The sequence below is a fragment of the Neobacillus bataviensis genome (genome assembly GCF_019969725.1).
The window spans coordinates 461,374-506,079 of record NZ_JAHXYW010000004.1; the positions used below are offsets into that span (position 1 = coordinate 461,374).

52 protein-coding genes and 1 riboswitch (1 of these 53 only partly in view) are annotated in these 44,706 nt (G+C 37.5%); of the genes, 45 read left to right on the forward strand and 7 right to left on the reverse strand.

The features are described from left to right. From sigF to lysA, 6 genes are all read left to right on the forward strand, one after another. Positions 1–661 carry the 3' portion of an RNA polymerase sporulation sigma factor SigF gene (gene sigF / locus LC455_RS13630; RefSeq protein WP_223591573.1) on the forward strand. It extends 98 nt beyond the left edge of the window, so only the last 661 of its 759 coding nucleotides appear in the window; its start codon lies off the left edge, out of view; the stop codon is at positions 659–661. A 91-nt stretch (positions 662–752) separates the two neighbouring features. Further along, positions 753–1,373, forward strand: coding sequence for a stage V sporulation protein AA (locus LC455_RS13635; RefSeq protein WP_223591574.1), 621 nt, complete (start codon positions 753–755; stop codon positions 1,371–1,373). Continuing rightward, the gene (locus LC455_RS13640; RefSeq protein WP_223591575.1) at positions 1,363–1,788 is read left to right on the forward strand and encodes a stage V sporulation protein AB; all 426 of its coding nucleotides are present in this window, start codon (positions 1,363–1,365) and stop codon (positions 1,786–1,788) included. The genes LC455_RS13635 and LC455_RS13640 overlap by 11 nt, the downstream gene beginning before the upstream one ends. 26 nt (positions 1,789–1,814) lie before the next feature. Next, positions 1,815–2,390 (forward strand): stage V sporulation protein AE, encoded by a 576-nt coding sequence (locus LC455_RS13645; protein WP_223591576.1) that lies wholly within the window; start codon positions 1,815–1,817, stop codon positions 2,388–2,390. Further along, entirely contained in the window at positions 2,377–3,867 is a 1,491-nt protein-coding gene (locus LC455_RS13650) for a spore germination protein (protein ID WP_223591577.1), read from the forward strand. Before LC455_RS13645 ends, LC455_RS13650 begins: the two co-directional genes overlap by 14 nt. 159 nt (positions 3,868–4,026) lie before the next feature. Then, on the forward strand, positions 4,027–5,331 hold the full coding sequence (gene lysA / locus LC455_RS13655; RefSeq protein WP_223591578.1) for a diaminopimelate decarboxylase: 1,305 nt from the start codon (positions 4,027–4,029) through the stop codon (positions 5,329–5,331). A gap of 39 nt (positions 5,332–5,370) precedes the next feature. Here the strand turns inward: lysA and LC455_RS13660 are convergent, their stop codons facing one another. Then, positions 5,371–6,234: a DUF1002 domain-containing protein gene (locus tag LC455_RS13660; RefSeq protein ID WP_223591580.1), complete on the reverse strand. Its 864-nt coding sequence runs from the start codon at positions 6,232–6,234 to the stop codon at positions 5,371–5,373. 448 nt (positions 6,235–6,682) lie between these two features. On the opposite strand from LC455_RS13660, the gene LC455_RS13665 reads away from it, so the two are divergent. Beyond that, positions 6,683–7,033: a GNAT family N-acetyltransferase gene (locus LC455_RS13665; protein WP_223591582.1), complete on the forward strand. Its 351-nt coding sequence runs from the start codon at positions 6,683–6,685 to the stop codon at positions 7,031–7,033. A 26-nt stretch (positions 7,034–7,059) separates the two neighbouring features. Here LC455_RS13665 and LC455_RS13670 read toward each other — a convergent pair whose 3' ends face one another. Both LC455_RS13670 and LC455_RS13675 read right to left on the reverse strand, forming a co-directional pair. Then, the gene (locus LC455_RS13670; RefSeq protein ID WP_223591583.1) at positions 7,060–7,581 is read right to left on the reverse strand and encodes a DUF309 domain-containing protein; all 522 of its coding nucleotides are present in this window, start codon (positions 7,579–7,581) and stop codon (positions 7,060–7,062) included. Between the two features lie 109 nt (positions 7,582–7,690). After that, positions 7,691–7,780: a YjcZ family sporulation protein gene (locus LC455_RS13675; protein ID WP_223591584.1), complete on the reverse strand. Its 90-nt coding sequence runs from the start codon at positions 7,778–7,780 to the stop codon at positions 7,691–7,693. A 187-nt stretch (positions 7,781–7,967) separates the two neighbouring features. Between LC455_RS13675 and LC455_RS13680 the strand changes: the two genes are divergently transcribed. The 18 genes from LC455_RS13680 to LC455_RS13765 all read left to right on the forward strand — a co-directional run bounded on the left by LC455_RS13680 (position 7,968) and on the right by LC455_RS13765 (position 24,703). Then, positions 7,968–8,738: a segregation/condensation protein A gene (locus LC455_RS13680; RefSeq protein WP_223591585.1), complete on the forward strand. Its 771-nt coding sequence runs from the start codon at positions 7,968–7,970 to the stop codon at positions 8,736–8,738. After that, a complete protein-coding gene (scpB, locus tag LC455_RS13685) occupies positions 8,725–9,312 on the forward strand; it encodes an SMC-Scp complex subunit ScpB (protein WP_317851437.1) in 588 nt (195 codons plus the stop codon). The genes LC455_RS13680 and scpB overlap by 14 nt, the downstream gene beginning before the upstream one ends. Before the next feature lie 95 nt (positions 9,313–9,407). Then, on the forward strand, positions 9,408–9,827 hold the full coding sequence (locus tag LC455_RS13690) for a hypothetical protein (protein WP_223591587.1): 420 nt from the start codon (positions 9,408–9,410) through the stop codon (positions 9,825–9,827). Positions 9,828–9,859: 32 nt separating this feature from the next. Next, complete coding sequence (locus LC455_RS13695; RefSeq protein WP_223591588.1) at positions 9,860–10,348, forward strand: YpuI family protein; 489 nt, start codon at positions 9,860–9,862, stop codon at positions 10,346–10,348. A 119-nt stretch (positions 10,349–10,467) separates the two neighbouring features. After that, complete coding sequence (locus tag LC455_RS13700) at positions 10,468–11,358, forward strand: superoxide dismutase (RefSeq protein ID WP_223591589.1); 891 nt, start codon at positions 10,468–10,470, stop codon at positions 11,356–11,358. 117 nt (positions 11,359–11,475) lie between these two features. Further along, positions 11,476–12,621: a D-alanyl-D-alanine carboxypeptidase family protein gene (locus LC455_RS13705; RefSeq protein WP_223591591.1), complete on the forward strand. Its 1,146-nt coding sequence runs from the start codon at positions 11,476–11,478 to the stop codon at positions 12,619–12,621. Then, the gene (locus LC455_RS13710; RefSeq protein ID WP_223591593.1) at positions 12,614–13,201 is read left to right on the forward strand and encodes a nucleoside recognition domain-containing protein; all 588 of its coding nucleotides are present in this window, start codon (positions 12,614–12,616) and stop codon (positions 13,199–13,201) included. Before LC455_RS13705 ends, LC455_RS13710 begins: the two co-directional genes overlap by 8 nt. Before the next feature lie 5 nt (positions 13,202–13,206). Beyond that, the gene (locus LC455_RS13715) at positions 13,207–13,743 is read left to right on the forward strand and encodes a spore maturation protein (protein WP_223591595.1); all 537 of its coding nucleotides are present in this window, start codon (positions 13,207–13,209) and stop codon (positions 13,741–13,743) included. 118 nt (positions 13,744–13,861) lie between these two features. Continuing rightward, complete coding sequence (rluB, locus tag LC455_RS13720; RefSeq protein WP_223591597.1) at positions 13,862–14,599, forward strand: 23S rRNA pseudouridine(2605) synthase RluB; 738 nt, start codon at positions 13,862–13,864, stop codon at positions 14,597–14,599. Positions 14,600–14,697: 98 nt separating this feature from the next. Further along, positions 14,698–15,222 (forward strand): thiol-disulfide oxidoreductase ResA, encoded by a 525-nt coding sequence (gene resA, locus LC455_RS13725; protein ID WP_223591599.1) that lies wholly within the window; start codon positions 14,698–14,700, stop codon positions 15,220–15,222. A 20-nt stretch (positions 15,223–15,242) separates the two neighbouring features. After that, positions 15,243–16,865, forward strand: a complete 1,623-nt coding sequence (gene resB / locus LC455_RS13730; RefSeq protein ID WP_223591601.1) for a cytochrome c biogenesis protein ResB — start codon at positions 15,243–15,245, stop codon at positions 16,863–16,865. Further along, a complete protein-coding gene (gene ccsB / locus LC455_RS13735) occupies positions 16,866–18,053 on the forward strand; it encodes a c-type cytochrome biogenesis protein CcsB (RefSeq protein ID WP_223591602.1) in 1,188 nt (395 codons plus the stop codon). It abuts the gene before it with no gap. Between the two features lie 350 nt (positions 18,054–18,403). Continuing rightward, a complete protein-coding gene (locus LC455_RS13740; protein WP_223591603.1) occupies positions 18,404–19,120 on the forward strand; it encodes a response regulator in 717 nt (238 codons plus the stop codon). Next, on the forward strand, positions 19,117–20,901 hold the full coding sequence (locus tag LC455_RS13745) for an ATP-binding protein (RefSeq protein ID WP_223591604.1): 1,785 nt from the start codon (positions 19,117–19,119) through the stop codon (positions 20,899–20,901). The genes LC455_RS13740 and LC455_RS13745 overlap by 4 nt, the downstream gene beginning before the upstream one ends. 201 nt (positions 20,902–21,102) lie before the next feature. Continuing rightward, entirely contained in the window at positions 21,103–21,654 is a 552-nt protein-coding gene (gene sigX, locus LC455_RS13750) for an RNA polymerase sigma factor SigX (RefSeq protein ID WP_223591605.1), read from the forward strand. Next, on the forward strand, positions 21,629–22,810 hold the full coding sequence (locus LC455_RS13755) for a negative regulator of sigma-X activity (protein ID WP_223591606.1): 1,182 nt from the start codon (positions 21,629–21,631) through the stop codon (positions 22,808–22,810). Before sigX ends, LC455_RS13755 begins: the two co-directional genes overlap by 26 nt. Before the next feature lie 175 nt (positions 22,811–22,985). Further along, positions 22,986–23,738, forward strand: a complete 753-nt coding sequence (locus LC455_RS13760) for a peptidoglycan DD-metalloendopeptidase family protein (RefSeq protein WP_223591607.1) — start codon at positions 22,986–22,988, stop codon at positions 23,736–23,738. Between the two features lie 99 nt (positions 23,739–23,837). Next, positions 23,838–23,968: riboswitch (FMN riboswitch) on the forward strand. A gap of 168 nt (positions 23,969–24,136) precedes the next feature. Then, a complete protein-coding gene (locus tag LC455_RS13765; RefSeq protein ID WP_223591663.1) occupies positions 24,137–24,703 on the forward strand; it encodes an ECF transporter S component in 567 nt (188 codons plus the stop codon). 111 nt (positions 24,704–24,814) lie between these two features. On the opposite strand, the gene LC455_RS13770 is transcribed toward LC455_RS13765, so the two are convergent. Further along, on the reverse strand, positions 24,815–25,063 hold the full coding sequence (locus LC455_RS13770; RefSeq protein ID WP_223591608.1) for a ferredoxin: 249 nt from the start codon (positions 25,061–25,063) through the stop codon (positions 24,815–24,817). Positions 25,064–25,308: 245 nt separating this feature from the next. Between LC455_RS13770 and LC455_RS13775 the strand changes: the two genes are divergently transcribed. The 5 genes from LC455_RS13775 (at position 25,309) to LC455_RS13795 (ending at position 29,855) form a co-directional block, all read left to right on the forward strand. Beyond that, a complete protein-coding gene (locus LC455_RS13775) occupies positions 25,309–26,343 on the forward strand; it encodes a helix-turn-helix domain-containing protein (protein ID WP_223591609.1) in 1,035 nt (344 codons plus the stop codon). Next, positions 26,343–27,845 (forward strand): RecQ family ATP-dependent DNA helicase, encoded by a 1,503-nt coding sequence (locus LC455_RS13780; protein ID WP_440446399.1) that lies wholly within the window; start codon positions 26,343–26,345, stop codon positions 27,843–27,845. Before LC455_RS13775 ends, LC455_RS13780 begins: the two co-directional genes overlap by 1 nt. After that, entirely contained in the window at positions 27,842–28,447 is a 606-nt protein-coding gene (locus LC455_RS13785) for a CPBP family intramembrane glutamic endopeptidase (protein WP_223591612.1), read from the forward strand. The genes LC455_RS13780 and LC455_RS13785 overlap by 4 nt, the downstream gene beginning before the upstream one ends. Beyond that, a complete protein-coding gene (locus LC455_RS31705) occupies positions 28,444–29,121 on the forward strand; it encodes a LysM peptidoglycan-binding domain-containing protein (RefSeq protein ID WP_223591613.1) in 678 nt (225 codons plus the stop codon). Before LC455_RS13785 ends, LC455_RS31705 begins: the two co-directional genes overlap by 4 nt. A gap of 278 nt (positions 29,122–29,399) precedes the next feature. After that, positions 29,400–29,855, forward strand: coding sequence for a YpbF family protein (locus LC455_RS13795; protein ID WP_223591614.1), 456 nt, complete (start codon positions 29,400–29,402; stop codon positions 29,853–29,855). A gap of 32 nt (positions 29,856–29,887) precedes the next feature. Here LC455_RS13795 and LC455_RS13800 read toward each other — a convergent pair whose 3' ends face one another. Genes LC455_RS13800 through LC455_RS13810 form a run of 3 tightly spaced genes read right to left on the reverse strand, consistent with a single transcriptional unit; the run spans position 29,888 to position 30,967 of the window. Continuing rightward, positions 29,888–30,457: a manganese catalase family protein gene (locus LC455_RS13800; protein WP_223591615.1), complete on the reverse strand. Its 570-nt coding sequence runs from the start codon at positions 30,455–30,457 to the stop codon at positions 29,888–29,890. A 22-nt stretch (positions 30,458–30,479) separates the two neighbouring features. Next, complete coding sequence (locus LC455_RS13805; protein WP_317851438.1) at positions 30,480–30,740, reverse strand: spore coat protein CotJB; 261 nt, start codon at positions 30,738–30,740, stop codon at positions 30,480–30,482. Then, a complete protein-coding gene (locus LC455_RS13810) occupies positions 30,737–30,967 on the reverse strand; it encodes a spore coat associated protein CotJA (protein WP_223591616.1) in 231 nt (76 codons plus the stop codon). The genes LC455_RS13805 and LC455_RS13810 overlap by 4 nt, the downstream gene beginning before the upstream one ends. Before the next feature lie 151 nt (positions 30,968–31,118). Between LC455_RS13810 and LC455_RS13815 the strand changes: the two genes are divergently transcribed. The 15 genes from LC455_RS13815 (at position 31,119) to fni (ending at position 44,564) form a co-directional block, all read left to right on the forward strand. Beyond that, positions 31,119–31,754 carry a CBS domain-containing protein gene (locus LC455_RS13815; protein ID WP_223591617.1) on the forward strand — a complete coding sequence of 212 codons (636 nt, stop codon included), beginning with the start codon at positions 31,119–31,121 and terminating at the stop codon, positions 31,752–31,754. 59 nt (positions 31,755–31,813) lie between these two features. Then, positions 31,814–32,182: a hypothetical protein gene (locus tag LC455_RS13820; protein ID WP_223591618.1), complete on the forward strand. Its 369-nt coding sequence runs from the start codon at positions 31,814–31,816 to the stop codon at positions 32,180–32,182. 24 nt (positions 32,183–32,206) lie between these two features. After that, the gene (locus LC455_RS13825) at positions 32,207–32,998 is read left to right on the forward strand and encodes a metallophosphoesterase (protein WP_223591619.1); all 792 of its coding nucleotides are present in this window, start codon (positions 32,207–32,209) and stop codon (positions 32,996–32,998) included. Positions 32,999–33,066: 68 nt separating this feature from the next. Then, the gene (locus tag LC455_RS13830) at positions 33,067–33,645 is read left to right on the forward strand and encodes a genetic competence negative regulator (RefSeq protein ID WP_223591621.1); all 579 of its coding nucleotides are present in this window, start codon (positions 33,067–33,069) and stop codon (positions 33,643–33,645) included. Positions 33,646–33,844: 199 nt separating this feature from the next. Next, positions 33,845–35,122 carry a Glu/Leu/Phe/Val family dehydrogenase gene (locus LC455_RS13835; protein ID WP_223591622.1) on the forward strand — a complete coding sequence of 426 codons (1,278 nt, stop codon included), beginning with the start codon at positions 33,845–33,847 and terminating at the stop codon, positions 35,120–35,122. Between the two features lie 338 nt (positions 35,123–35,460). Continuing rightward, positions 35,461–36,432, forward strand: coding sequence for a YpdA family putative bacillithiol disulfide reductase (locus LC455_RS13840; RefSeq protein ID WP_223591623.1), 972 nt, complete (start codon positions 35,461–35,463; stop codon positions 36,430–36,432). A gap of 8 nt (positions 36,433–36,440) precedes the next feature. Beyond that, positions 36,441–37,397 (forward strand): asparaginase, encoded by a 957-nt coding sequence (locus tag LC455_RS13845; RefSeq protein WP_223591665.1) that lies wholly within the window; start codon positions 36,441–36,443, stop codon positions 37,395–37,397. 102 nt (positions 37,398–37,499) lie between these two features. Beyond that, the gene (gene prsW / locus LC455_RS13850) at positions 37,500–38,189 is read left to right on the forward strand and encodes a glutamic-type intramembrane protease PrsW (RefSeq protein WP_223591624.1); all 690 of its coding nucleotides are present in this window, start codon (positions 37,500–37,502) and stop codon (positions 38,187–38,189) included. Positions 38,190–38,279: 90 nt separating this feature from the next. Next, positions 38,280–39,185 (forward strand): spore cortex-lytic enzyme, encoded by a 906-nt coding sequence (gene sleB, locus LC455_RS13855; RefSeq protein ID WP_223591625.1) that lies wholly within the window; start codon positions 38,280–38,282, stop codon positions 39,183–39,185. A 14-nt stretch (positions 39,186–39,199) separates the two neighbouring features. Further along, positions 39,200–40,549 (forward strand): germination protein YpeB, encoded by a 1,350-nt coding sequence (gene ypeB, locus LC455_RS13860; protein WP_223591626.1) that lies wholly within the window; start codon positions 39,200–39,202, stop codon positions 40,547–40,549. Between the two features lie 83 nt (positions 40,550–40,632). After that, entirely contained in the window at positions 40,633–40,821 is a 189-nt protein-coding gene (locus LC455_RS13865) for a YpfB family protein (RefSeq protein ID WP_223591667.1), read from the forward strand. 124 nt (positions 40,822–40,945) lie between these two features. Further along, complete coding sequence (gene cmk, locus LC455_RS13870; RefSeq protein ID WP_223591627.1) at positions 40,946–41,620, forward strand: (d)CMP kinase; 675 nt, start codon at positions 40,946–40,948, stop codon at positions 41,618–41,620. A 2-nt stretch (positions 41,621–41,622) separates the two neighbouring features. Next, positions 41,623–42,204, forward strand: a complete 582-nt coding sequence (locus tag LC455_RS13875) for a lysophospholipid acyltransferase family protein (protein WP_223591628.1) — start codon at positions 41,623–41,625, stop codon at positions 42,202–42,204. Positions 42,205–42,356: 152 nt separating this feature from the next. Further along, positions 42,357–43,496 (forward strand): 30S ribosomal protein S1, encoded by a 1,140-nt coding sequence (rpsA, locus tag LC455_RS13880; RefSeq protein WP_223591629.1) that lies wholly within the window; start codon positions 42,357–42,359, stop codon positions 43,494–43,496. A 12-nt stretch (positions 43,497–43,508) separates the two neighbouring features. Further along, positions 43,509–44,564 carry a type 2 isopentenyl-diphosphate Delta-isomerase gene (fni, locus tag LC455_RS13885; protein WP_223591630.1) on the forward strand — a complete coding sequence of 352 codons (1,056 nt, stop codon included), beginning with the start codon at positions 43,509–43,511 and terminating at the stop codon, positions 44,562–44,564. Positions 44,565–44,706: the final 142 nt, after the last annotated feature.

Below are 44,706 nucleotides of genomic sequence, written 5' to 3' on the forward strand. Positions count from 1 at the left end.
AAGGGATTTAATTGTGGAAAAGAATATGCGCCTTGTTTGGTCAGTAGTTCAAAGGTTTCTTAATAGAGGGTATGACCCTGATGATTTATTCCAAATTGGCTGTATTGGATTATTGAAGTCAGTTGATAAGTTTGACCTTTCCTACGACGTCAAGTTTTCCACCTACGCCGTACCGATGATTATCGGAGAAATTCAACGATTTATTCGTGATGATGGAACCGTAAAGGTCAGCCGTTCACTGAAAGAAATGGGAAACAAAATCCGCAAGGCCAAGGATGAGTTATCAAAAACATTAGGAAGAATACCTACTGTTAATGAGATTTCTGAGTATCTTGAGCTGACGCCGGAGGATGTCATTCTTGCACAAGAGGCAAGCAGAACACCTTCCTCCATTCATGAAACAGTTTATGAAAATGATGGAGATCCAATTACATTATTAGATCAAATTGATGATGGCAACGAAGGAAAGTGGTTTGATAAAATTGCCTTAAAAGAAGCAATCCGCGAATTAGATGAACGGGAAAGGCTGATTGTCTATTTGCGCTATTATAAGGACCAAACTCAATCCGAAGTTGCCGGGCGCCTTGGGATTTCTCAGGTACAAGTTTCAAGACTCGAAAAAAAGATATTGCAACAAATGAAAGACCGTATGGATCTCTGATTCATGCGGTTTTTTCATTTTCATACATGAAACTCTTCCTTAAAACTCATACTACATACACAAGGAAAACATTGTGTGGGAAGTGAATGTTTTGGAAAAAACAATCTACATTCGCATGCGGAACCGTGTTCAAGCAAAGCCTGAAGAAAGAGTTTTATTGAAGGATGTCGCCCAGATTATTGCCCCAGATGCTGTGCTTTCAAGTTTAAAAGAAATGCTTGTTCACCTGGTAACAGAAATGGATCGAAATATTATCGTTATTGATGTTATGCATATCATTCAGTTGATAACAACTAAGTTCGGGGACATGGAGGTTCAAACGATAGGCCCTGCGCAGACCATCATTGAAGTAACAAATAAGAAAAAAGGAATATCTATTCCTTTTTTTCTGCTAATTTGGTTTCTATTATTTTTTGGATCAGCCATGGCGATTATGAATTTTCATGATGATGTAAGTATGAAGAGTGTCCAGGAAAAAATTTACACCATTATTACCGGAAAAAATGAAGCAAAACCATTACTCTTTCAAATCCCTTATTCAATTGGTTTAGGCCTCGGCATGATTTTATTCTTTAATCATTTTTTTAAGAAGCGTTTAAATGATGAACCCAGTCCACTTGAAGTAGAAATGTTTAATTATCAAATGGATTTAGATAATTATGTGATTATCCATGAAAATAAAGAAAGTATGAAACGCGTTAATGACGATTAAAATTGTATCGATCATATTTTTAGGATTAGCAAGTGGATTAGCCGTTGGGTCGGGATTTGTAGCGTTTCTAACCGTTCTTGGAATTATCCCAAGACTTACTCAGCTGACCAAAACAATGAAAATGATTCAACACTATGAATGGGCAGTTGTGATTGGTGCGATTAGCGGTGTGCTCGCAAGCTTAAGGGACCCGCTCCTTCCTATTTCAGCCTATTTTTTGATTCCGCTTGGTATCAGCGGGGGAGTGTTTGTTGGCATGTTGGCAGCTGCTCTTACGGAGGTTTTAAATGTTCTGCCAATCCTCGCTAAACGGATTAGGTTAGATGGAGAAATTGTCATTTTAATTATGGCAATTGTATTAGGAAAAATCTTTGGATCCATTTTTCAATGGCTTTATTTTGTACATATTAAGTAAACTTCTCCATGAAAGGACATCACAGGATGAGTAATCGGAGGCGTGTTATTTTAATTACTGACGGTGATGAATACGCAAAGAAAGCTGTCGAGCATGTTGCCAAGGAAATAGGCGGCCGCTGTCTTTCCATGTCGCAAGGGAATCCGTCTAAATTAACAGGTGCTGAGCTTGTCCGATTAATAAAAAAAACTCCGCATGATCCAGTACTGGTGATGTTTGATGATAGTGGAATTGTAGGGGAAGGATATGGTGAAAATGCCCTAAAATATGTGGCATTACATAAAGATATTGAAGTATTGGGAATTATAGCAGTGGCAGCAAAATCGCATCATGAGGAATGGACGAGAGTAGATATAAGTATCGATCGCGATGGCGAATTAACGCCCTATGGAGTTGATAAATACGGTATACCAGAACTTGAAATCGGCAGAATAAATGGAGATACTGTTTACTGTCTTGATGAATTGAATGTACCGATAATTGTTGGAATAGGCGATATTGGTAAAATGGCCCGGCGTGACTCCTACAAAGTAGGGTCGCCCATTACGAAAAAAGCAGTAGAACTTATACTAGAAAGGAGTGGCTTCCATGACAAGAAGTAAGGAGCATATTTGGCCGATACCGGAATCCGTCTATGAAATTGAAAATTATATGAAGCAACGAGTTGGACTGGGGAAAAGCTTTGATTTAGGTATACGGAAATTAATCATCCTCAAAAAAGAAGTCAATATTTATTATGTAAATGGTCTATGTGATACCAGTTATATCATCCAGTTAATTAAAGAATTAGTAGAGATTAATGATCATGAAAAATTATCGACGAACCTTTTCAAAGTTATTGATAATCGGCTTATCAACCAATCTGTTGAGCGAATTAAAGATTTAGATCAGCTTGTCCTAAAGGTACTTTCCGGTCTTATTGTTGTGGTAATGGATGGCGAAGATACTGCCTTTGCAATTGACGTAAGAAGCTATCCTGGGCGTTCGCCTCAAGAGCCTGACACCGAAAAGGTTGTAAGAGGATCAAGAGATGGCCTAGTAGAAAACATCATTCTAAATACTGCATTAATCAGAAGACGAATTCGTGACGAGCGACTACGTTTTGAAATGTTAAAAGTTGGAGAGCGGTCACGAACAGATGTATCATTAGCCTATTTAGAGGATGTGGCAGACCCTGATTTAATTAATATATTAAGAAAAGAGCTAAATGCCATTAGTACTGATGGAATTCCGATGGCTGATAAAACGATCGAAGAATTCTTAGTAAAACAAGGGTTCAATCCATTTCCTCTAGTTAGGTACACAGAGAGGGCAGATGTGGCAGCAACTCATATTCTTGAAGGACATGTAATCATCATTGTCGACACCTCGCCGAGTGTAATCATTACACCAACGACCTTCTTTCATCATGTTCAGCATGCGGAAGAGTTTAGGGAATCACCGGCAATGGGAACATTTTTGCGCTGGACGCGTTTTTTAGGGGTTTTGACGTCTATTTTACTGCTCCCGCTTTGGCTGTTATTTGTCTTAGAACCATCCTTATTGCCTGAAAAACTAGCCTTTATTGGACCAAATGAACAAACGAATATACCTGTAATTATTCAAATATTTTTAGCGGATTTTGGAATCGAATTTTTAAGATTAGCCGCTATTCATACCCCTACACCGTTATCGACAGCAATGGGTTTAATTGCAGCTGTATTAATTGGACAAATTGCGATTAGTGTTGGTCTATTTGTTCCCGAAGTAATTCTTTATGTGGCTGTTTCTGGTATCGGTTCTTTTACAACACCAAGCTATGAGTTAAGCATTGCTAATAAGATGGCTAGATTAGGTTTGTTAATCTTAGTTGCGCTGTTCCATACACCTGGGTTTGTCATTGGTACCACCCTTTTGTTTATCTTTATTGTTAGGATGCGTGCTCTTAATACACCATACTTTTGGCCATTTCTTCCGTTCGAGCCTAAAGGATTTATGCAAATTATTTTTCGACGAGCAATTCCGGGGTCAATCCTTAGACCAAGCATTGTCCACCCTAGGAATCGTTACCGTCAGCCTCCAAAAGCCAATGAGAAATGATTGCGGAAATTTCTCTGTTATGCTAAAGTATTTTTAATTAAATATTCAATAGAATGCAAAAAAATAGGCAGTTTCTATGCGGATTCTGTCTATTTATTTATTATCTTTTGTGATTGTCTACATAAAATGTAGTGAGTCGTTACGGAGAGAGGGAAGGGAATGTTTTTTTACGGAACAACAGGTGTAAATAAAAACGGGAATTTAGAAATAGGCGGTGTGGATGCCCTCGAGCTGGCACAGCAATTTGGGACTCCGTTATATGTTTATGATGTAGCATTAATGAGAGAAAGAGCGCGTGGGTTTAAACAGACTTTTGATGATCAGCAAGTAAAGGCTCAAGTTGCATATGCCAGTAAAGCATTTTCAACAGTTGCCATGGTTCAGCTGGCAGAAGAAGAAGGATTATCACTGGATGTTGTCTCCGGCGGCGAATTATATACAGCGATTGCTGCTGGATTCCCAGTGGAGAGAATTCATTTTCATGGAAATAACAAAAGCAGAGAAGAATTAGAAATGGCATTGGAGCATAGAATTGGCTGCATTGTCATTGATAATTTTTATGAGATGGAACTTTTAAAAGCGATCTGTTTAGAGAAAAAGGCCAATGTAAATATTTTATTAAGGATTACGCCGGGAATTGAAGCCCATACCCATGATTATATTTTAACAGGTCAGGAGGATTCCAAATTTGGTTTCGACCTGCAAAATGGACAAGCGGAACAGGCCTTAACATCCGCTCTCCAATTTGAACATTTTAATGTCCTTGGACTTCATTGTCATATTGGCTCACAAATTTTTGAAACCACGGGTTTCTTGCTGGCAGCTAAAAAAATTGTTGAAAGAATGTCGGATTGGAAAAACAAGTTATCCTTTGAAGCAGAGGTTTTAAATTTAGGCGGAGGGTTTGGCATTCGATATACAAAAGAGGATGAACCAATTCCGCCAGCGCAATATGTTAGTGAGATAATAAAAGAAGTAAAAAATTTGACTGCACAATACTCGCTAAAAATGCCGGAAATATGGATTGAACCAGGACGTTCGCTAGTCGGTGATGCTGGTATTACTCTATATAGAGTCGGGTCTTCAAAAGAAGTTCCTGGGGTTAGAAAATATTTAGCAGTGGATGGCGGGATGAGCGATAATATCCGTCCAGCCCTTTACCATGCAAAATATGAGGCAGTTCTTGCTAATAAGCCCTTGGCACAGCCGAATGAAACAGTTTCGATTGCAGGGAAATGCTGTGAATCCGGAGATATGTTGATTTGGGATTTGCCTTTACCTGAAACGGACGATGAGGATATTCTGGCTGTATTTTGCACAGGTGCCTACGGCTATTCCATGTCAAACAACTATAACCGCATACCGCGTCCGGCTGTCGTTTTTGTTGAAAACGGCAAGGCTACTCTTGTCGTAAAAAGAGAGTCGTACGAGGATTTAATCAGACACGATCTACCACTAAGATAGAAAAAAGCTGCCGTATCTTCGGCAGCTTTTTCAACTTTATTATGAAAAGAGCGATTTAATGGCATCAATGAGCGAAATGAAAAATTGTTTTAATTTTTCTAAAAATCCTTGCCCTTCCTCCGATTGAAGGAATTTTGAAATGCGGTCTTTTGCTTTATTTAGCTGATCCCCTACCTGATTCCAGTCAATGTCCAAACCCTTTAGCTTATTAAAAAGGTCAATCAAGCGTTTCATTTGTTCTTCAGTTAGGGTAATGTTTAATTCCTTAGCTGCCTGTTCAATAATGCTTCGCAATTCTGCATCATTTTTTGGTTTATTCTTGGCGATTTCCTCTTTTACTTTTGCGATTAATGCTGCCGCATTTTTTTCACCGATGGAATCACCAAGCTTGGCAGTTTCGACCATTTCCTGGTTAGCAGCCTGCTTTACTTCCTCAGGAATCGCTTTATCTGCCGAGATTTCATATGCTTTAATAATTCCTGTTAAAGCTGCGGTTCCTGAAACAGAAATTGGAGCTGTAATGTAAATGTTGGCATCCTTGACCCCTGCAGTAATAAGGGCGTTGACAAACATTTCATCGGTTACCCAATTTATATTCTTTGTTTTAACCGTTATGCCGGCACCTTTGGGAGCAATGGTGATGGATGAGGAAGAAATCGCCTTTGTTCCGATGAGTGATTTGGCTACATATTTCCCTAAGTATTGATGCTCCTCCTGATTCGATACGGTCACGATTTGAACATCCTTTGGAGCATTCATTTCTGCGAGTAGTGAGTCCTTTTGTTCTGCTGTTAAATTTTCACCCAATGTTACAATCATGTCACCTTCAGCCAAATCCGCAAAGCTTTGGATAGGGAATGTGAACATAATAGCTGCCATTAGGAGAATAAGAATTTTTTTCATGTTACCCTCCTTGAAAAATACCTTACCTTAATAATATATCCGATTTCATTAAATATAACGAAAAAAACGATTTAGAAGTTTCATAGAATGAAAATTTAATTAATAGAGGAAATGGATTATTTTTGTCAAATGGTGTAGAATGAAGGTCGAGCAAGAACTCTTTTTGGAGGAACCTTTTTCATGAAAAAAAGCAACTGGATATTGTTTGGTATTCTTATTGGTCTTTCTGTTATCTGGGGAATCATTTATTGGATGTTTATTGGACCAAAGCAATAGTAATATTTCTCATTGATGATTGTCCTAGAATTATGTATGATGGTGGTTAGTGAAACATTATAATTTTAACTACATATAATGAATAAATGTTTATTATTGATTAATTAGGAAAAAATATACTATTGTTAAACCAATATTTTCATCGGTTTATTTAATATAATGAGGGATCAAAATGTTAATTCGATACAAGAAAGCATTCGAAAAAATTGCAATGGGTTTATTGTCTTTTATGCCGAATGAAAAGGACTTAAAGAAACTTCAGCAAACGATGAAGGAATATGAAACAGAAGAGAATTGGCAGCTGTTTTTATGGAAGGAAGAAGATATTATTGGGCTTCTTGGCGTTCTATATCATCGTGATACAAATGCTCTTGAAATACAGCATATTTCCGTAAATCCCTCACATCGCTTTCAAGGGGTTGGAAAGAGGATGGTTCAAGCACTCAGAGAAATGTATGGAGATAGAGAAATAATTGCAAATGAAGATACAGCTCCTTTTATTGAAAAATGTAACTTTTGCTAGTTTCAAAAAATAGAGCAGCGAATATCTTATTCGCTGCTCTTTCGCATCTTTAAAGACCGATATCTTTCCTCAATGACCTCTGTTCTGTCCCTTAATCTATGGCGGTCGACCAGTTCCACGTTGGTAATATCACTTTTTTTCCCCCATTGGAAGCCCTGCTCTTCACAAAATAATTTACAACTCTCAATTAGAAAGGGGTCACTAATCGGCAAATTGATGCTCATATATTCTTTTTTCCCTTTGATGACTGATAATTGCTTCATTAATAATTCATGAAGCAGCTGTTGATTAAGGCCAAGACTAGTAACGGAGACTGTTTTTGATTCTAATATTTTTATTGCTTTTTCTAATGTTCTTACAGCCCCATTATAATTTCCGCGGCGGTAATGATAGCATGATACTGCCAATTGTATAAGACCGACCCAAATGGATTCTTTGTTACCTGGGTCAGTTTTTTTCCAAAATTCTTCAAGGATCTCATGACACTCAAAATAATCCCTGTCACCATGAAAGTGGGCTAAAAATTGAACATATTCTATTGGGTACAAGGTATCCCCCCTAAAAAATGAATGTATGTATAGTTTAGCATAAACAATCTAAAAAGCCCGTCAATCATAACGGGCTTCTAGTTCTAATCCATTCTTCAAGGTTTGTGCCTTAGTAAATCCAGGAAGCACCAACAATAATTAATAAAATGAATAGAACTACGATTAAAGCAAATCCGGCACCATATCCGCCATCAGCCATAATAAATACCTCCTAAAAAGTTTTTGTTCTTTACCTTGTCATCATATGTAGGGTATTTGTCCATTGTTTGGGCAGACATCATGATTACATAATAAAGCTGTTATGTTTTGTTTTTTCTATTGGATAACCTAGATTGAATCCTCTATACTATTAATAGTCTAAGTAAAAAGAATTTTGGTGAGAAACGATGCCATATCAGGTGAAAATTGATGCATTTGAGGGACCGCTGGACTTGCTCCTTCATTTAATTAATCGGCTCGAAATTGATATTTATGATATTCCTGTTGCCCAAATTACGGAGCAATACTTGCTTTATATTAAAACCATGAACGAATTAAAACTCGATATAGCCAGTGAGTATTTAGTAATCGCGGCAACATTGCTGGAAATAAAGAGTAAAATGCTGCTGCCAAAGCATGAAGAAGAAACTAATGATGATGTCGATGAGTTTTCGTATGAAGAAGATCCAAGAGATGAGCTTGTAGAACGTTTGATTGAGTACCGTAAATATAAAGAGGCTGCCCATGATTTAAAATCAATGGAAGAAGAACGTGGTCTAATGTACACAAAGCCGCCTAGTGATTTGTCTGATTATGTAAAAGATATACGACCAGAAAAGACAGAGTTAAATGTATCCTTATATGACATGTTAGCGGCTTTTCAAAAATTATTAAGAAGGAAAAAGCTGCAGCGACCGATGGCAACAAAAATTGCACGGCAAGAGATATCAATTGAGAAAAGAATGACAGAAATACTAGATGAACTAAAACAGCTAAAAGGAAGGAAGAACTTTAACGAATTATTTCCTTACCCGGCAAAAGACCATGTTGTCGTCACTTTTTTAGCCATTTTGGAGCTGATTAAAAGAAAAGAAGTTGACGTCGAACAGCAAGAAAATTTCGGTGAAATTTTTGTAGAAGCTGTAAAGAAAGGAGCAAATGTGGTTGGAAATTATTAATTGGAGCAGTATTCTTGAAAGCCTTTTGTTTGCAGCCGGCGATGAAGGCCTTTCACTTAAACAATTAGCTGAGGTCTTAGACATAGATGAAATAAAGGCAAATGAAATTATTGAGGTATTAAAGCAGGAATATGATGAGGATGAAAATAGAGGAATAATTGTTGTTCAGCTTGCGGGAACCTATCAGTTGGCAACGAAGAAGGAAAATGCCCCGTATTTAAAAAAGCTGGTCGATTCCCCTAATAATTCGACTCTTTCTCAAGCCGCCTTGGAGACGCTGGCTATTATCGCCTACAAACAGCCAATCACTCGTGCTGAAATTGAAGAAATTCGCGGTGTAAAAACAGAAAGACCGTTGCATACACTTGTATCAAAAGCATTAATAAAAGAAGTAGGCCGCGCTGAAGGAACAGGAAGAGCTTATTTATATGGTACCACGAAAGAGTTTCTTGATTATTTTGGATTAAAAAGTGTTGATGAGCTTCCTAAGCTTCCGGAAAAAGTGGAGGATGATTTTATTCAAGAAGAAGCAGATTTATTTTTTGAGAAATTCCAAGAAACAATTAACTCTTAAAATACAATCAAATCATCAGAATTTATGCTAAAATAAAAATAAGATTTCAAAATTTTTTAACATGGTTGTGCATTTCGATAAGGAGCGGGATTAAGTTGCTAATTAAAGAGTGTAAAGGGTTCGAATTAGAAAAAGAAAAATCCAATACCTCAGAGGATTTTTTTAACAGAAGTGAAGTGACCTTTATTGAAAATGGGGAAGAAAGGACGCTCCATGTTTTATATGTAAGGTATTTTGATGAGTGTCTCCAAGAATTTACACCGTACACAACGGACCCTATTATGTCAGGACAAGGTCTTGAAGTGACTTTTAAAGATATCGTTGCCCTTGTATGTTTATTGAAAAATCCCGGCTTACGCGGGCGCAAACGTCTTTATCTTAATTCAAAGTATGAATTTGCATCGTATTTTCAAGATATTGATTTTAAAAAATTACCTGAAGTTTTTCAGTCACTTAAGCAGAAAAATAGCCATGAGATTCGTTCTCCGCTAGAGTTTATATTACAGCCTAAATAAATTCAAATTGGATAAATTCCAGGGGGTAAATAATGGGAAATTCATTAGTAAAATCTCAGCTTAATGATGTGAAAGGTTTTTTAACTAAGACCATTACAACATTAGAGGATTTCTTAAATGAAACCACAATTAAAGGGTTCAATCTAGAAAATGAAGAAGATCAATCGTACATTAAATTAATTTTTTCAAATCTAAGAAAACTAATTGTTTATAGTGAAGAAGGTTTGGAGGCTTGTTCCGTTATTTTGCAAAGTGAACCTTTTCAAAAAGCCGCAGCCGAAAAAACTTTATATAAGATTTACCACAATTGCATCGAAGAGTTCTTTGCTCCTAAAAATGATGCTTGGTTCGAAAATAGCCGATCTGCTTATACTGGCAGAAACGCCATTAAATACTATCGGAATGTGCCAGAAGCAGTAAGTCTGCTGATCAAAAGTCTTGAGGGCGAATTCCAGCGGATTAGAGAAGAACTTGAATATTATGAAACAGATTACCGGACAAAAATGATTCAATCTAAATAGAAAAAATGAAAGCTGCCATTGGTTACAGTAATACCAATGGCAGCTTTTTTTGGGTTCTTAATAGACTAAAATTTTCATACTATTTATGTAGATTTACAGCATAAATGGGAGTGGATAACATGGAACGGTTTAGCCGCTATGTGACTGAATTATTTGAATGGAATGAACAAATGAAACAATTTCTTCGTTCAGAAGCAGTCGGTAATAACTCTGAATTATGGGAACAGCTTGATGCATTTACGGAATTAATAGAAGGGACAAATCGAGAGCTGTCTAATGAGGAGCTGCTTTCACTTCAAACGAAAGCAGAGAACATCCATGAACAAATGGAAACCTATTTTAAACGGAAGCAGGAAATCGGGCAGCTTTGGGTAGTTGATAAGACAATTCCGCCTGGAGGACATTCTTTACCGGAGCTATCTTATTCATATAACGCATTGGAGCCGTATATTTCAGAGGAAATTATGAGGCTTCACCATGACAAACACCACCGTTCCTATGTCGACGGTTTGAATAAGGCCGAACTTAATCTCAAAAAGGCAAGAGAAACGAATGATTTTTCGCTTATTAAGCATTGGTCAAGGGAACTCGCTTTTCATGGATCGGGTCATTACCTTCATACAATTTTTTGGAAAAATATGAGCCCAAATGGTGGCGGAAATCCCCATGGACCTCTTAAAGAGGAAATAGAAAATTATTTTGGCAGCTTTACAGCTTTTAAAAAACAGTTTTCTGAAGCGGCAAAGCAAGTGGAAGGAGTCGGCTGGGCGCTATTGGTCTGGTCACCAAGAGCAAGGCATCTGGAAGTTTTACAATCCGAACGGCATATGCTTTTAACCCAGTGGGATACCATACCACTGCTTGTTTTAGATGTTTGGGAGCATGCCTATTATCTTCAATATAAAAACAAGCGGGCAGACTATGTAGATAATTGGTGGAATGTTGTGAACTGGAGCGATGTTGAAATGAGATTTGAAAAAGCAGCAGATATAAAATGGCCGGCTTTTTAGGTACTTGGAATGGCAACTGCCAATTGGCAGCTTGCCTTTTTCTATGGGTTATTGTCATAACAAGCCTTGTCCTGCATAAACTTTTATAAAATAAAAGAAGGGGACGAGGTAAATCTAATGAGAATGATTTCAAAGCTAGTCATTTTTTTCCTCATGGTCTCAATACTCGTTGCTAACATTCCTCAAAAGGTGGATGCTTCCCTTGGAGTAAGTGCTGCAAGTGCTGTACTCATAGAGCAGAAGACTGGACGAGTCCTATATGAAAAAGATGCGCACACAAAAAGGAGAATTGCCAGTATAACGAAAATCATGACGGCAGTTCTGGCGATTGAATCAGGAAAAATGAATCAATATGTTAAAGTCAGTGAGCAGGCAACCCGTGCCGAAGGGTCATCGGTTTATTTAAAACCTGGAGAAAAAATTAAACTGAGTGACTTGGTATATGGGTTGATGCTAAGATCCGGAAATGATACCGCAGTAGCCATCGCCGAATATGTGGGCGGTAGTGTTGATGGCTTTGCCTATTTAATGAATCAAAAGGCCAGGGAAATCGGAATGTTTGATACTCATTTTTCCAACCCGCATGGACTTGATGACCATGAGGATCACTATTCCTCTGCCTATGATATGGCTATTTTAATGCGTTATGCGATGCAAGATAAAACGTTCGCGAAAATCTCGGGGACAAAGGTACACCGGGCCCCTAACCCAACAGAAGCATGGGATCGTGTTTGGAAGAACAAAAACCGGCTGCTGACAAAATATAAATATGCCACAGGTGGAAAAACCGGCTATACAAAGCTGGCAAAAAGAACGCTTGTAACAACCGCAACAAAAGGGGATATGAGTTTAGTAGCCGTTACCTTGAATGATTCCAATGATTGGGATGACCACATCTCCATGTACGAAGATGGCTTTAGAAACTATGATATGGCTGAGGTTATAGAAAAGGGGAAAATTAATGTAACGACCAATAAGGTGTATAAAAATCATTTGTTTGTAAAAAAAACAATTGTGTATCCTGCTACGAGCGAGGAAATGGATTTATTTTCAGTGAAATATAAATTGAACAAGCCAGAGAAAAAATGGAACATTGGAAAGAAAACCGAGCAAATAGTTGGTAAGGCTGCCGTCTATTTGGATGGCAGAATGGTTACTGAAACTCCTATTTACTATCAAAAAGTAAAAGAAGAGAAGCAAGGGCTGCTTGATTCTGTTAAAGAAATTTTCTATTCCATTATAGGTGTGAACGCAAATGGTTAATTATATATGGGTTTTCATGACTATCGTTGGGATCGTTTTCGCGGCTTTTAACGGAACAATGGAGGCAGTAAATAAGGCAGTGTTTGATGGAGCTAAAGAGGCTGTGACCCTATGTATCGGATTAATCAGTGTCCTTGTCTTTTGGCTTGGAATGATGCGGATTGCTGAGGAATCGGGCCTCCTCGAACGGTTGTCGAAGCTATTCCGGCCTCTTGTAAAGATCCTATTCCCGGATGTACCAGCCAACCACCCTGCAATGGGGTATATATTGTCCAACATGATTTCTAATATGTTCGGTTTGGGAAATGCGGCCACACCTCTTGGCATAAAAGCAATGGAAGAATTAAAAAAGATAAATGGCGGGAAAAATACAGCGAGCAGGTCCATGGTCACCTTTTTAGCCATCAATACTGCAAGCATAACAATTATTCCAACCACCGTTATTGCTATCAGGATGAATTATAAATCCATTTCCCCAACAGAAATTGTTGTTCCTACCATAATCGCTACTATACTTTCAGCAATAGGTGCCATTCTCATAGATCGTTATTTTTATTATCGCAGAAGCCGAAAAGGGTGAACTATATGGGGCTGATTTCGGGGCTTTCGCTTACTTTTATCCCACTGTTAATCGGATTTATTCTATTATACGGAACTTTTAAACAAGTTCCAACCTATGAAAGTTTTGTTGAAGGCGGCAAAGAGGGGATAAAAATTGCCATTACCATCATTCCCTTTCTAGTCGGCATGCTCGTAGCCATCTCCATATTTCGGGCCTCAGGAGCATTAGATGCTTTAATGCATTGGATTCGTCCTTTTATGAAGTCAATTGGAGTACCAGCTGAAATCGTGCCGTTATTGTTCATTAGACCAATTTCTGGCACAGCTGCACTTGGAATGACAAGTGATTTAATTGCTGTATACGGGCCAGATTCCTTTATTGGCAGACTTGCTTCGGTGCTGCAAGGAAGCACAGATACTACATTTTACGTATTAACCGTTTATTTTGGTGCAGTTGGGATAAAAAAAATGGGAGATGCTTTAAAGGTAGGACTCCTCGCCGATGTATTCGGAATCATAGTTTCAATTGTTGTTGTAGTCCTAATATTTGGAACAAAGTAGGTTCTCTTGATTGAATCTACTTTTTTAATGCGTATTCATAAAACCCGCTACTTTGAAAAGTGAAGGATTTGTGTCATAATTCATTAGGATAGAATGGATTAATTTTGAGGTGAAAAATTTGGAAAGATTGCAAAAAGTAATAGCTCGAGCTGGTGTTGCATCAAGAAGAAAAGCGGAGGAGTTAATTAAAGAAGGAAGAGTTAAAGTAAATGGCACGGTTGTTAAGGAACTCGGTGTCAAGGTATCTTCTTCCGATAGAGTAGAAGTGAATGAAATCCAAATCGAGAAAGAAGAACCTGTCTATTTTCTTTTATATAAACCAAGAGGAGTCATTTCAAGTGTCAGTGACGACAAAGGAAGAAAGGTTGTAACTGATTTCTTTTCAGAATTTAAAGAAAGAATCTTTCCGGTTGGTAGACTGGACTATGATACATCAGGATTATTGTTATTAACCAATGATGGAGAATTTGCTAACTTACTGATGCATCCAAGAAATGAAATTGAAAAAGTGTATGTTGCCAAAACCAAAGGAATTCCCCAAAGAGAAAACATTAGAAAATTGGAAAAGGGAATTAAGCTGGAAGACGGTAAAACAGCACCTGCTAAAGTAAAGGTTCTTTCGGTAGATAAGAAGAAACAAACAGCCATTGTCGAGATAAGCATTCATGAAGGCCGCAACCGTCAAGTTAGAAGAATGTTTGAAGCTATTGGTCACGAGGTTGTGAAATTAAAGCGGGAACGATATGCTTTCTTAACCTTAAATGGCTTGAAGGCGGGAGAGGCAAGAGAACTAACTCCGCATGAAGTAAAACAATTACGAACTCTTGCAAATGATGTTTCTAAAAAAAATTCATAGAACCGTCACAATTCGCAGTGAGGGTTTACACTATGACAGGATTGAAAAATGATATAATTTAGACTAACTGTGTCAGGAGATTTAATGGAGGGTTGGGAATGAAAAAACGGCGATTAGTAATCCGAACGGTAATATTACTTGTTCTAGGTGCAGCCGTTATCTATACGCTGTATGCTAATTTTACAAAAGACAATAAATTAAAAGTTGCGGTTGGTGAAACGGCTCCGGATTTTGTTTTAACCGATATGCAAGGAAACAAGCATCGCCTTTCAGATTACCGTGGACAAGGGGTATTTTTGAATTTTTGGGGAACCTGGTGCCCGCCTTGTAAGAAGGAAATGCCATATATCAATAATCAATATCAGCAATTTAAGGACAAAGGGGTTCAGGTTTTATCCGTTGATATCCAAGAATCTGAACTTGCTGTTAATCAATTTGCTGAACACTACAAGCTTGATTTTCCGATTATGATTGATACTGATAAAGAAGTAATGACTGCCTATGGAATTGATCCATTGCCAGCTACCTTCTTGATTGATAAAAACGGCAAGGTGATTAAATACAATACTGGAGAAATGTCTGAGGCTACTGTCAGGGATTTTATGGAGAAAATTAAACCTTAGATTACAGGGAGTTTTTTACAATGAAAGATGTTAAATGTGAATGCGGGCACGTAAATCCTCATGGAACCGTGTTATGCGAAGCTTGCGGAAAAGTGCTGGATGAAAATGAGAAAAAGAATCCATTACTTGATATGCGCTACGAAGGCAGTGCACGCCGCTCACAGACCTATAACAAAACAATTATTGATAAAATTTGGAATTTCTTTTCTTCTGTAAAGGTTGGAGTTTGGCTTATTATCATTACTCTAATTGCTTCTTCCCTTGGCACAATTCTGCCGCAGGAAATGTATATTGACCAGCCTCCGGAAGTGTATTATGAAGAGGAATACGGCTGGTTTGGAAAATTATATTATCAATTAGGGTTCAATGATTTGTATGGTTCATGGTGGTACTTATTATTAATTGCCATGATAGGGATTTCACTTGTTATTTGCAGCTTAGACAGGGTCGTCCCTTTATATAAGGCATTAAAAGCCCAACGGGTTACAAGACACGAAGGCTTCTTAAAGCGCCAGCGCGTGTTTGGTGTCAATACACATGTGGATAACGACGACTTTACGGTCATTAAGAAGCATCTAAAAGAAAAACGATACCAGGTTCGTGAGGAAAATGGAAATATTTTAGCTGAAAAGGGACGTTTTTCAAGATGGGGTCCATATGTAAACCATGTCGGGTTAATTATCTTCCTATTTGGCGGAATGCTTCGTTTTGTGCCTGGAATGTACGTTAATGAGAACCTTTGGGTCAGGGAAGGCGAAACAGCCCTTGTGCCTGAGACAGGTGAAAAGCTTTATCTGAGAAATAATCAATTCATCTTGCAGCATTATGATAAAAACAAAGATAAAACTTTTAAAAAGGCGATTGAAGAAGCAGGAGAAGTGGTGAAAAATTACCAATCTAACGTTATTCTTTACAATCGTGTCGGTGAAAATATTCCCGGAGAAAAACCAAAGCTTGAAAAGATAAAAGATTATAAGGTCCGAGTTAATCATCCTTTAACCTATGAAGGGTATTCTATTTTCCAAGCCTCGTTTAGAAGTGACCTAGAAGCAATGACATTTGCCTTGACCAATAAAAAGACAAATCAATCCTTTGGGGAAATGAAAATCAACCTTAGGAATCCTAAGTCAGTTTATGAACTAGGTAATGGCTATTCGGTTAAAGTTCTTAGTTATTTTCCAGATTTTGAGTTTGGGAAAAATGGAGAACCTTCTACAAAATCAAGAGTTCCCAATAACCCTGCCTTTGTTTTTCGGATGATATCTCCTGAAAATCCAAAAGGAGAAACGAGTTTCGTTGCAATCAGGCAAACTATTGAACCGTCAGGTAATAATACTTATAAAATGGCCTTTAAAGGAATTGAAACTAAAAATGTTTCCGGATTTATTGTGCGCAAGGATTCATCATTATGGGCTATCATATTGGGAGGCATTATCTTTATGATTGGTGTCATTCAAGGGGCCTATTGGAATCACCGCAGGATTTGGGTTCAAAATAAAAACGGTGAGGTTTGGATTGCGGCACACACGAATAAAAATTGGTACGGCCTAAAGAGAGAAATAGAATCTGTTTTAACCGATACGAAGCTAAACATGCCGGAGGATCAACTTCAAACGGAAAAACAGGATAAGGAGGTAGTTTAGTTGGTAACAATAAGTAGTAATTTATTGTTTATTGCTTTTATACTTTATTTAGTTGCAACGCTTTTTTACGGCGGAGCTATTACCTCTAAAAAGGGGGCAATTGATAAGAAGGGAACTAATCGCTGGGGGAAAATTGCCGTCTTATTAACAATTATTGGTTTTATATCACAGTTGGGCTATTTTATTACCAGATGGATCGCAGCCGGACACGCACCGGTCAGTAATATGTTTGAGTTTACCACTTTCTTTGGAATGGCTTTAGTTGGTGCATTTATAGTTATATATTTTATTTATCGAACAACTTTACTCGGTTTGTTTACAATGCCTGTTGCGATTCTGGTTATTGCCTATGCAAGCATGTTTCCTAGGGAAATAACCCCATTAATACCGGCATTACAAAGCTACTGGCTTCATATCCATGTAACCACTGCAGCCATTGGCGAAGCTATTTTAGCCATTAGTTTTGCTGCGGGGTTAATTTATCTGGTTAAGGCAATTGATCAATCGAAAGCATCAAAAAGAACCTTTTGGCTTGAAGTGGTTATGTTTTCGCTAGTTACAGTGCTAGGCTTTGTCGCAGTTTCCTCGACATTTTCAGGGTTAGGGTATGATGAAAAATTTACCTGGATTGATAAACATGGAAATGAAGCAAATCTTGAATATACAATGCCCGCCCTTACTGGCCCTCATGAAGGAAAACTATTAACAAAAGAGGGATTTCAGCCCCTGGTAGAAATGCCCGCTTTCATTAATGCCAAAAAATTAAATACGGTTATATGGTCATTGATGGCAGGCCTTATTCTTTATGGAGTAATTCGGGTTATTTTAAGAAAGCGGATTGCAGCTGCACTTAAGCCGCTAGTAAAAAATATTAAGCTTGATTTCGTTGATGAAATTAGCTATCGATCAGTACTTATTGGATTCCCGGTGTTTACACTTGGAGCATTAATCTTTGCAATGATTTGGGCACAAATGGCTTGGTCGAGGTTCTGGGGATGGGATCCAAAAGAAGTATGGGCATTAGTTACGTGGCTTTTCTATGCGGCATTTATGCATCTTCGCTTATCGAAGGGATGGCATGGAGAAAAATCAGCGTGGCTTGCCGTAATAGGCTTCGTCATTATTATGTTTAATTTAGTTGCTGTAAACCTAGTCATCGCCGGTCTGCATTCCTATGCAGGCAGTTAATTGAATCAAACCTTCACTTTAAGTGAAGGTTTTTTTTAAAAGCTATGTTTATGAGAATTTTTGATTTTATAACGCTGTTCATTGGAGCGGAAGGCACGAAGACTCCTGCGGGAGGACGGGGCAGGGGAGACCCCGCAGGCGCTTAAGCGCCGAGGAGGCTTCCCGGACCGCCCGCGGAAAGCGAAGTGCAGAAATGAACAGACTTTTTTAATAGGTGTTTAAAAAATCAATAGTATTTTTCAAAAAAACACCTTTGTCATAATATTGACACTTTTAATAGGCGTAATTACCTGAAAATATAGCAAAAACCATTACCATTTTGTAAAATAAACCTCATGGGGGGATTAATAATGGATAAAGACGTGAAAATCTTAGTAGTAGATGATGAAGAAAGAATTCGCCGCTTATTAAAAATGTATTTAGAGCGTGAAGATTATACAATTGATGAAGCTGAAGATGGTAATGAGGCTTTAACCAAAGCAATAGATAATGACTATGATGTCATTCTTCTTGATTTAATGATGCCTGGCAAAGATGGAATTGAAGTATGTCGGGAGCTTAGGGAGAAAAAGGCAACTCCCGTTATCATGTTAACGGCAAAAGGTGAAGAAGTTAATCGCGTTCAAGGATTTGAAGTAGGTACAGACGATTATATTGTGAAACCTTTCAGCCCTAGGGAAGTTGTCCTGCGTGTAAAAGCTCTTTTGAGAAGATCTTCACAAACTAGCTACCTGCAAACTGAGACAACAACAAAGGATGTTATTGTGTTTCCACATTTAACAATAGATAATGATGCCCATAGAGTCGCCGCTGATGGCAAAGAGGTAAGCTTGACCCCTAAGGAATATGAATTACTATATTTTTTAGCTAAGGCACCAGATAAAGTATTTGATCGTGAGCAGCTATTAAAAGAAGTTTGGCATTATGAATTTTTCGGTGACCTGCGAACCGTTGATACGCATGTAAAGCGTCTCCGTGAAAAGTTAAACAAAGTGTCTGAACAGGCTGCAAGAATGATCGTTACAGTATGGGGCGTAGGGTATAAATTTGAGGTAATTAATGAATGACCTTTTTAAGAAGTGTTGTAGGTAAACTTTGGTTTACCATCCTTTTATTAGTATCCTTTGTGCTATTTATTCTAACAGTCATGCTTTTGGAATACACCCAAAACAATAACATCAAGGTAACAAAAAGTGATTTGACACACACTGCTGAAAAAATTGCCCGAGTTCTCGAAAACCATCCTGGTGAGAAATTTCCCTTAGGGTTAGAAATATCTTGGGAGATCCTTGATAATGATACCAAAGTGTTAATTGTTAAAAATAATCAAGATATCTATTACTCTCCGAACACGGAAATGGGAAAGAAATTATCCGTTTCAGATATTAAAAATGATCCAGAATTGTCTAAAGTATTTAGTAAAAACATTACTGTAGAAAAAATCTCTAACCTTTCATCAGAAAAGATTAGGAATAATGAAGATGCCAGTTATTCCATTATTGGTGTACCTCTTCATTTGACTGACGATAAAAATGGGGCTGTTTTTATTTATCAATCCTTGAAAGATATGCAGGAAACATCCCGCTCTACAACAAGATTTATTTTACTTGTCGCAGGTGTTGCGATTATTCTGACAACTATTTTTGCCTTCTTTTTATCAACCAGAATTACGGCACCATTACGGAAAATGAGAGAGGCAGCCTTTGAAGTGGCGAGAGGAAAGTTTGATACAAAGGTACCGATTCTTACACATGATGAAATCGGGGAATTGGCAACTGCCTTTAATCAAATGGGACGACAATTGAAATTCAATATGAATGCCCTTAGTCAGGAAAAGGAACAGCTCTCTAGCATATTAAGCAGTATGGCAGATGGAGTAATCACCTTTAATCGGGATGGGACAATATTGATCACCAATCCTCCAGCAGACCGCTTTCTCCAATACTGGTACTATGAAAATGGTGAGTTTGGACCTGCTTCGGAGGCCATTCCATCTCAAGTCATGGAGCTTTTTCAAGAGGCAGTAGATACAGAAAAAGAACAGGTCGGGGAAATTTCTCTTCAGGGCCGTCATTGGGTAATCCTTGTCAGTCCTTTATACAGCAATCGCTTTATCCGTGGAGCTGTTGCGGTCTTAAGGGATATGACGAAGGAAAAGCAATTGGAAAAAATGAGAAGAGACTTTATTGCCAATGTTTCACATGAGCTTAGAACCCCCATTTCGATGTTACAGGGATACAGTGAAGCAATTGTGGATGATATTGCTGAATCCCAAGAAGAGAAAAAAGAAATGGCTAAGGTTATCTATGATGAGTCCCTTCGAATGGGAAGGCTGGTCAATGAACTTCTTGACTTGGCTCGAATGGAAGCGGGCCATATCCAATTAACAATCGATGAAATAAATATTTCTTCCTTTATTCATAGGATTATTCATAAATTTCAAGGGCTTGCTAAAGATAATGAGATTCAATTGCACGCTGACATAGATAATCGAATTTCCGTTGTTTTCTTTGACCCTGACCGGATTGAACAGGTATTGACAAACTTAATTGACAATGCCATAAGACACACACCAAAAGGCGGTTCAGTCCGGTTAAACGTAACTTCAGAAGACAAGGGGATACGAATAGAAGTTAAAGATTCAGGTTCAGGGATTCCTGAAGAAGATTTACCTTTTGTTTTTGAACGCTTTTATAAGGCCGATAAAGCAAGGACCAGGGGAAGGGCAGGTACTGGACTGGGACTGGCTATAGCCAAAAATATTATTGATGCCCATCGGGGTCATATTTCTGTTCAAAGCAAGCTCGGACAGGGGACGACATTTTCCTTCCTTCTTCCTCGAAAATAGTAAAAACATCAGGTATTTTGCCGATTGTTCTTGATTCACGAGGAACATTATTAAAGCTCATCCATTTTGGATGAGCTTTTTTGACTCCGTTAAGTGCTTCCAATAAATACCTTCCTTTTTACCTAAAAAAAGTCTATATTTATAGGTGAAACCTTTTATACATAAATATCGACTAATATAAATGAACGGGGAGGGGAATTGATGGACTCCGTTTTCGATGAACTTTATCAAAAATATCATCATGACGTTTTTCAATTTCTATTTTATATGGTTAGAAACAAAGAACATGCAGAGGATCTTGTCCAGGAAGTTTATATAAGAGTTTTTAAGTCCTATAATCGTTTTGAGGGGAAAAGCAGTGAAAAGACCTGGCTTTTTTCTATTGCTCGTAATGTGGCAATAGACTTTTTTCGCAAGCAAAAGGGATGGAAGGAAAGAATTTTCGAAAAATTCGATTGGTCATCCAACCAAGTTAAGGATGATTATCCAATTCCAGAAGAGTTAACCGTTCAAAAGGAAGAGATTAAATGGATATATAAATGCTTAGAATTTTGCACGATGGATCAACGGGCGGTAATCATTTTACGATATTTAAATGATTTATCCATTGCTGAAACAGCAAAAACATTAGGATGGACAGAAAGTAAAGTAAAAACAACACAGCATCGATCCTTGAAAGTTTTAAAGAAGCACATGGAAATGTTTTATGAAAAGGAGGGATTAACTAGTGAGAAAGTCAGAGTGGAGCGATAAACAGCTCGAGGAACTAATAAGGCAAATGCCTAAAATACAAGATCATCGCGATCCTCGTGACATTTACCAGAATCTTTCTATAAAAAAGCGCAAATTGATACCCTGGTTATTACCAGGAATCGCAACTGCAGCGGCCGTGCTTCTTTTTCTTATTTTAGTTCCTAACTTAATGGATCGAACAAATAATTCCTTTAATCAAGCCCAAGAAAAAAAATCCTTGGAGCAAACCACAGCTAATAAAGATGCCGGAATTGCCATGGATAAGGAGGAAGCAACCTCAAAGGAGGGGGCAAACTCCGGTACCAAAGAGGTAAAACTGTTACGAACTGAAAGTGTGAAATCTGCGATTTATGATGATGAAGTGGGAAATGGCAAGGTGTTAACCTATTGGATACCTGACCAACAAGCACAGATTCTTATTCCTGTTTCTACTATTGTTTCAGACACAGGCAACAAATCCTGGTTGACTGTTTTTGCAGAAAATATGGCTTCTCTAAAAGAAGAAGAATGGGGATTAAGTGATTTCTACCCGCTAAATGCGACATTGGAGCTAGACAAAAATAATAATAGCGTTATTGTTGATGTCCCTTCAAACCATTTATACGGACAAGGATCGACCAATGAAACGAGCTTTATAAATGTATTACAAAAAGATATAGCATCAAATAGTAACCTTAGAAAGATAGAGTTCAAAACAAATGGAGAACCAGGTATAGAATTAGGTAATTACGGAACCAAGCAAGAACAAAATATTGTAATCGATAAAAATCATGCTTTTTTGTTTTATTATCCTGCAGGCAGTAAATTACCCTACTTAACTCCAACTAATAATACTTATAAAGATTTTGGAACTGCTTTAGAGGCAATGAGGGCCGATCAACCTGAAAATGGTTTAAAAAGTTCGCTGTCGCCATCATTACAGATTTATGATGTGACCATTTCGGACAAAACTTTATCTCTCTCTCTTAAGGACGATTCTACGTTAAAAGATAATCAACTGACATTATATTCATTTGAGGCTTTGATGTTAACCGCTAAGGAGTTTGGAGTTGAAAAAATTATTGTTAAGAATTCCCCGTTAACACATATAGGGCCCTTTGATTTATCAAAGGAAAATAAAGTGCCAATTGCTCCAAATTTACGCAATATCCAATAAATTGCTAATCAACCTAAATTGGGTTGATTTTTTTTATTTATGCATAAAATAGTGGATGTCTCCAAATTATAACAAGTATGCTCAGGGTCATTATCTCTTTAGTTTCAGTTCTAAACTCGAAACTGGAAACATATGGTGGACTTGAGTAGAAGATTTAAGGAGGAAAAGGATTAGAATGCGTGACTACATAAAGCGGTTTTTGATTGCCATTATTATGGCACTTTGTGTCAGTTTATTGTTTTTAGGTGGGAAACATTCACAAGCTGCGAGTTTGGACGAAATGAAGGAATTACAGGAACATTGGATTTGGCCCGCAGATGGTGTCATTTCTGATACATATGGAACAAGGCAGGGAAAACATAAAGGAATAGATATAGCTGGGAAAATGAATACGCCCGTATTGGCGGTTGATAACGGAATTGTCATCAAATCATATTTTTCCAATACATACGGAAATGTCGTGTTTATTAAACATCCAAGTAAGGTTGTTACTGTTTATGCACATTTAACTAGACGTAACGTTTATGTTGGCCAAAATATAAAACAAGGTGACGTGGTTGGAAAAATGGGGAAAACTGGACAAGCTACTGGAACTCACCTCCATTTTGAAACACATGAATTAGAATGGCGATATGATAAGAAATTTGCTATCGACCCTGAAATGCTTTTAGGAAAAGCAAATGTAGGTGAGTTTGTACAAGGCGGAGTTGCCACTAGCGGATATAATGTCCTTGAAGCAAGCTCACATGTCAAAAGTTCAACTAAAGACCGTTCAATACAAGCAAAAACTAATAAATATGTCGTTCGACAAGGAGATACCCTTTACGCGATATCAAAAAAAAGAAATATGTCCGTAAAGAAGTTAAAGGATATCAATCATTTGCATTCCGATGTAATTAAACCGAAACAAATATTGCTTATCGAATAAAGGAGAACATGGCCCGTGAACGATATCGTTGCGGGTTTCATTCTTTTTACTTAACAAATTACCATTTCTCAAGTATAATAATTTTATAATTTCATATCGATCTATCTTCGGGGCAGGGTGAAATTCCCGATCGGCGGTATTAGAGATTACTCTTAAGCCCGCGAGCCTTTTAGGCAGGATTTGGTGCGATTCCAAGGCCGACAGTATAGTCTGGATGGGAGAAGATGGAGGTTCTGCAAGCGTTCAAAAAATAATGGTATTACGAACGTTTATTAAGTATGCCTTTGTACTCCCTCAAGTGTATTTTACTTGGGGGTTTTTTATTTACAGGGCGTCTATATGCTGAACCTCTCTTCCTAAGGTGATGGATCAAAAAAGGAGAGAGGAAGATGAATAAAATGAAGAAAACGAATGTAAAGGCCATGGTTTCAATTGCAATGCTCAGCAGTATTGCCTATCTATTAATGCTATTAAACTTTCCGCTGCCGTTTTTCCAAAATTTCTTATTAGTTGATTTCAGTGACATCCCAGCGTTAATTGCAGCATTAATTTTTGGGCCTATTGCAGGAATTGTTGTTGAATTTATCAAAGTTGTACTCAATTATTTCGCAACCGGAAGTCCAACAGGAATACCAGTTGGTCATATAGCTAATTTTCTCGCGGGTATCTCATTTGTATTGCCAACCTATTATTTATATACCAAAATGAAAACACGAAAGGGAATGACCATTGCATTAGTACTAGGTACAATTACGATGGCCGTGATCATGAGTATTGCCAATTACTTTGTCATTCTTCCAGCATATACAGCCCTATTGAAATATCCTGACATGCGTAACATAGTTGTACCTGCAATCCTTCCATTTAATATTATTAAAGGTGTGTTGATGTCATCCATCTTTATGTTATTATTCATACGACTGCAAACATGGATAAATAAATTATCCGTAATAAAAAGTGTATAATATGAAAAGGGCACTTCAAATATGAAGTGTCTTTTTCATATTCCAAAATGAAAAACCCTCTTCAAATTCAGAAGAGGGTTAGCAGCTTAACAATATTTTATTGACAAAATATTATTCAAATTTAGTTGGATTGCCATCAAATGGTTCGTCAGCAACCTTAATGGAATCTGTAGGGCAGCCTTCAAATGCATCCATCATGTCATCAACTAATACATCAGGAATTTCAACGATTCCTTCATTATCGTCAAGAGTTACGAATGCAATGCCTTCATCATCGTAATCGTAGATATCAGGTGCTGCTGCGCCGCATGCGCCACATGCGATGCAAGTTTCCTTGTCAACAATTGTGTACTTTGCCATGAAAAAAAACCTCCCAGTAATATAACAAAATTCATCCATAATATATGGAAATGCATTACTCATATCTATTGTAAAACTGTACGAGTAACTTTTCAATAGAAAGTTGCTTTTAAATAACCCCGTTTCTTAATTTGTTTATGTTACTTTAACATAATTTTGAACAACAAGTCCTGTCATTTCATGTTAAAATAAGATAGAAAAAATGGGTAATTTGTCGATAACGTCAGAAAAGTGTGGGGCCCTTGATGAAACAAATTGAATCGATTCTTCTATATTGTTTAAAGAAATTAAATAGAGAAAGGACGATTTATTCCATCTATCACCTATTAAATGGAAAAAAATCATCCCAAACGATTCAGGATGCACATTTATTTTCACTGAAGCATTTATTTGGGATTTACGATACGCTAACTCGAGAATCCTTCGAAGATATCATTCACAATATGGTTGAAAAAAAGTGGATTAACAATTGTGGGAAGCGATTCGTCCTTACACCAGAAGGTGAAGTAAATTTATATGAAAGCAAGATACCTAGCTTTCTGAATGGGTGGAATTATCACCCATTTACAATGAATTTTTGGGAAAGATTATCGTTGTTAGTTCAGGTAGCTTCGAATTTTGTAAACCACGAAAACCAATATATCCCCATTCAAAAAAACAAAGATGTTCATTTTTGGTTGAAAACAATATTAAAGGAAATCCAAGTAGCCAGACTGGAAATGGGAAGCATGCTTTATTCCGAGCTGGTAGATAGCTTTAAAGAAGCAAAAAATGCCGATCCATCTGTCTTAATCTTCCGATTAACAGGGTATCAACAAATTGGGTTAACTCCTGAGCAGACAGCTAAAAGGCTCAATATGGATATTCACGATTATCATATTGAATTTATCAATATTATCCATTACTTGCTGCAAAAGATTAATCGGGAACCAAAGAACTTTCCATTATTATCGCTGCTTATTAGGGATTTAAAGCAAAATAATGAATTAACAATTTCATCCAGGAAAACATGGACCCTATTAAATCAAGGGTATTCCCTTGAAATGATTGCAGACATAAGACATTTAAAATTAAGTACAATTGAGGACCACTTTGTAGAATTTGCACTACATATTAATGATTTTTCAATTGATGACTATGTTGAAAAAAATCTGCAGGAGACAATTCTGGAAATTTCACGGCAAATTAATTCGCGGCAGCTTAAATTTATCAGGGACAAAGTGAAAACGGCCAGTTACTTTCAAATAAGATTAGTGTTGGCGAAGTATGGTGAGCGATGATGGAGTTAGAAACCCTATTAAAAAAACATTTTGGCTATGATTCATTCAAGATAGGACAAAAGGAAGTAATTACTTCTATTTTAGCAGGAAAGCATACTTTAGCCATGCTTCCTACTGGTACTGGAAAGTCCTTATGCTACCAGCTTCCTGGGCTTATTCTTAGTGGTCACATATTAATTATTTCTCCTCTCCTTTCCCTGATGCAGGATCAGGTAGAGCAATTTAAGAGGTTTGGGGAAAAAAGAGTGGTTGCATTGAATTCCTTTCTTACACAAGTGGAAAAAAATAGTGTCCTGAGCCAGTTAAAAAAATATAAATTTATTTTTATATCACCGGAAATGTTAAGTGTCCCTTTTATTTTACGAAAGCTTGGTGAACTATCCATTTCCTTATTCGTTGTAGATGAGGCACATTGTATTTCGCAATGGGGCTATGATTTTCGGCCTGATTATTCGAAATTAGGCGATATTCGCCAAAAGCTGGGGGATCCCTTGACACTAGCTCTTACTGCCACAGCAACAAAGCAAGTTCGGAAGGATATAATTCAATCACTCGGCATTGAAAATTGTACAAAAGTAGAAACAACCATTGATCGTCCCAATATCGCTTTTAACGTGGAGAAAATAGCGAATTACTTTGATAAACAAAATCGGGTAGTTGAGTTGGTTACTAAACTGCAGAAACCGGGAATTATTTATTTTTCCAGTAAAAAATCAGCAGAGCAAATGGCTTCTGTATTGGCGGAAAAAGGGATTTGCCGGGCTATGGCCTATCACGGTGGACAAGACCCTAATACCAGGGTATTAATCCAACAGCAATTTATTTACGGACAGTTGGATGTCATTTGTGCTACAAGTGCTTTTGGAATGGGTGTAAATAAAGAAAATATCCGTTTTATTATTCACTATCATATGCCGATGCAATTAGAATCCTATCTTCAGGAAATTGGGAGAGCAGGTCGTGATGGAAAGCTTAGCATTGCCATTTTATTGTACTCCCCCGGGGACGAGCACCTTCCGATTCAGTTGGCAGAGAGTGAACTGCCATCCGAGCAGCAAATTGATTGGCTGTTTTCTAAAATAGAGCTGGAAGAAGAGTATGAGGATGGAAAGATCAATTTGAATAATCATTTATGCGAGCTAGGCGGTTTTAATGAAATTCAATGGCGTATCCTTGAGGATTTGATTAATGGTACACCGCAAAATATCCAAAAAGAACTTCAGCAAACCATTCAATTATTTTTGAAGAAAAGGCTAACCGCAAAAATGAACAATATATATCACATGAAAGCATGGGTGGAATCAAATGGATGCAGAAGAGAATTTATTTTGGATTACTTTGATGATGAATTAATCAATAAGGTGATTCCGTGCTGCGATCAATGCGGGCTTCAGTTGAAAAATTATCATTCTTCTATTGACCAGACGAAAACAACAACAAATGAATTATCCTGGATGGAGTATCTCGGTAAAATTTTAATGAAGAATGAGTTGAGCAAATGAAAAAGAAGTATAATGAATTGATAAAAAACCTAACTGACAAAGAGTTGCTTCTTCATCTCTATATGACGCAAGTCATCCTTTTAGTCATTTCGATCATATTAGGATTTATTTTATTTGATCATTTTTCCTATATGAATCATTTGATCTTTAAGGACCCTAAAATTGTTCTTATAGGGGTACCATCGGGAGCAGCTGTTGTGATATTCGATATTATCTTAATGAAGTGTCTGCCATCCTCCTTTTATGATGATGGCGGATTAAATGAAAGAATTTTTAAACATAGAAATATTCTTCATATTTTTATTATTGCGGCCATAGTCGCGTTTAGTGAAGAATTGTTATTTCGTGGGATCATCCAAACAAAAGTCGGTCTCATACTTGCAAGTATAATTTTTGCAATTATCCATTATCGATATCTATTTAATTGGTTTTTATTTTCAAATATTGTCGTCCTTAGTTTTTTTATCGGTTTGATTTATGAGTGGACAGATAATTTAGCCGTTACAATTGTCATGCATTTTATCATCGATTTTTTATTAGGTGTTTATATAAAATTTAGACGTTCACCAGGTAATGACGACGAGAAAGGAGTTTCTACGTGAATAAAGAGGAGCCATATCGAGATCGAGCTGAAAGGTTAAAACAGCGGATTCAAAAAATTAATGAAAAAATGGATGAATCAGGTGATTTGCCTCCAAGGGAGCAGCTGCACCGGCAAAAAAAGAAGAAAACAAAATGGAAGTTTAAATACCCGGTTATTCGTCTATTGGTTCTTTTCTTTATCCTTCTTCCTATCATTATTTTCAGCGTGATATCATATCTAGATGGTAAGAAAATAAGCAATACCGTTAAGACATCAGGGGATTCTGTAGGCTATGAAACTATTAATCTAGAAAAGACAGAAATCGATGAGAAGAATAAGCAGGCCGATGAGCAACAGATGGAAAGTAACCAAGTAAAAAACGAAGCGGCAATAACTGAAGAGAATAATACAAAAGTAATTTCAACACCTCCGAGTCCTGTCACCATCGATGCAAATAAGTCAGGAGACAAAAATAGTCAGCCAATACAGGAAACGAAAAAGAGCCAACCAACTGCGCCGAAAAAAACAAGTAAAATTATTTACCACACGGTTCAGCCAAAAGAAACTTTATATCATATTGCGATGGAGTACTATAAGTCTCAATCTGGCATGAACATTATCAGACAGGCCAACCATATTCAAGGTGATAATATCGATGCAGGCCAAGTGCTAAAAATACCATTAAATAACTAGCCGATCTATCTTTAGATCGGTTTTTTTATGAGGCTGTGTTAAAGGGCATTGTTAAATTTTTTAAGCTGTTGATTGGAGCGGAAGGCGCGAAGACTCCTGCGGGAATACGGGGCAGGGGAGACCCCGCAGGCGCCAAAGCGCCGAGGAGGCTCCCCGGAACGCCCGCGAACCGCTCGCTCCTTGAGCGCCAACAACCAAGCTTATAAGCGATTTTAATAAAAAAAACATAATATAGCGGACAAGTTCATATTTATATACGGAGAAAAGGAGGGGATAAAATGGATTCTCCAATCCAATCACTTGAAAATACGGATCAAGCCACAAAACAGGCACTTGAAAATGTAAGGAAAAGAAAAGAAAAGTTTGACAAGTTCAAACGCCGCCATAATTTATCTATCTGGGGAACAATCATTTTAGCAACCTGCTTTTTTATTTATCTGTATTTTACAGTAGCCAGCGTATATTCTTATTCATTTGCCGCGATGTTTTCTGCTTTTGTTAACGATTCGAATAATTTTACTTTATTAGTTTTTGTGGTTGGTATGTACGGCACGATGAATTTGCTCAAAGAAAAAAAAGATAAAGCAGAAAAGGAATATCATGAATTACGATGTGAAATCGTCGACCGAAGCAAGGATTATTGGAAAAAAGAAGAGGAATGGAAAAACCGACATTTAGTATTTGAGATTATGAAAAAAAATTATGATATAAACCTTTATCATGAAAAGAAATAAGAAGCAGAGGGTCATCCTGCTTCTTTTGCTCGTTAGAATATTTTCTTTTTTCCGCGCTCATCTTTTAAGATTTCCACTGCTTCACGGAAACGCTGGGAATGAATGATTTCCCGTTCACGCAAGAAACGGAGACCATCATTGATATCAGGATCATCACTGATATTTATCAACCATTGATAAGTTGCCCTTGCCTTTTCTTCAGCTGCAATGTCCTCATATAAATCGGCAATCGGGTCTCCTTTCGCGGTGATATAGGTGGCTGTCCATGGAACTCCTGCAGCATTATGGTAGTATAATGCGCTGTCATGGTCTGCATAATGTTCTGCCAAACCTGCAGCTTTCATTTGCTCTGGTGTGGCATCTTTTGTTAATTTATACACCATTGTGGCAATCATTTCGAGATGGGCGAACTCTTCGGTACCGATATCTGTCAAAAGGCCAATAACTTTATCAGGTATGGTATACCTCTGGTTTAAATATCGTAATGCTGCGGCAAGCTCTCCATCAGCACCTCCATACTGTTCAATTAAGTATTTTGCTAAAGTCGGATTACAAATACTGACTCGAACGGGATATTGGAGCTTCTTTTCGTAAATCCACATTTAGTGTAATCCCTCCTCTAAATTAAACCTGCCATGGCCATGGACTATCGTCCCAGTTCCAAGGATATCCGGAGTAACTGTTGCCAAACTGCTGTAAAGGACCAAACTGGCTTTCAAATGCTTTTTTGAGTCTTTTCCTTTCCTTTACATAATGATTAAATTGGTTTATTGCTTCAAGATCATCGTTGTGTGTATCTAAGTATAAGGTAAGCTCTACCAAGACAAAGTCGACAGCTTGCAGCTGTTCCATCATCTGATAATATTCGGCAGGAACCTGTTTCACGTCGGCTGTCCCCCTCCCGCTTTCTCAAAAGCATTGTAATATGGGTCATAGAAATCCTTCCAAAGTGTGCCTGCTCTCAAAGCCTCAAGCGGGGAAAATTGCGGAAGATTTGGCGGCTGGAATCCAATATATAAATGAGGTGGAGTGGAATAGGTTTTTTCAAGTATCGGCTTGCAGGGATCAAATGGACTCGCATACGGATGATAGAGCTTGTGATGAGTGTGCATTGTGGCCCTCCCTATTTTTTCAATATCATTTAAATATATGAAATTATTATCAAAACATGACATAAAACTTTAATATATGAATGGATTTTTCATTGCCTTGTAGAAGTATAATAAAAGAAGAGTCAGGATTATAATTTTGAGGTGATGGAAATTGTTCGTGAAAAATATTATGATACCCAAGCATGAATGCTTTACAGTACAAGCAGATGTAACCCTTAAACAGGCTTTGGAAAGTCTTGAAAAACATCAAATTGATGGGTTACCGGTTTTACAAGGTGAGCAATATGCAGGTGTAGTCACAAGATACAGCATCTATGCAAATTATTTCCTTTCGAATAAACCAAAGGATGAATATTTAAATTTAACTGTAGTGAAAGATATTGCCACCCACCAAGAAAAGTTCCTAGAGGGCTCTGAATTATTTGAAAAGACACTCCTTGATTTGAAGGATTTTCCATTATTAGCAGTTGTTGATTCCAATCATCAATTTCTAGGGGTTGTTACTCGGTCCGATGTATTAAGTTCATTCGAAAGTGCATTTGGTGTAAACCGCCCAGGTGTTAGAATTGCTTTTACATCGGTAGAAACTGAGGGACGGATTGCCCGACTCTCTGAAATTGCCCATCAATTCCACGAGCATATCATCTCACTTGTTACTTTTGATGAAACAGATAGACTTGTTCGGAGAATTGTGATGAAGGTTGAAAAGAAAAATAATATTGACCGGTTCACAAAGAAACTGGAAGAGCATGGCTTCCGGATTTTAAGTATTCAAGAGGATGATTAAACTCGAATAAAGGAAAAAAATAGACTCCTTCTCATATATTTTTATGGGAGGGGGTTTTTATGTTTATCAGGTTAGTTCATTTTTCTTTAGTTTTTTTATGTGGATATTTAGTGATTAAATGGATTTCAATACCACATCCTTATGTACTTACTGACTTTTTTGTCGGAATTGTCATTAATCCAATACAATTTTTCGCAGCCGCAATTGCTTTGTTCATTGGGATTTTAATCAGCGGAGGGGTAATTAATGGGATTATTAATAAGACGATAAAGACATGGAAGAAGCAATCGTCTTGTAGTATCCTAATGTTATTGGAATATTGTGGTTTTGGAATCGTGTTTTTCCTTCTTTTTTATATTGGCTGGGAAGAAACACTCATTTTTTTTAGTTTGAGTTTTCTTTATGGTATGATTTCCGTAGAAAATTAAGTGTTGATAAGGGGAACAAAGGGAATGATTATTATATTAGTTGCTTTGATCGTTATAGGCGGCATACTTTTACTTTTATATATGTTAAATCAAGCTTTTCTAAATAAAGTAAAAGAACAGGATATTTATTTTCCGGACTTTCCGGCAACGTTTGGAGAGGTAAAGATCTTTTTTATTTCAGATATACATAGAAGAACAATCTCAGAAACCATCATTAACAATGTTAAAGGGAAGGCTGATATTGTCGTCATAGGGGGAGATTTAACAGAAAATGGAGTCCCCTTGGCAAGAGTGAAAACCAATTTAAACGCATTAAAACAAATTGGACCTGTTTACTTTGTTTGGGGAAACAATGATTATGAGATTGACTATCATGAATTAGATGCTGTCCTAATGGACCATGGGATTAAAGTGTTAGACAATACCTCTGTTACCTTTGAATCAAATCAAGGAGAAAAATTATGTTTGCTTGGAGTAGATGACTTAAACCAAAATCGTGACCGCCTTGAGTTAGCGCTATTAGATGCAGAGGAAGACAGTTTTAAAATTTTGGCAAGCCATTATCCTAATATAACAAACAAAATTCTTCCAGAGCATGAAATACGTCTAGTATTAAGCGGACATACCCATGGAGGTCAGATTCATTTTTTTGGGTATAGTCCTTATAAACGTGGAAGGCTGATAAGACTTCAAAATACAACCCTTTTAATTAGTAATGGATATGGAACAACTTCGCTGCCCTTAAGGTTAGGCGCACCGGCAGAATGCCATCTTATTACCCTTAGGAATGGTCCTGCTCCGGATAAGGTGATGTAGACAATTCACCAACAAAGCCCTGAGGCATACACTACAACAAGAGTGATGTTACAGCAGGGGGCAAAATCATGCGCTTAGAACGCTTAACAGCCAATAAAATTAAAATATTTTTAACCTCTGATGATTTAATTGATAGGGGACTTTCCAAGGAAGATATTTGGAAGGATTCAAGCAAATGGAATCAGCTTTTTCATGATATGCTTGAGGAAGCTAGTGAGGAATTTGATGTAGATATCCAGGGGTCTGTGGCAGTGGAAATATTCTCCCTTCAGGCACAGGGGATGATTATGATCATTACTGTAAACGAAGCAGAGGAAGATGAAGAGATATTATATGATGGATTTATTGAAATGCAGGTCAGGGTCGGAGGATTTGATGACCTAATATATGAATTTGAGGATTTTGAAGACATTATTAGTCTAGCCCAAAGGCTATCTTACATGAATATATTTGGCGGAAGCCTATATTTTATGAACAATCACTATTACTTTTTAATGGAAAAATTAGACCCTAACATAAGCGAACAAGCGGCTTGTATTTTTTCGGAATTTGGCAATGCTTCAATCATTAGTCCATTTGTACTTATTGAATATGGAAAAGGAATTATCGAAAATAAAGCGGTGGAAACTATTCTTCATTTTTTTTAATTATAAAAAATGGATGAAGGAAACCTATTGGACAAATGCTATCCATAATTCATTAAATTAATCATGGATGGCAGCATTTACATAATAATGAGTTATTGATAAAAAGTATGTTTTTTTTCTTGCATAAATCATTTAAAGGTGTATACTTGTGTCTGAAAGCGGACAACATTCGTAAAAGCAATTTCTAGGAGGATTACAAATGGGAGCCGAAAAAGCAAATGAAAAGACTAATCAAGAGGAACAACATGATGTGTTAAAATCAACACAGACTGTAATACATAAGGCCCTTGAAAAGTTAGGTTATCCTGAAGAAGTATACGAGCTCTTGAAAGAGCCGTTACGTATGATGACAGTAAAAATTCCAATTAGAATGGATGACGGTTCAATAAAAATATTTACTGGCTACCGTGCACAGCATAATGATGCCGTTGGGCCGACAAAGGGCGGAATTCGCTTCCACCCAGGAGTAACAGAGACAGAAGTGAAAGCCCTTTCAATTTGGATGAGTTTAAAATGTGGAATTGTCGACCTTCCATACGGAGGGGGAAAAGGTGGTATCATCTGCGATCCTCGTGATATGTCTTTTAGAGAACTTGAAAGACTTAGCCGTGGATACGTACGTGCTATCAGTCAAATTGTAGGACCTACGAAGGATATTCCTGCTCCGGATGTATTTACTAATTCACAAATTATGGCTTGGATGATGGATGAATACAGCCGAATCGATGAATTTAACTCTCCAGGCTTTATCACTGGTAAGCCGCTTGTTCTCGGCGGATCACATGGACGCGAATCTGCAACTGCAAAGGGTGTAACCATCTGTATTCGTGAAGCAGCCCAAAAGAAGGGAATTCAAATAGAGGGTGCAAGAGTAGTAGTCCAAGGTTTTGGTAATGCCGGAAGCTATTTATCAAAATTCATGCATGACGCAGGAGCGAAGGTTGTAGGGATTTCAGATGCTTACGGTGCATTATACGATCCAAACGGTCTGGATATTGATTATCTTTTAGATAGAAGAGACAGCTTTGGAACAGTAACAAAATTGTTTAATAATACAATTACAAATAAAGAATTACTAGAACTTGAGTGCGACATTCTTGTCCCTGCAGCAATTGAAAATCAAATTACTGCGGACAACGCTCATAACATTCGTGCTAGCATCGTAGTAGAGGCGGCAAATGGTCCAACTACATTAGAGGCAACAGAAATTTTAACAGAACGGGGTATTCTGCTTGTCCCAGACGTTTTAGCATCTGCTGGCGGGGTTACGGTATCTTATTTCGAGTGGGTACAAAATAACCAAGGCTATTACTGGTCAGAAGAAGAAGTAGAAGAAAAGCTTGAAAAAGTAATGGTTAAATCCTTTAAAAATATTTATGATACTGCCCAAACACGCCGTGTAGACATGCGCCTGGCTGCTTATATGGTTGGGGTTAGAAAGATGGCTGAAGCTAGCCGCTTCAGAGGCTGGATTTAAACGCTAAACATTGAAATAAAATGAAAAAACTCCTATCATAAAACGGTAGGAGTTTTTTATTTCGGTTGTGTTTAGGGATATAACTGCTTTTAAAACCCTGTTGATTGGAGCGGAAGGCGCGAGACTCCTCGAAAATGCTAACGCATTTCCTTCGTGCGTGGGTCGGATTCGAGGATGCAATTCAATGTCCTGCGGGAGTACGGGGCAGGGGAGACCCCGCAGGCGCTTAAGCACTGAGGAGGCTCCCCGAACCGCCCTAAGGTGCGCGAAGTGCCTGGAGCGCAAATCAACAGCCCAGTTTAACACAGCTAATGTATTTATTAAGGAGTGTACCTAAAGTGCAAATAGAAGACATAATCATTGTAGGCGGCGGACCTTGCGGCATGGCAGCAGCTATTTCTCTTCAGGAGATTGGAAAAAAGCCATTAATAATAGAAAAAGGGAATGTAGTTAATTCCATTTATCATTATCCAACACATCAAACCTTTTTTAGTACGAGTGAAAAATTAGAAATTGGAGATGTTCCCTTTTTAACAGATACCTATAAGCCGAAACGTAATCAGGCATTGGTCTATTATAGGGAGGTAGCTAAGCGGAAGCAGCTTCGTATAAACGCCTTCGAAAAGGTTATTGAAGTGGTAAAGAAAGATGATTTATTTCATATCAATACGGATAAAAACAGTTACAGTGCTCGTTATGTCGTTGTTGCAACCGGTTATTACGATCATCCGAATTACATGAATGTCCCTGGAGAAGACTTATCTAAAGTTAAACATTACTTTAAAGAAGCCCATCCGTACTTTGATAAAGATGTGTGTGTTATAGGAGGAAAAAATTCTAGTGTAGATGCTGCATTGGAATTGGTGAAGGCAGGAGCGAGGGTGACCGTACTTTATCGAGGAAAAGAATATTCTCCAAGTATTAAACCTTGGATTCTCCCGGAATTTGAAGCATTAGTTCGTACAGGGACAATATTAATGGAATTTAATGCAAATGTTAAAGCTATAACGGAGGAGCAAGTTATATATAATAAAGTTGGAGTTGAAAAAACAATTAGCAACGATTTTGTTTTTGCGATGACAGGTTATCATCCCGATCATCAATTTTTAAAAACAATGGGCGTGAAAATTGATCCAGAATCTGGAAGACCGTTATTTAATCCTGAAACCATGGAGACAAATGTGGTGGGGATCTATATAGCGGGGGTAATTGCTGCCGGAAACAATGCGAATGAAATATTTATCGAAAATGGCAGGTTCCATGGTGGACAAATTGCGCACTCCATCATAGAAAAAGAAGCTGAAGGGTGATTGAGATGATGAAAAAGGTTGTTTTATTAACAACTGGTGGAACAATCGCTAGTAAACCAAATAAGGATTCTGGAAAACTTGCTTCTGGTGCTCTTACCGGGGAAGAACTTGCTGCCATGTGTAATTTACCAAAAGACATTGAAGTCATCGTAGAATCTGTTTTTCAAAAAGCGAGCATTCATATTACATTTGAAGATCTTACTTCATTAAAAAACAAAATAGTGGACTATTTTAAAGATGAGACCGTCGCTGGTGTTGTAGTGACACACGGAACGGATACGATGGAAGAGACTGCATATTTTCTTGATTTAACAATAAAAGACCATCGGCCTGTGGTGGTCACAGGCTCTCAACGTTCTCCTGAAGATTTAGGGAGCGATGTTTATATTAATTTACGACATGCCATTTACTCAGCCTGCTCCACTGACCTCCATGCTGCTGGGGCAGTTGTTGTCTTTAATGAAAGGATATTCGCTGCACGCTATGTAAAAAAAGAACATGCTTCTAATATACAAGGGTTTAATGCCTTTGGATTTGGATATCTTGGCATTATTGATAATGACCAAGTCCATGTCTTTCAAAAGCCGATTAAAAGAGAATATTATGAAATTCAGACTGAAATCCCTCAAGTTGAATTGATTAAATGCTATATTGGTGCAGATGGAAAATTCATTAAAGCAGCACGTGAAGCAGGGGTAAAAGGGATTGTTCTTGAAGGAGTCGGCCGCGGCCAGGTGGCTCCTCAAATGATGGAGGAAATTGAAAAGGCAATTAAGCAGGGAATTAAATTGGTCGTTACAACTAGCGCAGAAGAGGGTGCTGTTTACACTACTTATGATTATGAAGGCAGTGCTTATGATCTCTATAAAAAAGGTGTAATTTTAGGAAGTGACAATGATTCTAAAAAGGCTAGAATCAAATTGGCTGTGGCCCTTGCAAGCGGCTTGGAAAAAATAACCTTTTAAATGATTAGACAATCCTTCTAAATAAAGTGGAAGGAAACTATCATTTTCTTTATTTTGTTTCCATGTTACGATTAAGAAAACGGATTGGAAAAGAGGTTCAACATGCTGGGGATATTATCTGCCGGGATTGCCCCCGGACTGGCCTTACTTAGTTATTTTTATTTAAAAGATGAATATGAGCCAGAGCCAATTTCATTTGTATTTCGGACATTTTTGTACGGTGCTTTATTGGTGTTTCCGATTATGTTTATTCAGCATGTTCTTGAAACTGAAAATCTGCTTCAATCCCACTTGTTCGATGCATTTCTAAACACCGGTCTTCTGGAGGAATTTTTTAAGTGGTTTATCCTTTTTTATGCTATCTACCAGCATGTTGAGTTTGATGAGCCATTCGATGGAATTGTATATGCCGTTTCCGTTTCTCTTGGTTTTGCGACAGTGGAAAATATTTTTTATCTAGTTGCAAATGGGATTGAACATGCGATGACTAGAGCATTATTGCCAGTATCAAGTCATGCATTGTTTGGGGTTATAATGGGTTTTTATCTTGGAAAGGCGAAGTTCACGGATGGAAACAAAGCAAAGTGGATTTTCCTTTCGCTTCTACTGCCTTTCATTCTCCATGGATTCTATGATTTTATTTTAATTTCACAAGAACATTGGCTGTTTATTATTTTTCCGTTTATGATTTTTCTTTGGTGGTTTGGCTTAAGAAAAGTGAAAAAAGCTAAGATATTGAGTGCCAAACATTTAAAAAAACAGTATCCAGTTCAAAAAACTCTTCATTCCTGATGAAGGGTTTTTTTATTTTTGGAATAAAAACACCAATTAGACAAAAAATAGGGTTACTGCAAAAAGATTTACAACGGGGGTTATTATTCCATGCATATGAAAAACATCCTAATAAAGTCTTTCATTTTAATTTCTGTTTTCATTATGCCTCTGTCATTGGTAAATCCTGATGGGGCGTATGCATTTTCCAGACAAGTAATCCAAAAGGGAGCTGTTGGAGAAGATGTTATTGAACTTCAGGCAAGGCTCCAGTATTTAGGCTTTTATAATGGTCAAATTGACGGAGTTTTTGGATGGAGTACCTATTGGGCCTTGCGAAATTTCCAATATGAATTCAGTTTGCCAATTGATGGGTTAGCAGGAACAACAACTAAGAATAAACTGGCAAAAGCATCCAAGTATAATGAGTATTTTGTTAAAACCAATTTAAATAAGGGAAGAAAATTTACTCATTATGGAGGAGCAGACCAAAGCAAACAAGTAGCTCCGAGTAAAAAAGCACCAACTAATAACACACAAACTAATAAAGCAGCACCAAAAACAACACCAAAGGCGGCTCCAAAAGCTGCACCTAAAAATGGAACAGCAACACCAAAAGCAGCACCAAAGAAGCCGACAGCTGCCAATACTCCTAATGGTTTTTCACAAAATGATATTCGACTAATGGCGAATGCGGTCCATGGGGAGTCAAGGGGCGAGCCATATATTGGCCAGGTTGCAGTCGCTGCTGTCATCTTAAATAGAGTACATAGTGCAAATTTCCCAAATACAGTATCGGGAGTAATTTTTGAACCGGGAGCTTTTACTGCTGTTGCGGATGGGCAAATTTGGCTTACACCTAATGAATCTTCAAAGAAAGCGGTCATCGATGCCATTAATGGCTGGGATCCTACAGGTGAAGCACTATATTATTTTAACCCTGCTACCGCAACAAGTGGATGGATTTGGGGCAGGCCGCAAATCAAACGAATTGGAAAGCATATTTTTTGCAAGTAGAGAGGTGAGTAAAATTGATAAGAGGTATATTAATAGGTGTCCTTGCAGTCGGTGTTGCCGGAACAGCTTACTGGGGTTATCAGGAGCACCAAGAAAAAAATGCGATTCTGTTAAATGCTGAAAATAACTATCAGCGGGCATTCCATGATCTTTCCTATCAAATGGATTTATTACACGATAAAATTGGGACAACATTGGCAATGAACTCAAGGCATTCCCTGTCACCATCATTAACGGAAGTATGGAGAATCACATCAGAAGCACATAGTGATGTCGGGCAGCTGCCATTAACATTATTGCCTTTTAACAAAACAGAAGAGTTTTTAGCGAATATAGGTAACTTTAGCTATCGAACAGCCGTAAGAGATTTGGATAAGGAACCATTGTCTGATAAAGAGTATGAAAACTTAAAGGTTCTTTATAAACAGTCGGGCGACATTCAGAATGAACTTCGAAATGTTCAGCATATGGTTTTAAAAAATAACTTGCGCTGGATGGATGTTGAGCTGGCGCTTGCTTCTGGAAAAGAGCAAACCGACAATACCATAATTGATGGTTTTAAAACCGTGGAGAAAACTGTGACTGGTTTTGATGAAACCAATCAAGGACCAACAACAGTGAACTTTCAAAAAAAGGATGAAAATTACAAAAAGATACAAGGAAAAACTATTTCACGTAAGGAAGCAGTTACTATTGCCAAAAAATATATGAATTTTGATGGAAATGCCAAAGTTAAAGTAACAGAAAACGGCAAAGGGTCAGATTATGGCTTTTACAGTGTGTCCATGAAAAATCCAGATTCCGGTCAGGAAGCAAGTATGGATATTACTAAAAAAGCTGGACATCCCATTTGGTTTATCAACAACCGCGATATTAAGAAACAGGTTTTAAGTTTAAATGACGCTACCAATAAGGCACAAAACTTTTTAAAGGAAACGGGCTTTAAAGACTTGGAGCTTTTTGAAAGCACGCAATACGATAATATAGGTGTTTTCAATTTTGTTACGAGTATCAATGGGCTAAGGATTTACCCTGAATCCGTTAAAGTGAAGGTAGCTCTTGATAACGGGGACATCATGGGTGTTTCTGCTGAGGATTATTTAAAATCCTTCCAAACTAGAAAAATCGATAAACCGGCAATTTCACTACAACAAGCACGTACTAAAGTAAATCCGAAATTAAAGGTGATGGAAGATAGGCAGGCCGTAATTCTAAACGATCTCAATGAAGAAGTGACATGTTATGAGTTTCTTGGAACAATCGGCAGTGATACCTTCCGTATCTTTATTAATGCAAAAGATGGTAAAGAAGAAAAAGTGGAAAAACTGAAAAATGCCGAAGCAATATATGAAGATGTGTTATAAGGATAAGCAGACGCTTATCCTTTTTTTAATAGAATAAAAAAAATTATCAAATCCAATAATAGGGGTAACTTGAAGTTGGAGTGGTGGTATTGGAAAAAATAGAAAGAATTTTAGCCAAGATAATTATTATTCAATTTTTATTTCTGTTCCTTTCACAACTAATATTTCATCAATTCGATGCCCTTCCGCAAATTAAACAATTAACAAAATATGAAGGTGTAAATGAGAATACCTTTACAGAAATTATTCAAACCTTCCAAGGGCAAAAATAAAAGCAGGGAAACCTGCTTTATTTTTATGAATTTAAATAGTAAAAAAAAGAAGCATTTCTTTATCTTATGGTAAAATAAAAGGAAGACAGCTTATGAGAAATCATGATTGCAATTAGGAGGATTTATGAACAAGAAACTATCTATCGCAATTGACGGCCCTGCTGCAGCTGGGAAGAGTACTGTAGCTAAAATTGTTGCTGAAAAATTAGGTTATATATATATCGATACTGGTGCGATGTACAGGGCATTAACATATAAAGCAATTGCAAACAATCTTAATCTTGAAGAAGAGGATACTTTACTAAAAATGCTTTTGTCGACGAGTATCGAGCTTTTTCCTTCAGAACGAGGACAATTAGTATTTTTAGACAATCAGGATGTAACGGATGAGATACGTTCTTCAGAAGTAACAAATTCCGTTTCTATCGTTGCAAAACATCAACTAGTTCGTGAAGAAATGGTAAAAAGGCAGCAAGCCTTTGCAATCGATGGCGGCGTTGTCATGGATGGACGTGACATCGGGACCCATGTTCTGCCAAATGCTGAAGTAAAAGTGTTCTTGCTGGCTAGTGTAGATGAAAGAGCAGAGAGGCGGCATCAGGAGAACCTTCAAAAGGGTTTTCTATCAAATTTAGATCAATTAAAAGAAGAAATTGCACGTAGAGATAAAATCGACTCAGAAAGAGAAATTGCCCCTTTGAAAAAAGCCGATGATGCAATTGAAATCGACACAACCTCTTTGGCGATTCCTGAAGTTGTAGAAAAAATTATGGCTCTGGTGCACGAAAGGGTTGGATAAGTGTGACTTTTTATTCTTTTGCAAGATCAGTTGCATATGGGATTTTTAAACCATGGTACAGGATTGAGGCCCTAGGAGTAGAAAATATCCCAAAGGATGGCGGGGTCCTTCTTTGCTGCAATCATATTAATAATTTTGACCCGATTGTATTGGGAATCATGGCTCCTCGTCCTGTCCACTATATGGCGAAGGAAGAGTTATTTCGAGTCCCTGTGTTAGGTGAAATTGTTCGGAAATGTAATGCCTTTCCAGTAAAAAGAGGAATGAGCGATCGAGAAGCATTAAGAAAAGGATTAGGTATTTTAAAGGATGGACAAGTATTGGGTCTTTTTCCTGAAGGAACTAGAAGTAAAACTGGTGAATTAGGGAAGGGGTTAGCCGGAGCCGGCTTTTTTGCCTTAAAGACTGATTCCGCTGTAGTTCCTTGTGCAATTATTGGTCCGTATAAAAGCTTACGAAAGCTAAGAGTCGTTTATGGAAAACCAATTGCAATGGATGAAGCCAGAAACACAAAGGCTTCTGCTGAACAGGTTACTGAATTAATTATGTCAGAAATTCATAAACTGATAAAAGAGCACCAATAGGTATTGCTTGACAAAAAAGACTATTTGTAAGAAGTTTATAAAAAGAGATTTTTTTTGAAAATTCACATGGTTTATTATATGTGGTGTATACTGTGTGGTATCCACCGAATCATATATAGATTTTGCAGTTAATGGATTAAGGAGGAATACATATGTCGGAAGAATTAAATCAAGTAGAAGTGAAAAGCTTTGAAGTTGGGGACAAAGTAACAGGACAAGTAACTAAAGTTGAAGAAAAGCAGGTATATGTCGACATTCAAGATAGTAAACTTGATGGGATCATCCCTATTAGTGAGCTTTCCAGCCTTCATATTGAAAAAGCATCTGATGCTGTCCAGGAAGGTAATACTCTTGAATTAGAGGTCTTAAAGGTGGAAGAAGAAGCATTAATACTATCAAAAAAGAAAGTTGATGCTTTAAAAGCATGGGATAGCTTAGAAAAGCAATTCCAAAGCGGCGAAGTAATTGAAACAGAAGTTAAGGATGTTGTAAAAGGCGGTCTTGTTGTAGACCTTGGAGTCCGCGGTTTTGTTCCTGCATCCTTAGTTGAAGCTTATTTTGTAGAAGATTTCTCTGATTATAAAGGCCGCAAGCTTACGTTTAAAATTGTAGAACTTGATAAGGAAAAGAACCGTTTGATTCTTTCCCACCGTGCTGTTGTGGAGGAAGAAAAAGGTAAACAAAAACAAAATCGTTTAGGTGCCCTTCAGGTTGGCCAAATTATTGATGGAACAGTTCAAAGAATTACCGATTTTGGTGCTTTTGTAGACATTGGCGGAATAGATGGTCTTGTTCATATTTCCCAATTATCCTATGAACATGTTGGTAAACCGACAGATGTTGTTCATGAAGGTCAAAAAGTCCAAGTTAAAGTTCTTAGCGTTGATCGCGATAATGAAAGAATTTCATTGTCTATTAAAGAAACTCTTCCTGGACCATGGTCAAATATTAATGAAAAAGCTCCAAAAGGCAGTGTTTTAACTGGTACAGTCAAAAGATTAGTTTCTTATGGTGCCTTTGTAGAAGTATTTCCAGGTGTAGAAGGCCTTGTTCATATCTCCCAAATTGCTCATAAGCACATTGGCACACCTCATGAAGTACTAAAAGAAGGACAAGAAGTAAAGGTTAAGGTTCTTGAAACTAATGAACAGGATCAACGTCTATCTTTAAGTATTAAAGAACTTCTTGAAAAGGAAGTTGAGGAAAACCTTGATTATGAGCTTCCTGAAGAGTCAAAAGGATTTCAACTTGGTGAAGTCATTGGCGATAAATTAAAGAATCTAAGAAAATAATGGTGATAAGAAGTGTCTAGATCTGAACGTAAATGGGACCACATTCGTTTTGCCCTCGAAAATGGGCAAGACCGTTCATCCGCTTTTGAAAATATTAAGTTTATTCACCAAAGCTTACCGAATATTAATGTGCTCGATGTTCGATTAGACCACTCAATTGGCGAACTTTATTTAAGTTCGCCAATTTTTATCAATGCCATGACAGGCGGCGGCGGAGAAAAAACCTATCGAATAAATAAAGAGCTGGCAATGGTAGCGAAATATTCAGGGCTTGCCATGGCTGTTGGTTCCCAGATGGCTGCGTTAAAGGATAAAACGCAAAAATATACATATGAAATAGTCCGAAAGGAAAATCCTGACGGTGTTCTCATTGCCAATTTGGGAAGTGAAGCGACACCAGATGAAGCGAAAGCTGCCATTGACATGATCGAAGCAAATGCTATCCAAATTCACCTAAATGTGATTCAAGAGCTTACGATGCCTGAGGGGGACCGTGACTTTACGGGTGCTTTAAAAAGAATTGAAGCGATTGTAAAGAACGTAGAAGTTCCGGTTGTTGTAAAAGAGGTAGGATTTGGAATGTCGATGGAAACAGTAAGAACTCTTAAATCAGTGGGTGTAACAGTGGTCGATGTTGGCGGCTTTGGTGGAACGAATTTTGCAGAAATAGAAAACAGGCGCAGGGAAAAATCACTATCCTTCTTTTCAGATTGGGGCATTCCTACCCCCATTTCCATTATTGAAGCATCATCAGTATCGAATGATATTTCCATCATTGGTTCTGGGGGATTTAGTAACGGGATTGAGATGGTAAAGGGCTTAGCCATAGGAGCCGATGCGATTGGAATTGCAGGTTATTTCTTACGAATTCTTGTTGACCAAGGAGTAGATTCCTTAATAGGTGAAATCGAAACTCTTCATAAAGAAATGATAATGATAATGACAGCCCTAGGGGCAAGGACAATTGCTGATTTAAAGAGAATTCCTCTTATCATCACTGGTGAAACCTGCCATTGGTTAAATCAAAGAGGAATAGATACAAGAACATTTGGCCAAAGGACCATTTAAAAAGCTCTCGCAACCTGAACTGCCCCGTAAATGTTAGACACTAAACTAACATTTACGGGGTGTTTTTATGTCCAAATTTAAAACGGAAGATAAGATACAAATTGTATTAAGGTATTTAAAGGGAATTGAAAGTTTTGAAAAA

What these genes read in the sequence shown, in the direction of transcription:
- LC455_RS13765 (WP_223591663.1), top strand. Translation starts at nt 24,137, where the DNA reads ATGAAGAAAACGAATGTAAAGGCCATGGTTTCAATTGCAATGCTCAGC.
- LC455_RS13675 (WP_223591584.1), bottom strand. Translation starts at nt 7,780, where the DNA reads ATGGCTGATGGCGGATATGGTGCCGGATTTGCTTTAATCGTAGTTCTA.
- LC455_RS13700 (WP_223591589.1), top strand. Translation starts at nt 10,468, where the DNA reads ATGGAACGGTTTAGCCGCTATGTGACTGAATTATTTGAATGGAATGAA.
- LC455_RS13795 (WP_223591614.1), top strand. Translation starts at nt 29,400, where the DNA reads ATGGATTCTCCAATCCAATCACTTGAAAATACGGATCAAGCCACAAAA.
- cmk (WP_223591627.1), top strand. Translation starts at nt 40,946, where the DNA reads ATGAACAAGAAACTATCTATCGCAATTGACGGCCCTGCTGCAGCTGGG.
- lysA (WP_223591578.1), top strand. Translation starts at nt 4,027, where the DNA reads ATGTTTTTTTACGGAACAACAGGTGTAAATAAAAACGGGAATTTAGAA.
- LC455_RS13660 (WP_223591580.1), bottom strand. Translation starts at nt 6,234, where the DNA reads ATGAAAAAAATTCTTATTCTCCTAATGGCAGCTATTATGTTCACATTC.
- LC455_RS13705 (WP_223591591.1), top strand. Translation starts at nt 11,476, where the DNA reads ATGAGAATGATTTCAAAGCTAGTCATTTTTTTCCTCATGGTCTCAATA.
- prsW (WP_223591624.1), top strand. Translation starts at nt 37,500, where the DNA reads ATGCTGGGGATATTATCTGCCGGGATTGCCCCCGGACTGGCCTTACTT.
- sigX (WP_223591605.1), top strand. Translation starts at nt 21,103, where the DNA reads ATGGACTCCGTTTTCGATGAACTTTATCAAAAATATCATCATGACGTT.
- LC455_RS13680 (WP_223591585.1), top strand. Translation starts at nt 7,968, where the DNA reads ATGCCATATCAGGTGAAAATTGATGCATTTGAGGGACCGCTGGACTTG.
- LC455_RS13760 (WP_223591607.1), top strand. Translation starts at nt 22,986, where the DNA reads ATGCGTGACTACATAAAGCGGTTTTTGATTGCCATTATTATGGCACTT.
- rpsA (WP_223591629.1), top strand. Translation starts at nt 42,357, where the DNA reads ATGTCGGAAGAATTAAATCAAGTAGAAGTGAAAAGCTTTGAAGTTGGG.
- sleB (WP_223591625.1), top strand. Translation starts at nt 38,280, where the DNA reads ATGCATATGAAAAACATCCTAATAAAGTCTTTCATTTTAATTTCTGTT.
- LC455_RS13715 (WP_223591595.1), top strand. Translation starts at nt 13,207, where the DNA reads ATGGGGCTGATTTCGGGGCTTTCGCTTACTTTTATCCCACTGTTAATC.
- LC455_RS13835 (WP_223591622.1), top strand. Translation starts at nt 33,845, where the DNA reads ATGGGAGCCGAAAAAGCAAATGAAAAGACTAATCAAGAGGAACAACAT.
- LC455_RS13785 (WP_223591612.1), top strand. Translation starts at nt 27,842, where the DNA reads ATGAAAAAGAAGTATAATGAATTGATAAAAAACCTAACTGACAAAGAG.
- LC455_RS13845 (WP_223591665.1), top strand. Translation starts at nt 36,441, where the DNA reads ATGAAAAAGGTTGTTTTATTAACAACTGGTGGAACAATCGCTAGTAAA.
- LC455_RS13775 (WP_223591609.1), top strand. Translation starts at nt 25,309, where the DNA reads ATGAAACAAATTGAATCGATTCTTCTATATTGTTTAAAGAAATTAAAT.
- LC455_RS13770 (WP_223591608.1), bottom strand. Translation starts at nt 25,063, where the DNA reads ATGGCAAAGTACACAATTGTTGACAAGGAAACTTGCATCGCATGTGGC.
- LC455_RS13665 (WP_223591582.1), top strand. Translation starts at nt 6,683, where the DNA reads ATGTTAATTCGATACAAGAAAGCATTCGAAAAAATTGCAATGGGTTTA.
- LC455_RS13740 (WP_223591603.1), top strand. Translation starts at nt 18,404, where the DNA reads ATGGATAAAGACGTGAAAATCTTAGTAGTAGATGATGAAGAAAGAATT.
- resB (WP_223591601.1), top strand. Translation starts at nt 15,243, where the DNA reads ATGAAAGATGTTAAATGTGAATGCGGGCACGTAAATCCTCATGGAACC.
- LC455_RS13780 (WP_440446399.1), top strand. Translation starts at nt 26,343, where the DNA reads ATGGAGTTAGAAACCCTATTAAAAAAACATTTTGGCTATGATTCATTC.
- LC455_RS13800 (WP_223591615.1), bottom strand. Translation starts at nt 30,457, where the DNA reads ATGTGGATTTACGAAAAGAAGCTCCAATATCCCGTTCGAGTCAGTATT.
- LC455_RS13745 (WP_223591604.1), top strand. Translation starts at nt 19,117, where the DNA reads ATGACCTTTTTAAGAAGTGTTGTAGGTAAACTTTGGTTTACCATCCTT.
- LC455_RS13830 (WP_223591621.1), top strand. Translation starts at nt 33,067, where the DNA reads ATGCGCTTAGAACGCTTAACAGCCAATAAAATTAAAATATTTTTAACC.
- LC455_RS13695 (WP_223591588.1), top strand. Translation starts at nt 9,860, where the DNA reads ATGGGAAATTCATTAGTAAAATCTCAGCTTAATGATGTGAAAGGTTTT.
- LC455_RS13640 (WP_223591575.1), top strand. Translation starts at nt 1,363, where the DNA reads ATGACGATTAAAATTGTATCGATCATATTTTTAGGATTAGCAAGTGGA.
- LC455_RS13825 (WP_223591619.1), top strand. Translation starts at nt 32,207, where the DNA reads ATGATTATTATATTAGTTGCTTTGATCGTTATAGGCGGCATACTTTTA.
- LC455_RS13820 (WP_223591618.1), top strand. Translation starts at nt 31,814, where the DNA reads ATGTTTATCAGGTTAGTTCATTTTTCTTTAGTTTTTTTATGTGGATAT.
- LC455_RS13650 (WP_223591577.1), top strand. Translation starts at nt 2,377, where the DNA reads ATGACAAGAAGTAAGGAGCATATTTGGCCGATACCGGAATCCGTCTAT.
- resA (WP_223591599.1), top strand. Translation starts at nt 14,698, where the DNA reads ATGAAAAAACGGCGATTAGTAATCCGAACGGTAATATTACTTGTTCTA.
- LC455_RS13710 (WP_223591593.1), top strand. Translation starts at nt 12,614, where the DNA reads ATGGTTAATTATATATGGGTTTTCATGACTATCGTTGGGATCGTTTTC.
- LC455_RS13645 (WP_223591576.1), top strand. Translation starts at nt 1,815, where the DNA reads ATGAGTAATCGGAGGCGTGTTATTTTAATTACTGACGGTGATGAATAC.
- LC455_RS13810 (WP_223591616.1), bottom strand. Translation starts at nt 30,967, where the DNA reads ATGCACACTCATCACAAGCTCTATCATCCGTATGCGAGTCCATTTGAT.